This is a genomic window from Pauljensenia sp. 20925_1_27 (genome assembly GCF_041432835.1).
Taxonomy (GTDB): domain Bacteria; phylum Actinomycetota; class Actinomycetes; order Actinomycetales; family Actinomycetaceae; genus Pauljensenia.
This window is the reverse complement of record NZ_JAPWAH010000006.1, coordinates 57,672-113,310: the sequence shown is the minus strand read 5'-3', so window position 1 is coordinate 113,310 and position 55,639 is coordinate 57,672. Positions and strand designations below refer to the sequence as shown.

General features: G+C 64.3%; 42 protein-coding genes, 5 tRNA genes and 1 pseudogene. 18 read left to right on the top strand and 30 right to left on the bottom strand.

Features of this window, described 5'->3' with window-relative positions; genetic code table 11:
- Together O3684_RS05445 and O3684_RS05440 are read left to right on the top strand one after the other, a co-directional pair.
- A partial coding sequence (locus tag O3684_RS05445) for an adventurous gliding motility protein AgmX (RefSeq protein WP_500065508.1) occupies positions 1–664 on the top strand: 664 nt, incomplete at its 5' end.
- Between the two features lie 21 nt (positions 665–685).
- Positions 686–2,473, top strand: a complete 1,788-nt coding sequence (locus O3684_RS05440; RefSeq protein WP_500065507.1) for an alpha-glucosidase — start codon at positions 686–688, stop codon at positions 2,471–2,473.
- Between the two features lie 218 nt (positions 2,474–2,691).
- On the opposite strand, the gene O3684_RS05435 is transcribed toward O3684_RS05440, so the two are convergent.
- The 6 genes from O3684_RS05435 to O3684_RS05410 all read right to left on the bottom strand — a co-directional run bounded on the left by O3684_RS05435 (position 2,692) and on the right by O3684_RS05410 (position 5,258).
- Positions 2,692–4,320, bottom strand: coding sequence for a DUF5979 domain-containing protein (locus tag O3684_RS05435; RefSeq protein WP_500062714.1), 1,629 nt, complete (start codon positions 4,318–4,320; stop codon positions 2,692–2,694).
- Between the two features lie 482 nt (positions 4,321–4,802).
- Positions 4,803–4,877 (bottom strand) — tRNA-Val (locus O3684_RS05430).
- 1 nt (position 4,878) lies between these two features.
- Positions 4,879–4,949: transfer RNA gene (locus O3684_RS05425), tRNA-Cys, on the bottom strand.
- 34 nt (positions 4,950–4,983) lie between these two features.
- Positions 4,984–5,056, bottom strand: a tRNA-Gly gene (locus tag O3684_RS05420).
- A gap of 56 nt (positions 5,057–5,112) precedes the next feature.
- Positions 5,113–5,184 (bottom strand) — tRNA-Val (locus O3684_RS05415).
- A gap of 1 nt (position 5,185) precedes the next feature.
- Positions 5,186–5,258 (bottom strand) — tRNA-Gly (locus O3684_RS05410).
- A 153-nt stretch (positions 5,259–5,411) separates the two neighbouring features.
- Between O3684_RS05410 and glgX the strand changes: the two genes are divergently transcribed.
- From glgX to O3684_RS05395, 3 genes are all read left to right on the top strand, one after another.
- Entirely contained in the window at positions 5,412–7,523 is a 2,112-nt protein-coding gene (gene glgX / locus O3684_RS05405; RefSeq protein WP_500065505.1) for a glycogen debranching protein GlgX, read from the top strand.
- Positions 7,524–7,665: 142 nt separating this feature from the next.
- On the top strand, positions 7,666–8,190 hold the full coding sequence (locus O3684_RS05400; RefSeq protein WP_500065514.1) for a DUF3000 family protein: 525 nt from the start codon (positions 7,666–7,668) through the stop codon (positions 8,188–8,190).
- Positions 8,191–9,435, top strand: a complete 1,245-nt coding sequence (locus O3684_RS05395) for an HRDC domain-containing protein (RefSeq protein WP_500065504.1) — start codon at positions 8,191–8,193, stop codon at positions 9,433–9,435.
- Positions 9,436–9,446: 11 nt separating this feature from the next.
- Here O3684_RS05395 and dxs read toward each other — a convergent pair whose 3' ends face one another.
- Positions 9,447–11,348: a 1-deoxy-D-xylulose-5-phosphate synthase gene (gene dxs / locus O3684_RS05390; protein ID WP_500065503.1), complete on the bottom strand. Its 1,902-nt coding sequence runs from the start codon at positions 11,346–11,348 to the stop codon at positions 9,447–9,449.
- Between the two features lie 134 nt (positions 11,349–11,482).
- Here dxs and O3684_RS05385 point away from each other — a divergent pair, with 134 nt between their 5' ends.
- Both O3684_RS05385 and O3684_RS05380 read left to right on the top strand, forming a co-directional pair.
- Positions 11,483–13,483: an alpha/beta hydrolase family protein gene (locus tag O3684_RS05385; protein WP_500065502.1), complete on the top strand. Its 2,001-nt coding sequence runs from the start codon at positions 11,483–11,485 to the stop codon at positions 13,481–13,483.
- The gene (locus O3684_RS05380) at positions 13,480–15,321 is read left to right on the top strand and encodes a chloride channel protein (protein WP_500065501.1); all 1,842 of its coding nucleotides are present in this window, start codon (positions 13,480–13,482) and stop codon (positions 15,319–15,321) included. Before O3684_RS05385 ends, O3684_RS05380 begins: the two co-directional genes overlap by 4 nt.
- A 162-nt stretch (positions 15,322–15,483) precedes the next feature.
- Here O3684_RS05380 and O3684_RS05375 read toward each other — a convergent pair whose 3' ends face one another.
- On the bottom strand, positions 15,484–16,833 hold the full coding sequence (locus O3684_RS05375; RefSeq protein WP_500065500.1) for a class I SAM-dependent RNA methyltransferase: 1,350 nt from the start codon (positions 16,831–16,833) through the stop codon (positions 15,484–15,486).
- On the bottom strand, positions 16,830–18,908 hold the full coding sequence (locus O3684_RS05370) for an APC family permease (protein WP_500062707.1): 2,079 nt from the start codon (positions 18,906–18,908) through the stop codon (positions 16,830–16,832). The genes O3684_RS05375 and O3684_RS05370 overlap by 4 nt, the downstream gene beginning before the upstream one ends.
- A gap of 106 nt (positions 18,909–19,014) precedes the next feature.
- Here O3684_RS05370 and O3684_RS05365 point away from each other — a divergent pair, with 106 nt between their 5' ends.
- Positions 19,015–19,665, top strand: coding sequence for a potassium channel family protein (locus O3684_RS05365; RefSeq protein ID WP_442953448.1), 651 nt, complete (start codon positions 19,015–19,017; stop codon positions 19,663–19,665).
- Positions 19,666–19,667: 2 nt separating this feature from the next.
- Positions 19,668–20,366: a potassium channel family protein gene (locus tag O3684_RS05360; protein WP_500065499.1), complete on the top strand. Its 699-nt coding sequence runs from the start codon at positions 19,668–19,670 to the stop codon at positions 20,364–20,366.
- Here the strand turns inward: O3684_RS05360 and O3684_RS05355 are convergent.
- Genes O3684_RS05355 through O3684_RS05340 form a run of 4 tightly spaced genes read right to left on the bottom strand, consistent with a single transcriptional unit; the run spans position 20,315 to position 22,309 of the window.
- A complete protein-coding gene (locus tag O3684_RS05355) occupies positions 20,315–20,983 on the bottom strand; it encodes a DUF3159 domain-containing protein (RefSeq protein ID WP_500065498.1) in 669 nt (222 codons plus the stop codon). The genes O3684_RS05360 and O3684_RS05355 overlap by 52 nt on opposite strands.
- Positions 20,983–21,363 carry an OB-fold nucleic acid binding domain-containing protein gene (locus tag O3684_RS05350; protein ID WP_500065497.1) on the bottom strand — a complete coding sequence of 127 codons (381 nt, stop codon included), beginning with the start codon at positions 21,361–21,363 and terminating at the stop codon, positions 20,983–20,985. The genes O3684_RS05355 and O3684_RS05350 overlap by 1 nt, the downstream gene beginning before the upstream one ends.
- Position 21,364: 1 nt before the next feature.
- Complete coding sequence (locus O3684_RS05345; RefSeq protein WP_500062703.1) at positions 21,365–21,997, bottom strand: DUF3710 domain-containing protein; 633 nt, start codon at positions 21,995–21,997, stop codon at positions 21,365–21,367.
- A 9-nt stretch (positions 21,998–22,006) separates the two neighbouring features.
- On the bottom strand, positions 22,007–22,309 hold the full coding sequence (locus O3684_RS05340; RefSeq protein WP_003792577.1) for a DUF4193 domain-containing protein: 303 nt from the start codon (positions 22,307–22,309) through the stop codon (positions 22,007–22,009).
- A gap of 166 nt (positions 22,310–22,475) precedes the next feature.
- Here O3684_RS05340 and sepH point away from each other — a divergent pair, with 166 nt between their 5' ends.
- Positions 22,476–23,714, top strand: coding sequence for a septation protein SepH (sepH, locus tag O3684_RS05335; protein ID WP_500062702.1), 1,239 nt, complete (start codon positions 22,476–22,478; stop codon positions 23,712–23,714).
- Positions 23,715–23,780: 66 nt separating this feature from the next.
- Here the strand turns inward: sepH and O3684_RS05330 are convergent, their stop codons facing one another.
- Both O3684_RS05330 and O3684_RS05325 read right to left on the bottom strand, forming a co-directional pair.
- Positions 23,781–24,929 carry an alkaline phosphatase family protein gene (locus O3684_RS05330; protein ID WP_500065496.1) on the bottom strand — a complete coding sequence of 383 codons (1,149 nt, stop codon included), beginning with the start codon at positions 24,927–24,929 and terminating at the stop codon, positions 23,781–23,783.
- Complete coding sequence (locus O3684_RS05325; protein WP_500065494.1) at positions 24,922–25,458, bottom strand: DUF5998 family protein; 537 nt, start codon at positions 25,456–25,458, stop codon at positions 24,922–24,924. Before O3684_RS05325 ends, O3684_RS05330 begins: the two co-directional genes overlap by 8 nt.
- A gap of 67 nt (positions 25,459–25,525) precedes the next feature.
- On the opposite strand from O3684_RS05325, the gene O3684_RS05320 reads away from it, so the two are divergent.
- On the top strand, positions 25,526–28,003 hold the full coding sequence (locus tag O3684_RS05320; protein ID WP_500065492.1) for a DNA gyrase/topoisomerase IV subunit A: 2,478 nt from the start codon (positions 25,526–25,528) through the stop codon (positions 28,001–28,003).
- Positions 28,004–28,103: 100 nt separating this feature from the next.
- Here the strand turns inward: O3684_RS05320 and O3684_RS05315 are convergent, their stop codons facing one another.
- The 5 genes from O3684_RS05315 to O3684_RS05295 all read right to left on the bottom strand — a co-directional run bounded on the left by O3684_RS05315 (position 28,104) and on the right by O3684_RS05295 (position 35,019).
- Positions 28,104–29,054, bottom strand: coding sequence for a PfkB family carbohydrate kinase (locus O3684_RS05315; RefSeq protein ID WP_500065490.1), 951 nt, complete (start codon positions 29,052–29,054; stop codon positions 28,104–28,106).
- Positions 29,047–30,513 carry a sugar porter family MFS transporter gene (locus tag O3684_RS05310; protein ID WP_500065489.1) on the bottom strand — a complete coding sequence of 489 codons (1,467 nt, stop codon included), beginning with the start codon at positions 30,511–30,513 and terminating at the stop codon, positions 29,047–29,049. Before O3684_RS05310 ends, O3684_RS05315 begins: the two co-directional genes overlap by 8 nt.
- 219 nt (positions 30,514–30,732) lie before the next feature.
- Positions 30,733–31,755: a GNAT family N-acetyltransferase gene (locus O3684_RS05305; RefSeq protein ID WP_500065488.1), complete on the bottom strand. Its 1,023-nt coding sequence runs from the start codon at positions 31,753–31,755 to the stop codon at positions 30,733–30,735.
- A gap of 18 nt (positions 31,756–31,773) precedes the next feature.
- The gene (locus tag O3684_RS05300; protein ID WP_500065512.1) at positions 31,774–32,712 is read right to left on the bottom strand and encodes a GNAT family N-acetyltransferase; all 939 of its coding nucleotides are present in this window, start codon (positions 32,710–32,712) and stop codon (positions 31,774–31,776) included.
- 186 nt (positions 32,713–32,898) lie between these two features.
- On the bottom strand, positions 32,899–35,019 hold the full coding sequence (locus O3684_RS05295) for a DNA gyrase/topoisomerase IV subunit B (protein ID WP_500065487.1): 2,121 nt from the start codon (positions 35,017–35,019) through the stop codon (positions 32,899–32,901).
- Between the two features lie 236 nt (positions 35,020–35,255).
- Here O3684_RS05295 and O3684_RS05290 point away from each other — a divergent pair, with 236 nt between their 5' ends.
- Positions 35,256–35,471, top strand: a complete 216-nt coding sequence (locus O3684_RS05290; protein WP_500065485.1) for a DUF7455 domain-containing protein — start codon at positions 35,256–35,258, stop codon at positions 35,469–35,471.
- Positions 35,472–35,620: 149 nt separating this feature from the next.
- Here the strand turns inward: O3684_RS05290 and O3684_RS05285 are convergent, their stop codons facing one another.
- Positions 35,621–35,908 (bottom strand): ribbon-helix-helix domain-containing protein, encoded by a 288-nt coding sequence (locus O3684_RS05285; RefSeq protein WP_500065484.1) that lies wholly within the window; start codon positions 35,906–35,908, stop codon positions 35,621–35,623.
- Positions 35,909–36,371: 463 nt separating this feature from the next.
- Positions 36,372–37,670, bottom strand: a pseudogene (locus O3684_RS05280) (ISL3 family transposase); the annotation flags it as partial.
- 199 nt (positions 37,671–37,869) lie between these two features.
- On the opposite strand from O3684_RS05280, the gene O3684_RS05275 reads away from it, so the two are divergent.
- Complete coding sequence (locus tag O3684_RS05275) at positions 37,870–38,778, top strand: hypothetical protein (RefSeq protein WP_500065483.1); 909 nt, start codon at positions 37,870–37,872, stop codon at positions 38,776–38,778.
- Between the two features lie 181 nt (positions 38,779–38,959).
- Here O3684_RS05275 and smc read toward each other — a convergent pair whose 3' ends face one another.
- The 7 genes from smc to O3684_RS05240 form a co-directional block, all read right to left on the bottom strand.
- On the bottom strand, positions 38,960–42,547 hold the full coding sequence (gene smc, locus O3684_RS05270) for a chromosome segregation protein SMC (protein WP_500065482.1): 3,588 nt from the start codon (positions 42,545–42,547) through the stop codon (positions 38,960–38,962).
- Positions 42,548–42,567: 20 nt separating this feature from the next.
- Positions 42,568–43,038: a nucleoside-diphosphate kinase gene (ndk, locus tag O3684_RS05265; RefSeq protein WP_500062687.1), complete on the bottom strand. Its 471-nt coding sequence runs from the start codon at positions 43,036–43,038 to the stop codon at positions 42,568–42,570.
- Positions 43,035–43,793 carry a dihydroxyacetone kinase phosphoryl donor subunit DhaM gene (gene dhaM / locus O3684_RS05260; protein ID WP_500065481.1) on the bottom strand — a complete coding sequence of 253 codons (759 nt, stop codon included), beginning with the start codon at positions 43,791–43,793 and terminating at the stop codon, positions 43,035–43,037. The genes ndk and dhaM overlap by 4 nt, the downstream gene beginning before the upstream one ends.
- A complete protein-coding gene (dhaL, locus tag O3684_RS05255) occupies positions 43,790–44,431 on the bottom strand; it encodes a dihydroxyacetone kinase subunit DhaL (protein ID WP_500065479.1) in 642 nt (213 codons plus the stop codon). Before dhaL ends, dhaM begins: the two co-directional genes overlap by 4 nt.
- 28 nt (positions 44,432–44,459) lie before the next feature.
- Positions 44,460–45,452: a dihydroxyacetone kinase subunit DhaK gene (gene dhaK / locus O3684_RS05250; protein WP_500065478.1), complete on the bottom strand. Its 993-nt coding sequence runs from the start codon at positions 45,450–45,452 to the stop codon at positions 44,460–44,462.
- A gap of 119 nt (positions 45,453–45,571) precedes the next feature.
- Entirely contained in the window at positions 45,572–47,242 is a 1,671-nt protein-coding gene (locus tag O3684_RS05245; RefSeq protein WP_500065476.1) for a bifunctional folylpolyglutamate synthase/dihydrofolate synthase, read from the bottom strand.
- A gap of 28 nt (positions 47,243–47,270) precedes the next feature.
- Positions 47,271–47,447 carry a hypothetical protein gene (locus O3684_RS05240; protein WP_500065475.1) on the bottom strand — a complete coding sequence of 59 codons (177 nt, stop codon included), beginning with the start codon at positions 47,445–47,447 and terminating at the stop codon, positions 47,271–47,273.
- A 28-nt stretch (positions 47,448–47,475) separates the two neighbouring features.
- Between O3684_RS05240 and O3684_RS05235 the strand changes: the two genes are divergently transcribed.
- Together O3684_RS05235 and O3684_RS05230 are read left to right on the top strand one after the other, a co-directional pair.
- Positions 47,476–47,838, top strand: a complete 363-nt coding sequence (locus tag O3684_RS05235; protein WP_500065474.1) for a 50S ribosomal protein L7/L12 — start codon at positions 47,476–47,478, stop codon at positions 47,836–47,838.
- A gap of 283 nt (positions 47,839–48,121) precedes the next feature.
- A complete protein-coding gene (locus tag O3684_RS05230; protein ID WP_500065473.1) occupies positions 48,122–48,541 on the top strand; it encodes a hypothetical protein in 420 nt (139 codons plus the stop codon).
- A gap of 160 nt (positions 48,542–48,701) precedes the next feature.
- Here O3684_RS05230 and ileS read toward each other — a convergent pair whose 3' ends face one another.
- Positions 48,702–51,977 carry an isoleucine--tRNA ligase gene (gene ileS / locus O3684_RS05225; protein WP_500065472.1) on the bottom strand — a complete coding sequence of 1,092 codons (3,276 nt, stop codon included), beginning with the start codon at positions 51,975–51,977 and terminating at the stop codon, positions 48,702–48,704.
- 394 nt (positions 51,978–52,371) lie between these two features.
- Here ileS and O3684_RS05220 point away from each other — a divergent pair, with 394 nt between their 5' ends.
- The 3 genes from O3684_RS05220 to O3684_RS05210 all read left to right on the top strand — a co-directional run bounded on the left by O3684_RS05220 (position 52,372) and on the right by O3684_RS05210 (position 55,465).
- Positions 52,372–53,382 carry a permease gene (locus O3684_RS05220; protein ID WP_500065471.1) on the top strand — a complete coding sequence of 337 codons (1,011 nt, stop codon included), beginning with the start codon at positions 52,372–52,374 and terminating at the stop codon, positions 53,380–53,382.
- Complete coding sequence (locus tag O3684_RS05215; protein WP_500065469.1) at positions 53,379–54,230, top strand: TIGR03943 family putative permease subunit; 852 nt, start codon at positions 53,379–53,381, stop codon at positions 54,228–54,230. Before O3684_RS05220 ends, O3684_RS05215 begins: the two co-directional genes overlap by 4 nt.
- Before the next feature lie 311 nt (positions 54,231–54,541).
- Positions 54,542–55,465 carry a hypothetical protein gene (locus tag O3684_RS05210; RefSeq protein WP_500065468.1) on the top strand — a complete coding sequence of 308 codons (924 nt, stop codon included), beginning with the start codon at positions 54,542–54,544 and terminating at the stop codon, positions 55,463–55,465.
- Positions 55,466–55,639: the final 174 nt, after the last annotated feature.

The window sequence follows — 55,639 nt, the reverse complement described above, 5'->3', positions numbered from 1 at the left end:
GCCGACCGCAGGCGGATATGGGCAGGCTCAGCCCGGCTACGCACAGCAGCAGGGTTATTATCCTCCGGGTCAGTTCCCGGCAAGCCCCTATGGCGGACAGCCGAAAAAGAAAGGGCCAAATACCGGCCTCATTATCGGTGCGATCGCCGCTGTCATCGTTGTGATACTCATTGCCGTCATTGCAATCATCGCGCTGAACAGGGGGGATTCCTCTGACGACTCCTCGGCCTCGCCCAGCGCCTCGCCGACGACCTCGACCAGCACTACCCCGTCAGCTTCACCGTCCTCGACCTCTCACCCGTCGACATCCTCCTCTTCAAAGCCGACACCGAGCCAATCCTCGCCTTCCTCCAGCGCCTCCTCCAAGCCGACGCCGTCTCAGAGCGCTAGCTCGTCAAGCACCGTGTCCGTTGACGAGGAATACGGCGTGAAATCTGAGTGCAAGAATGCGATGACACAGTTCGTTCAGCAGGGCAAGCTGGAAAACTGGACCGTCGAACGCGACGGCGTGAATTCCAAGGGAGAGAAGCAATACATCTCCAAGGGCCAAATTAACGGCACACTGATCACCGGCGAGACGGGTATCTACAACTTCACATGCACGGCCGTCTACCACCAGGACTCCGGGCTGTACGAGGCCTGGTCGACCATCGAACACAAGTAAGCCTGGCAGCGAGCACAAGCGATGCTGTACCGTCCCGAACTGCTTCCTTCCGCACGTTACGAAGTACAGACGTGGTGGACAAATGCGGTTCTCTACCAGATCTATCCCCGTTCGTATCAGGACACGAACGGGGATGGAGTTGGTGACCTAGAGGGCGTCTATCAGCGGTTGGACTACCTGGCGGATCTCGGGATCGACATCGTGTGGATTTCCCCGATCTACCGTTCGCCGCAGGCCGACAACGGCTACGACATCTCGGACTACCGCGATATTGATCCGCTTTTCGGGGACCTCGCGGCCTTCGATCGTCTGGTCGCACGTGCCCATGAGCTCGGTATGCGCATTGTGATGGATCTCGTCGTCAACCACACGTCGATCGAGCACCCGTGGTTTCTTGAGTCTGCCTCGTCCGTTCATTCACCGCGCCGTGACTGGTATTACTGGCGTGACGCACGCCCTGGCACGGAGCCTGGAACGCCCGGTGCGGAGCCGAACAACTGGGAGTCGTTTTTCGGAGGATCAGCCTGGGAATTTGACCCGGATTCGGGACAGTATTATCTGCACCTTTTCGCCCGCGAGCAGGCGGATCTGAACTGGGAGAACCCACGGGTGCGCGAAGCCGTCTACGAGATGATGAACTGGTGGCTGGACCGTGGCGTTGATGGTTTCCGGGTCGACGCCATCGACGTCATTTCCAAGGCGCCGGAGCTCCCCGATGGTGGCCCGGCTCGCGCCCCATTCGGAGTCGGGCATGAGCTCTACGCAGATGGCCCTCGCCTGCACGAGTTCTTGCAGGAGATGAACGCGCGAACGTTCGCCCATCACCCGGGCACCTTCACGGTCGGCGAGGCCTCGAATGCATCTCCTGAGTCCGCGCTGCTGTTCTGCGCACCAGAGCGCGGTGAGTTCAACATGCTCATTCAGTTTGAACACATGAATCTGGGGCTCGAAGACGGGAAGTTCTCACCTCACCCCCTTCAGGAGGGCGAGCTCGCCGATGTCTTCACGCGTTGGCAGGAGACGCTCGGGGAACGCGGCTGGAACGCTCTGTATCTGGAGAACCATGATCAGCCTCGTTCGGTCGCCCGGTTCGGTGATCCTGAGGCGTATTGGCGAGACTCTGCAACGGCCCTCGCGACCGCGTATTTCCTGCAGCGCGGAACGCCTTTCATCTATCAGGGTCAGGAAATCGGGATGCTCGGAGGTTCTTTCTCAGCACCCTCCGATTTCCGTGACGTTGAATCCCTCAACTATTTGGCTAGTTTCAGCGGCGACCACGTGCCTGCCGGTGTGGCGGCTATGTCGCGCGATAACGGGCGCACCCCCATGCAGTGGGACGACTCCCCCGCCGCCGGTTTCACTTCAGCCGATCCCTGGATTGACATCCCGCCGTCAGCTTCTTCCATTAACGTCGCAGCGCAGGTTCCAGATCCCACATCGATACTGTCGTATTACAAGGCGCTGATCGATGCTCGCCATCGTATTCCGGCGCTGACCGACGGCACATTCGACCGCATTGACGTCGGTGATCCGGCGCTCTTCACGTACTGTCGCCGCACGTCACAAAGCGAGGTTCTCGTGATGGTGAACCTCTCGGGCACTGCACGTACGCCGCACTTCCCCTCCCCCGACGAGGCCTGGGCATCGTCACGCTGGGCACTGTATCTGGGCAATACGGGACAGTCCCGTTCAGGTAGCTCCCTCGACGTGCAGAACGAACAGAATGAGGAGGATCACGAGCTCCCTCCACGCGCATCAATGCGGCCGTGGGAGGCGCGCGTCTACGTGCGCACTACAGCCCCCTCATAATTGGAAAACATGGTAGGGGGCGCATCATTATCCACGCATATCCATGGGGTTGCGCCCGTAGCCCAGCGAATAGCCAGCCCGCGCTTGCCCTGCTATTTCACCACTCTCGCATCTACTCGGCACCCGACACATCACAACGGAAGATAAAGGTGGGCGGGACGAGCATTGCTCATCCCGCCCACCGATAGGCGCTCACGCGCGCCGAGTCCTCTTCGCGATCAGTGGCTGCGGCGCTTGGCGGCCACGAGGGACAGACCCGCGATGGCGACAATGCCAGCCAGGACGCCAAGGCCAGCCGCATCAGTACCGGTCTTCGCCAGCTGCGGGGCAGGCGACGGTGTAGCCGACGGCGTCGGAGCAGGGGTCGAGGGCGTGGCCGACGGGGTCGGCGTCGGAGCCAGAACGTTGGTGAGAGTCAGCGAGTAGACCTGGTCATCGCTCAGGGTGAAGGTAGCCTCACGATTGTCCGCCGAGAGGGTGACACCATCGGCGGTCTCGAAGACACGGCTCTCGCCATCGACCCAAGTGATATCAGCACCGGCGGGCAGGTCACCCTCGGAGACCGTGACGACAGTCCCCAGCGGCAGAGACGTCGGGTAGGTGTAGGTTTCGCCGGCCTTAAGGGTCGCCTCGAACGTCTTGTTCACCGAAGGATCGGCATCATTCTTCAGGGTAATTGAGAGAGTGTACTCGAGGTCCTTCGCGGACTCAGGAAGGTCACCCTCTACCTTCTTGGTCACCGAGAAGGTCTGGTGTGCGTACGCATCGGCGGACGCCCCGTAGCGCAGAACCTTCGTGATGGGTTCAGTGATCTTTACGCCCGCGACATTGAAGTTGACGGTATTCGAGAAGAGACCATTGATGTCACCAGCACGCTTCGCGCCCTGGACGTGACCGGGCAGGAGGATGATGGCGGACTGGTTCGCCGGGATCTCGGCGAGCGTCACAGTCACCTTGGTCGAGGTGCAGTCGACCTGCGCAGCGGCACCGAAAGCGCCGTGCGACGTATCGTTACCCTGGCTCAGACCGGCGGACGTCGTCGGATCGGTGACGAGGTAGGTGTGGTTCTTCGTGTACTCGTTCACGACATCGCAGTTGAAGTTCCAGTTGGAGCCCGCGGGGACCTCATCGACGATCGACGCGCCGGAGACAGCTGCATTGCCCGCAGGGAAGACGACACGCCACATAATGGCCTGGTTTTCGTCGCCATCCGAGTTCTCGGGAAGGGTCAGCCACCCATCCTTCTGGTAGCGCGCCACGCCGGGCGTACGGCGCAGCATGGTCAGCTCGCGCTCCACCTTCTTACCCAGCTTCACCGTGTAGGTCTCATCTCCGGGGCCCGTGTAGTTGGTGAGGCCGTTCGTAGAAACGTGGCCGTACCACTGCGCGGCAGACTCGACCTTCTCGTTGAAGACGACGGTCACCTTGCCGTCAGTGCCCCAGGTACCACAGCCGACGACAACACCGCTATTGGAGATAACCTCAAACTGGCGGGTAATGTTAGGGCGCAGGACGCTCTGACCCGTTGCGGAGTTCACGATCGACGCGTCGTAGGTGAAGTAGTCGCCCGCCTTCACGCGCCCCTCAGTCTGCCACGGGAGCTTGATGCCCAGGTCCCACCAGTCACCAACAGCGTGGGTCTCTCGACCGCTGTGGTCCACGAGCTGAGCGTTGTTCCAATCCAATGTGACCTTGTCGCTCACATCCGTGGTCGGCGTCGGGCAGCTCAAGGGAGCCGCGGACGCAGGGGCCTGGGCACCAACAAACTGCGCCAGACCAAAGAAACTCAGAACCAATGCGAAAGTCGCAAGAAGGACGCCGAAGTGACGGCGCTTCAGGGCAACCATAGAAAACTCCTGTCAACGGGATGAGCGACGGCGTCGCCGCATACCGGATCAGTCTATGCCAATCACCTGCAATACGGTCAAGAATGGAAATAACGCGTTCTGAAAACACCGGAAAAGGCCGGATCGACAAAAGCGATTCTCGCTAAGTTTTGGAGCTACTTTATAAACTGACAAAATTTGTTGTCCGGGCGTGTCGCCACCCCACAAACGGCAGTGACGAGCATCCGACAAACGAACCAACTGTTCAGTAAACAAACCGAACGGATAGCAGGAAACACTGAGCTCGAACCGATGCGCCACTAAGCCTCCCGACCATGCGGACAGTCGACGCTCATCCAGCGGGCCGACCGCGCCATCAGGAACCCCAACACGACAGAGGAGCAAGAATCGACAGCGCACGCCCACTACCCACACACGACAAAACTCCCACCGGAACGCGGGAGCCAGATAAACGAAAAACCGGATCGACAGATCCGGCTAACTGGTGGGCGATACTGGGATCGAACCAGTGACCTCTTCCGTGTGAAGGAAGCGCGCTACCCCTGCGCCAATCGCCCGAGGTGGGTACGGGATTCGAACCCGTGTATACGGCTTTGCAGGCCGCTGCCTCGCCTCTCGGCCAACCCACCACACCCAATGGGATCGAGTGGATTCCCGATTGAGAGCGGATGACGGGACTCGAACCCGCGACCCTCACCTTGGCAAGGTGATGCTCTACCAACTGAGCCACATCCGCGTGAACCGCATGTGCGGCCGGGCTAAAGCCCGCCAATCCTGTTACCAGGATGACCGTGGGCGATACTGGGATCGAACCAGTGACCTCTTCCGTGTCAGGGAAGCGCGCTCCCGCTGCGCCAATCGCCCGAGCGGATGACGGGACTCGAACCCGCGACCCTCACCTTGGCAAGGTGATGCTCTACCAACTGAGCCACATCCGCGTTTCTCAGAACGTCAACCGTTCTTCGCAACGGGTAAAACCTTAACAGACGATCCACCCAGAACGCAAAACCAAACAGCCGTTATCCAAGTCACATGATCATTTTTGCACGGTTTATCGCCCGTCTCGACATATTCGTGGGAGGCTTGACGGTATGGAAACGCGACCTGGCAAGGCCTACCCCCTGGGTGCCACCTTTGACGGAACCGGTACGAACTTCGCGATCTACTCCTCGGTCGCGACGTCTGTGACGCTGTGTCTCTTGGATGATGATCTCAATGAAATGCGCATCCCCATGACGGAGGTCGACGCCTACGTGTGGCACGTCTACGTGCCGCAGGTGCGGGCCGGACAGCGCTACGGATACCGCATTGACGGCCCGTGGGATCCTCACAACGGTCTGCGATGCGACGCCTCGAAGCTCCTCCTTGATCCCTACGCAAAGGCTATCGAGGGACAGCTGACCGATTCACTCGACCTCCTGTCCTATCAGGCCGACGATCCTCTCACTCTCAAGGGTGGTGACTCCGCCGACGCTACGATGCATTCCGTCGTGGTCAACCCCTTCTTCGACTGGGAAGGCGATCATAGCCCCGGCCATGATTACTCTGAGTCGATCATCTACGAGGCTCACATCAAGGGCATGACGATGCGCCACCCGGAAGTCCCGGAGGAACTGCGCGGAACGTACGCCGGCATGGCACATCCAGCGATCATCGAGCACCTAAAGAAGCTGGGCATCACCACGGTCGAGCTCATGCCGATCCAGCAGTTCACGAACGACACAACCCTGCAGGCGAAGGGGCTGTCGAACTACTGGGGCTACAACACGATCGGTTATTTTGCCCCGCATAATGGCTACGCGGCGACGAACGAACCGGGCGCACAGGTCTCCGAGTTCAAGGCAATGGTCAAGGCCCTGCACGCAGCCGACATTGAGGTCATCCTTGACGTCGTCTACAACCACACGGCAGAGGGTAACCACATGGGGCCAACCCTCTCCTTCCGCGGCATCGACAATCCCTCCTACTACCGCCTCGTCGACGGAGACCGCCAGCACTACTTCGATACGACGGGCACGGGCAACTCGCTCCTTATGAGTTCCCCCCAGGTCCTGCAACTCATCATGGATTCGCTGCGCTATTGGGTCACGGAGATGCACGTCGATGGTTTCCGCTTCGACCTAGCCTCCACCCTGGCCCGACAGTTCGCTGAGGTCGACCGCCTATCCGCCTTCTTCGATCTGATCCATCAGGATCCCGTGGTCTCACAGGTCAAGTTGATCGCTGAGCCCTGGGACGTGGGCTCAGACGGCTACCAGGTGGGCGGCTTTCCTCCCCTCTGGTCCGAGTGGAATGGCAGGTACCGCGATACGGTGCGCGACTTCTGGCGCGGAGAGTTCTCCTCGTTGCCCGACTTTGCCTCGCGCCTCGCGGGATCTTCGGACCTGTATGGCTCGACGGGCCGCAAGCCCATGGCATCCATCAACTTCGTGGTTGCGCACGATGGCTTCACACTGCGTGACCTCGTGTCCTACAACGAGAAGCACAACGAGGCGAACCTCGAAGGCGGCGCGGATGGAGCGAACGACAACCGTTCATGGAACTGCGGCGCAGAGGGCGACACAGACGACCCAGACATCATCGAGTTGCGCTACCGACAGCAGCGCAACTTCCTGACGACCCTCATGTTCTCCCAGGGCGTGCCCATGATCGCCCATGGTGATGAGCTCGGGCGCACCCAGCGCGGTAACAACAACGCGTACTGTCAGGACAATGAGATTTCGTGGATCAACTGGGATCTGGACGAGAACGATCACCAGTTACTGCAATTTACCCGTCATCTCATCCACCTGCGTCGCGATCATCCGGTCATGCGTCGGCGTCGCTTCCTCGAAGGCCCGGCCCAGCGCGGTGGCGAGTCAGAGCTCGGTGAAATTGAGTGGTTCACCCCCGCCGGCACTCACATGACGGAAGAGGAATGGAACCAGCCGTGGGCGCGATCGACGATGGTGTTCTACAACGGCGATGCCATCCGCGAACCCGACGCGAACGGACGCCGGATCCTCGACGACGATTTCCTGCTTCTTCTGAACGCTGCTCCGGAGCCCGTCGATTTCACGCTCCCCGACACAAAGTACGGTCAAATCTGGCACACCGTCGTCGATACGGCGGGCGACGATGATCGCGCTGAGTATCACTCGGGCGACGTCGTGCACGTCAAGCCACGCACGTCGTTTATCCTGCGCAACCCGCGCGGGCTCTAGACGACCAATGCAGGCCGCCAACTTCCAGGTACGCGTACCGACTACTTATCGACCTGGGGGTTGGCGGCGCGTCTGGCCCAAAAGGCGTGTGGACACCCGTACGATTTGATTTGTGAATGAAAACGCGGTGCCCGAGGAGTTTATGCGGGCTCTGCTGTCCCTGCGACAGGCGGACCACCTGCCGCACATCCTCCTCGAGGAGGTCCCCCCACCTCGTCGTTTGGCCCCCTTTACGGCGGCGCTCGCGATGCGAACCACGGACGAGGACGAGGCCGGACAGCCCCTGTCGACTGGTCGTATGGTCATCCTGCACGACCCGGTGGAGCAGATCGGCTGGAACGGTACCTTCCGCATCGTCTCCCAGCTGCGCACCCAGATAGATGCTGAGATGATCGGCGACCCGATGCTGTCGGAGGGGATTTGGGGCTGGATGCTCGACTGCTTGGAGAGCGCAGGGGCAGGATTCCACGACATGACGGGGACGGTGACGCGTGAAATCAGTGAGGCCTTCGGCGGTCTCGAGCTTCGCGGATCATCGCTATTCGTCGAGGTCCGCGCGTCATGGACGCCGTACAGTGAGTATCTTGGTGAGCATCTGTCCGGCTGGGCGGATGTGATGCGTCGGACGGCAGGGATCGTGCCTGCCCGTCATCTCGAAGGAGTCTGAGTGCTGGTCAACAATGGCGGCGGCTTGCCGCAGGGCGATACGGATAATCCGGAGCTTATCGCGCAGCCGCGTGGGGGTACCCCCTCGGTCATTGATACCCAGAAGGAACTTGAGGTGGCGGCCCGCGCGTTGAGCGCCGGTTCAACCCCGATCGCCGTGGATGTTGAGCGAGCGCAGGGGTTCCGCTATGGCGCAGACCCCTACCTTGTCCAGATTCGGCGTGAGGACGTCGGCACGTTCCTCATCGATACGCACGCACTACCGGACCTGTCTGTGCTTCAGAGAGTTGTGGAGGACGTGTGGCTCTTGCATGACTGCCTGCAGGATCTGCCGAATCTCCGCCAGGTTGGGCTCCGTCCCCCCGCTCTCTTTGACACTGAGATTGCCGCTCGCTTGATTGGCTTGGAGCGTTTCGGGCTGGCGGCTGTCGCCGAGCAGATTCTCGGCCTGGGCCTCGTGAAGGATCATCAGGCATCGGATTGGTCGGTGCGTCCCCTGCCCAAGGAGTGGTTGCGCTACGCGGCCCTTGACGTCGAGTTGCTGACCGAGCTCTACTACCGGCTCTCAAAGAGGCTCGATGACATGGGCCGTTGGGAGTGGGCACAGCAGGAGTTCACCCACGCCCTGGCGGTCACTCCTCCCGCCCCTAAGCCGGATCGTTGGCGTTCGGTACCCGGCGCGGGCAAGATTCGGTCGCGCCGCGGCCTCGCGGTCCTTAAGGCCCTGTGGGAGACACGCGAGTCGATCGCTCAGCGCATCGACCTGAGTCCGGGGCGCCTCGTGCGTAATGCAGCGCTCGTGCGCGCGGCGTCGAATCCTCCGCGTAACAGGCGGGCCCTCATGAGCATCAGCGAGTTCCGCTCCCCCGTCGCCCGCCAGTACGAGGACGAGTGGATGCGCGCGCTCGCCAGTGTGGCCGCCATGACGGAGGATGAACTTCCGCCGAAGCGCAAACCCGTTCAGCCGGGCTCTATCCCGGAGCCCCGTCATTGGAACCGAATCGACGAGGCCTCGGCCGCACGCCTGGGAACGGTGCGCAACGCAGTCGCGTCCGTAGCGTCGAGTCTCGGGCTGGCACCCGAGGTTGTGCTCGCTCCCCAGGTGCAGCGCTACCTCGCGTGGGCTCCCCTAGACCCGTCGCGCCCGTCCGGCGACGAGGTCGAAGAGCGCATGGTCAATCGCGGTGCACGCGACTGGCAGATCGACCTGACGCTCGATCCGATTTGCGACGCGCTCGGCGTCTGACCAAGGACCCGTTACCGGGCGGAGATATGCTCGAGTAGCTCGCGCACGGCGCTCTCGATGCCGTCGGCGTCGTAGCCGAAGCGGGCAATTATCGCTGCACGATCACCGTGCTCGGGGAATCCCTGCGGGACGCCGAGGCATCGTACGGGCACGCGCGCCTCCGCCAACGCATCGCGCAGCGACCAGCCGAAACCGCCCTGGACGATGCCATCTTCGACGCTCACGACACAGTCGTACTCCCCCGCCAGCGACACCAGATCGGGCGAGATCGGGATCATCCACTGCGGATCCGCGACGGTCACGCTCACACCGTCGGCGACCAGGCGGCGCGCGGCCTTGATCGCGTCGGGCGCACATGCCCCCGTACCGACGATGAGAACCCGATCGGATGAGGGATCCCCGGCCTCGTCGAAGAGAATATCCACTCCCCCGACGGTGCGTAGCGCGGGCATAGGCTCTGGCAGAGAACCCTTACGGTATCGGATGACGGTGGGCGCATCGTCAACGTCGAGCGCCTCACGCACGCGAGAACGCAGTGTGTCCTCATCACGGGGTGCGGCCAGACGCAGACCCGGAATCAGGGAACACATGGCAATATCCCACACGCCATTATGCGACGCGCCGTCCGCACCCGTGACGCCCGCGCGATCCAACACGAGCGTCACTCCCGCACGATGGAGAGCAACATCCATGAGGAGCTGGTCGAAACCACGGTTCAAGAACGTCGCATAGAGCGCGACAACGGGATGCGCACCCTCGTAGGCCATGCCAGCTGCGGAGGCGACGGCCTCTGCCTCGGCGATGCCGACGTCGATCACGCGACCCGGGTAGGCCTCGTGCATCGGACCCAAACCGACCGGGCGCATCATCGCCGCGGTAATGCCGACGATATCGTCGCGCCTCGCCGCCTGAGCGCAAATCTCATCGGCGAACACTCCGGTCCAGCCAAAACGCTCAGGAGCGACGGGCAGGCCGGTCTCCGGGTGGATCGGTCCAACCGCGTGGAAGCGATCTGCGATATCTTCCTCTGCGGGAGTGTATCCGCGCCCCTTCTCCGTGATCATATGAACGAGGACGGGCTCGCCCAGCGAACGCGCCCGGCGAAGCGCAGTCTCCACCGCAGAAATGTCATGACCGTTGACGGGCCCAATGTATTTGAGACCGAGGTCTTCGAACATCACCTGGGGAATGAGCGCATCCTTGATGCCGGACTTCAGGCCGTGCAACGCGTCGTAGGCCGCGCGGCCGGGCGTGCCGTGACTGAGGAGATGCTGTTTTCCCCAGGCAAGCGCCTTCTCGTAACCCGCCGAGGTACGCAAAGCATCGAGATGATCGGCGAGTCCACCGATCGTCGGCGCATACGAGCGCCCATTGTCGTTCACCACAATCACGATGCGACGATTCTTCGCCGTCGCGATGTTGTTGAGTGCCTCCCATGCGAGGCCGCCGGTCAACGCGCCATCGCCGATGACACCAACCGTCCACGTGCGGTTCCCCCGGCGGTGCTTTTCCCGCGAAATACCATCCACCCACGCGATCGACGCGGACGCGTGCGAAGACTCCACAACGTCATGCTCAGATTCGGCGCGCGACGGATAGCCCGACAACCCGCCCGGGCAGCGTAGCGATGAAAAATCCTGACGACCCGTCAGGAGCTTGTGCACGTACGCCTGGTGACCCGTATCAAACACGATCGTGTCCTGCGGGGATCGGAACACCCTGTGCAAACCGATCGTTAGCTCGACGACACCCAGGTTGGGGCCAAGGTGCCCACCCGTGCGCGACACGTTGTCGATGAGGAACGCGCGAATTTCCGCCGCCAAATCGTCCAGCTGCGCGCGTTCCAGGCGACGCAGCTCACGCGGTGCGCTGCAGCGCGACAGCAGGTCGCGCGACTCTCGTGTTCCAGACATACCAACCAGTGTAGTTGCCGAAGCGTCTCACCTACAGATCAAAGTGCATGTCAGCAGCCTTCGACCCGCGCAGGCGACAAGCGCGCGCACTAAGATAGATACCGTTGGCTCGCCGTACCGCTCAAGGAGGCACTATGTCCGTCACCGTCGCACCCCACGGCCTGTGGGAGTCCCCCATCTCGGGCGATTCCTTCACCGCCCGTTCGGTCACGCTTTCCCAGGTTCGTGTCGACGGACCCGATACCTACTGGGTTGAAGGACATCCACTCCAGGGCGGTCGCGGCACGTTGCTGCGCCGTCGTGCAACGGGCGAGACGGGTGAGGTTCTGCCCCTGATCGATGGTTCTCGCCTGCCCGACGTCGGCACACGCGTGCACGAGTACGGCGGTAAGGCGTATGCCGTTCACCATGGCGTCATTGTCTTCTCCGATCAGACCGATGGCCGCGTGTACGCCTTTGATACGGCCGATCCGCGGCGCGTCGTGCGCCCGCTCACGACCCTGTCGAAGGTCCGTTACGGCGACTTCTGGATCGCCGACGTGCGCGAACTCGTGTACGCAGTCGCCGAGGACCACTCAGCTCCGGGCGAACCCGTGAACAAGATCGTCGCCATTCCGCTCGATGGTTCCGCCGCCCGCGATGACAGCGCAATCATCACGGTGTTCGAGGGCACCGACTTCGCGCAGGCTCCCACGGTGTCCCCGGACGGCACGAAGATCGCCTGGATCACCTGGAACCACCCGAACATGCCGTGGACGTATTCCCAGCTGCGCGTCGCCTCCCTCACCTTCGAGGGCACCATCGACCAGGAGGTTATCCTGGTGGATCGCTCTGACGTGTGTGTCTACGAGCCGCGCTGGACCCTTGACGGTGACCTGATCCACGTCGACGATTCCTCCGGTTGGGCAAACCTCTACCGCACCCAGGGCTTCGTGTGGAAGGAAGGCGAGGACGCAAACGCGTGGACCTCCAGGCTGCGCACCCGTGCACTGCACCCCGGACACTGCGCGTTCTCGCACCCGCACTGGCAGCTCGGCCTACACTCCTACGACAACTACGACAACGACTACCTCGTGTGTTCGTGGACCGAGGAGCAGGTGTGGCACATCGGAACCGTTCGTATCGACAATGGCATGGCCGAGGAGTGGGCGACCGGCTGGTGGCCCATCGGCAACGTGGCAGCCGCTGACGGCCGTGTCGTTTTCCTTGCTGACTCCGCGACCCACACGCCGGCCATCATCGAAGTGTCGCGCGGCAAGACCAAGGTGCTTCGTCCGTCGTCGGAGGCCGAGGTCCCGACATCGCTCGTCTCCACGGCCGAGATGCTGACGTGGAAGACCTCGGATGGCGAGGAGGCCCACGGCTTCTACTACGCGCCCGTGAACCCCGATTTCACCGCGCCTGAGGGCGAGCTTCCGCCCCTCATTGTGAACGTGCACGGCGGCCCGACCGAGGCAGCACGACCCGGCCTGCAGGTACCGTTCCAGTACTGGACCAGCCGCGGCTTCGCTGTTCTAGACGTGAATTTCCGCGGTTCGACCTCCTTCGGGCGTCCCTACCGTCAGCGTCTCAACGGCCACTGGGGCGTCATGGACGTTCAGGACTGCATCGACGGCGCCCAGTACCTCGTTGATCTGGGGCGCGTCGATCCCAAGCGGATCGCGATCCGCGGCCGTTCCTCCGGTGGCTTCACCGTACTCAACGCGCTGGCATCCTCCGACGTGTTCACCGCTGGCGCGTCTTTCTCGGGCATCGCGGACCTGGCGAAGCTGGCCGAAACCAGCCACAAGTTTGAGTCGCACTACGACGACATTCTGCTCGGTACAGACGATAGGTCGGATCCGGTGTGGGCGCAGCGCTCGCCGATCAACCGAGTGTCTCACATCAAGGCACCCCTCATGCTCCTGCAGGGCACCGCAGACCCAGTGGTCCCCGCCTCGCAGGCCCAGGAAATGTACGACGCGCTGCGGGCGAACGGCAATGCTGTTGCCCTCAAGCTGTATCAGGGTGAGGGGCACCGCTTCCGCTCGGCCATCAACATCAAGGATGCATGGCAGTCGGAGCTGTCCTTCTACCGGACCATCTGGGGCATCGCCACTGACGCCCCCATTCACGTGGAGATCGCAAACCTGTGATACATACAGCACAGTCCCCGCAGTCAGAGGAACCGGCTGCGGGGACTCGCTTACGCGTCGGCCATACGGTCGCCGCGCATCGTTCCCTGCTCGGCGTCGCCGCTGCACTCGTTGGCGGCGTCGTCGGCGCGGCAGCCGTCCTGTTTAACCTAGCGATTCGCGCATGGACCTGGGTGTCGACAGGTTTCGACGAGTACACGACCCACATCGGCCAGTCGCACGGCGTCTGGGGGTGGGCACCGTGGCTCTTTCTTCTCCTCTCCCCCGCTATCGCTGGTCTCCTCTACGGACCGCTGATCCAGCGCTTCGCGCCTTCCGCGAAGGGCCACGGCATCCCCGAGGTGATGCTCGCTGTGCGTCGTAAGGGTGGGCGCATCCCGGGACGCGTTGCGATCGTGAAGATCCTTGCGTCGGCACTGACTATCGGCTCGGGTGGGTCCGCCGGCCGCGAGGGCCCAATCGTTCAGGTCGGAGCGTCGCTGGGTTCCACTATTGCCTCGTGGCTGCATATGCCCGTCTCCCGCGTGGTGTTGCTGGCCTCGTGCGGGTCGGCGGCCGGCATCGCGGCCACGTTCCATGCGCCTCTCGCGGGTGCCGTCTTCGCTCTTGAGGTTATTCTCGTCGAATTCACGGCCGAGACCTTTGGTTTCGTCGTCCTCTCAGCCGTCACCTCGTCGGTGGTCGCGCGTCTCCTCCAGGGCGACGAGATGGTCGTGCGCGTCGCCGACAACCTGACGTTCGCGTCGATGTCGGACATGTGGTGGGTTGCTGTTCTCGGTCTCATCGCTGGCCTGTGCGGCTTGGGTTTCTCGAAGCTCCTGTATGCCTCAGAGGACGCGATTGATTGGGTGTGGGCACGCACCCGCCTACCCGAGTGGGCGCGTCCGGGTGTCCTCGGTCTCGCCCTCGGCGTGGCTCTCGTGGCGTTCCCGTACATGTACGGTTCGGGATATCCGCTGGAGGAGGAGGCGATCGCCGGAAACTTCTCGATCGCATTTCTTCTTGCCCTCATGCTGGGGCGCGCCGTCTACACGTCGTTCACGATCGGTATGGGTGGTTCGGGCGGCGTCTTTGCCCCTACGCTCTTCATCGGCGCCATGGCTGGTGCGGCCTTCGGGAACATCGTCTCTCCGCTCTCGGATTCTCCCGTTGGTGTTTTTGCCGTGGTCGGCATGGGTGCCGCTTTCGCGGGCGCCGCACGTGCCCCCATGACGGCCGTGCTCATCATCGTGGAGATGACCGGTCAGTTCTCGCTCATCCTGCCGATGATGCTCGCGGTCGTGATCGCGACGGGCGCGTCGCGTTTCCTCACGCGCGCGACGATCTACACGGAGAAGCTGCGCCGCCGCGGTGACGTGCTTGACGACCCGGTCGAGGGCACTCTGCTGGGTACCCGCGCGGCGTCCGAGTGGATGCTGGAGGCCCCCGAAACGCTGGTTTCGACAACGAGTGCGGCATCCGCGATCGCCGCCCTGCGCCGCACGAGGGAGACGGTCCTGCCCGTTGTGTCGGAGAAAGGGCGTTTCGTCGGCCTCGTGTCCTCGCTGCGCCTGGCTGAGATGACGCAGCAGGATGGTTCTCTGGATGCTCCCCTGGCAGATTTGCCTCTCATCGACGAGGCCGTGGCTGCCTCCGCTCCCCCGTCCGAGGTTCTCGGGACGCTGCGGCGTACCGGCTTGCAGGCTCTGCCGGTCGTGGACGTTGATCGACGTGTCGTCGGCTGGGTGTCCGAGCGCGACCTGGTGGATCGCATGTACCGCGATCAGCGCCGCGCTATCGAGGCTCGCACACAGACGTCGTGGGGCTCGCGCATGCTTGAGCGCAGGAAGAACAACTAGCGGCGAGAACCCGATACCTGCCGACCACACAGTGCGACACAGCTCAGCCGGACTGCGTACAAAATCCGCATGCAATTCCCACAACGGCGGTGTCAGTTCATATCAGACTGATGCGGTTGGTAAGGGAATTGCATGCGGAATTGTAGAGAAAAGTAGCTGTCGTCAGCGGCTCAGGACCGACACCATCTCCACGTGGTGGGTGTGCGGGAAGAGGTCCCACGCCTGCAGTGATTCGAGCTCGTATCCGGCCTCGGTGAGGGTGCGCAGGTCGCGTGCGCCCGCTGCCGGGTCGCAGGACACCAGGACGACGCGAGGAGCACCCGTGGCAGCGATCGCCTCGCACACCTCGGCACCGGCGCCGGCACGCGGCGGGTCCGCCACGACCACGTCGGGCACAGCGCCGAGCTGGCCGGACAGATCGACGACACCCTCGCGATCCACGTTTCCGGCGAACGCATCCACCCAATCGAAGGCTGCAAGGTTTTCGCCCGCGTCACGCACGGCGGCCTCGTCACCCTCGAGCGTCACGACGCGCCCGGTCTCGCCGACGGCGCGCGTAAGCGGCACGGAGAATAGGCCGGCACCCGAGTATAGCTCCATGACCGCACGGCCAGCCCCGGCCTCGTCCGATCCGAACGCAGCAGCAAGCACAGCGTTGGCGAGCACCTCGGCGCCGCGCACGTGGGTCTGCCAAAAACCGGAGGGACGCACGTCATACGACTCGACGCCGCAGCCGACGGGCACGTTCCAACGCAAGACGTCGGCGTCAATACGCTCGCCGTCCGCGGCGTAGGTGTCATCGCCGATCAGGACGACGGGATCACCACCGGACGGGGCGACAGCGCGCACCCGATCCCCCGGCTTCCACAGTCGACGCCACGGAGAATCCGCGTCGAACAGGCCGAGCTCACGGATCCCTGGAACAGCCAGCGGCATATCATCGAGTGCGATCACCCGGCGGCCGCGGAACTCGTGCATGCCTGCGCGACCATCCGCATCGATGACGACGTCGATGCGCGAGCGGCGACCGGTCAACGGATCGTGCGGCTCCTCGTCGCCAGGCGCAGGTGCGACGTACACTCCCCCGAGGGCATCCACGGCCTCGGCCAGGGCCTCGCCACCCACCCGACGCAGCTGCCCGGCGATCACGCGAGACTTCCACTCACGCTGCGCGGCCGGGGTCAGATGACCGAGCTCCCCACCACCGACACCGCCCGGTCCGGCCTGTGGCCACACGGACTCCACGCGATCAGGCGAGGGCTCCAGAATCTCCACAGCGTCCGCCCACGCGAGCTTGTTCTGAACGGCGGTGACCCTTGCACGGACCACCTCACCGGGTGCCGCGTGGCGCACGAAGACGACGCGCCCGCTCTCGTCGCGGGCGACGCACGCCCCACCGTGTGCGGGTTCCCCGACGCTCAGCTGGAGGATCTCACCAATCCCCTCGCGCGCACGCGCAGAAGCGTGACGACGACGCGGGGAGGGACGGCGACGGGACGAACGGGGGCTCATGCACTCTCCTCAGGGGTGGCGTCCCCGCTGGCCGTGCCGGGCTGTTCAGTACGGGCATTCGACTCACTCGGCGCCGATGCCCCGACGCGCAAGAACGGGTCGTTGACACGCTGGCGGCCCTCGACGATATCGTCCTCGCCGAGCTGCCACGGCACGATCGTAATAACGACACCCGGAACGGTCAGCAGCGCGGCACGCAGGCGCAGCGCCGACTGGTTGTGGACGAAGTTTTCCCACCAGTGGGTCACGAGGAACTGGGGCATGTAGACGACGAGCATCTCCGTGGGCATCGCGCGTCGGCGGCCGCGCACGTACTGCAGGATCACCGATGAGATGTCACGGTAGGGCGCAGACAGCAAGGTCAGCGGCACGGGAACGCCGGAAGCCTTCCACTGGCGCAGAATCTTGTTTTCCTCCTCGTCGTCCGCGACGACGGAGACGAGTTCGATCGACGTCGGAGACGACGCGCGCGCAGCCGCGATGGCACGCATTGCCGGGCGCGACAACGACGATACGAGCACGAGGGCACGCACACGGGTGGGCAGTGCACGCCGGGCGTTCCAGTCGTCCACGCGCAGCTGCGTGCGAACCGTTTCGTAGTGGTGGTGAATCGAAATCTGGACACCAAACGCGACCGCGATCATGAGCAGAGTAATCCACGCGCCGTGCGTGAACTTCGTGGCCAACACGATGAGCAGCACGATGCCGGTCATCATAAAGCCGACAATGTTAACAGCGCGCGAGCGCAGGACGGCCATGCGCGCCTGGCCGGACTGGCGAGAACGCAGCTGCCTGTTCCAGTGCTTGATCATGCCCAGTTGCGAGAGCGTAAAGGAAATGAAGACACCGACGACGTAGAGCTGGATGAGGCGCGTCGTCTGCGCCTGGAAACCAACGATGAGTGCAACTGCCGCAACGGTGAGAACCACGATGCCGTTCGAATAGGACAGGCGGTCGCCACGGCGCACCATCTGGTGAGGCAGGAACGAGTCGCGAGACAGGACCGAGGCCAGCGTCGGGAATCCGTTGAACGCCGTGTTACCGGCGAGAACCAGGATGAAGCCGGTGACGACGGTGATCAGAATGAACAGGATCGACCCTTGTCCGAACACGGCCGAGGCAATCTGAGAGATCGCCGGTTCGATCGGCGTTTTCTCCGGGACGGGCGCGCCCTGATAGGTCAGCTGGCTCGCCGCGTCGTCGACGATTTTCACGCCGGTCGCACGGGCCAGCACGAGGATCGAGAGCATCATCGAAGCCGCGATGAGGCCGAGCATCGCCAGCGTGGTGGCCGCGTTGCGCGACTTGGGGCGGCGGAACATCGGCACGCCGTTAGAGATCGCCTCGACGCCGGTGAGGGCCGCGCAACCCGACGAGAAGGCGCGCATGAGGAGGAAAGCGCCCGCGAGTCCGGCGAGGCCGTCCGCGTGAGCGGGGGCAGCAACGAGGTCGTAGGCGGCCGTCGGAGCCGCGCCCAGATGCCCGGTTGCCATCTTCGCGAAACCGACGACGACCATGAGGCCGATCGCGCCCATGTACAGGTAGGTGGGCACGGCAAACGCGCCACCGGCCTCGCGTGTACCGCGCAGGTTCAGAGTCGCCAGAATAATGACGAGCGCCACCGCGATGGGAACCTCGTGGCCGAGGAGAGCGGGGACTGCCGTCGTGATGTAGTTGGCGCCCGACGAAATCGAGACCGCAACGGTGAGGATGTAGTCGACCAACAAGGCCGAGGCGACGAGTAGCCCCCACGACCGACCCAAGTTCGTGGTCACAACCTCGTAGTCGCCGCCACCTGAGGGGTAGGCGTGAACCGTCTGGCGGTAGGACGCGACCACGACAGCCAACACAAGAGCAACAACAACGCCCACCCAGACCGACTGAAGGGCGGCCATGGATCCGGCGAGCGCAAGCGTCAGGAGGACTTCATCGGGCGCGTAGGCGACCGACGAGAGCGCATCCGACGCGAAGATCGGCAGAGCAATACGTTTGGGGAGAAGCTGGTGGCCCATCGCGTCCGATCGCATCGGGCGTCCGATGAGCACGCGCTTTGCGTAGGCCAACAAGTTCGTCACGAAATACAAGCCTAGTCCACCTCGCTGAGCAATGGGAACGCCGAAACGTCACGCATGGCTATTCCGCGGGGACCGGAGTACTTTGGTAGTCGTGCACTTTGTGATCATGGGTTGCGGGCGCGTCGGTGCCCGCCTTGCATCGACGTTGGACGCTGCGGGTCATTCCGTGGCGGTTATTGACCAGGATTCCAAGGCTTTCTCTCGCCTGTCACCGGACTTTTCCGGCCGTCGCGTGACGGGCGTGGGCATGGACCGTGACTGCCTGCGTCAAGCGAACATCAAGGAGGCGTACGCGTTTGCGGCAGTCTCATCGGGTGATAACTCGAACATTATTGCCGCGCGCGTCGCGCGTGAGGTTTTCCACGTTGAACACGTGGTTGCGCGCATCTATGACCCGACTCGCGCCTACCTGTACGAGCGCCTCGGCATTCCGACTGTTGCGTCTGTCCAGCGCACCGCGGACTCGGTCCTGCGTCGCCTGCTGCCGCCGGATGCCTCACTGATCTGGTCGCATCCGACCGGTGAGGTCGCTCTCGTCAACGCAACGCCCTCGGCGCCCTGGTATGGCCTGAGCTTCCAGCTCGTCGAGGAGCTGACGGGGTGCCGGATTGCATTCACCTCCCGCCTGGGATCGATTCGCACGGCATCGCCTGACCTGGTCGTTCAGGAGCACGACCAACTGTACTTTGCGATCAATGGGACAGATACGGCCGCGCTGCGCGATCAGCTGGCCAGCCCGCCCAAGACGGAGGAGTGAGCATGAAGATCGTCATTGCTGGAGCCGGTTCGGTGGGGCGCAGCGTTGCCCTGGAGCTCCTCGCTCACGGTCACGACATTACCCTGATTGACAATATGCCCGAAAAGCTGCGTATTTCCTCGGTCGCGGACGCTGACTGGGTGCTCGCAGACGCGTGCTCGCCCGATGCCCTGCACGACGCGGGCGTGAATGAGGCCGACGTCATGGTTGCTGCCACGGGCGACGACAAGGCGAACCTGGTCATCTCCCTGCTGGCAAAGACCGAGTTTGCGGTCCCCCGCGTCGTCGCCCGCCTGAACAACCCGAAGAACGAGTGGCTCTTCGATCAGGCATGGGGTGTAGACGTCTCGGTGTCGACGCCGCGTATCATGACGTCTCTCGTCGAAGAGGCCGTCTCGGTGGGTATCCCGGTGCGCCTGTTCTCTTTCAATACCGCTGCCGTGTCTATGCACGCTCTCATCCTGCCGGACGATTCTCCGGTCGTCGGCAAGCGCGTCCACTCCCTCGAGCTGCCTGCGCGCTCGGTGCTAGCTGCGCTCCTGCGCGATGGCCGTCCGATCACTCCGAGCGCCGATGACGTGTTCGAAGCTGCGGACGAGCTACTCCTGCTCGTACCCGACGCAAACGCTGAGGAGCTGACGAAACTGCGTCAGTTGGTCGCTTTTCCTGAATCCGAAGCATCCTCGGAAGACGAGGAGTAGCCGCGCAGACCCCACCAGGTGGCCCAGGCACCGAGGGCGAAAAGCGGTAGGCCTAGGGCCAGCTTAGCGATGCCGAGCGCCGCGACCTGACCACCGAGCCAGAGGGGTGCCTGGACTGCGACGCGCAGCGCGAAAATACCGGCCCACATCCATGTGAGTAGGTTGCAGCTACGCACCAGGCCCGCATACGCGGGGTTGGATCGCCATCCTTGAGCCAGGCCCGTCAGCGGACCGTAGAACTGAGCGACGAGGCCTCGCCGACACAGGACGGACAGGGCGAAGGCGAGGGCCATGGCCACGTTCGTGGCAATGCCCCATGCGAAGTAGTTCTCTCCGTGCCCCGTGGCTGCGGCAAAAATGACGCCGATCGCGACGCCGAAAAGCCCTGAGAGTGCCTGCTGGACTCCCTGTCGCTGAACCAGTCGGATCGCGCAGGCAAGTAGTGCCACACACGATGCTGCAACCAGCGTCGGTACGAGGGCACGCGTTGCGACGAAGACGATCACGAACACGAGGCCCGGAGCTGTAGCTTCGATGACTCCGCGCGTACCTCCGAGCGCCTCCGACCAGGAGAAGTCCTCGGAGTTCGCCTGATCCATCCAACGTGGGGTCGGCATCAGCCTTCCCCTGCGATAACGCGATACAGGGGATTGATGATGACGAGGCGATCCCCCGTACGCCCGACAGTGCCCTCAACTTCTAGGCGCTGGCCGACGCTGAGTCCGGGAATAGACGTGCGGCCGGGCCACCGCAGCTCCAGAGTGTCGGTACCGTCGTAGAGAGTGGCGACGAGGACCCTCTGGGATCCCTCCTCGGGCGGGTAGGTCATGCCCAGGAGCGTGCCGAAAACGAGCGCGTGAGAGCGGTCCGTCACGTCGCGGATAGGCGTGATGCCGCGGGCGGCGCGCGCCGAATCCTCGTCGAGAGCTGCATCCAGGGAACGCGCATCCTTATCGAGGCCGAGCGCGGCGCCGACCCGAGCGATCCACGAGGCCATCTCAGGCCTCCTGAGCACCCGCGGGCAGGTGCACCGGGAGAAGCTCCAGACGCGTGCGCGGGTGGTCATCACGTCGCACGATGATGCGATCGATGACCTTCTCGATCTCGACACCGGCTTCCTCGTTCGCGGCAGCCGGGCCGAGGATGTCGATGCGCGCAAACCAGCGGTCGCCTTCGCGACCGATGATGCGCATGCGGGAGGTCGCGGTGCGACCATCAGGCATCTGCATCGGCATATCGACGAGCAGCTCGTTGCCGTAGCGTGTCGGATAGTCGGCGACCTTGGCACCCTGCTCTTCGAAACCCTTCCGGATTTCTTCGCGCAGTTCCTCCCACACACCCCCGGATCGGGGTGCCGCGGCGACGCTCATCTGGATGCCGGAGTTGCCGAGCACGACGAGGATCTGCAGGACGGTCGTGCCGTCGTCCGCGACCTGCGTCCGCAGCTGCATGCCCTGAACGGCCGGGAACAGGATCGATCCCATGTCGACGTAGCCTTCGGAGGCGTCGACCTCACCGTAGTTGCGAGGGCCGGGCTCACTCCAGATCTCCGCGTCTTCATCGCTGAGGCGAGGCAGGGCCTCGACCTCTTCGATCTCGTCTTCGACGGTCTTCTTCTTACGTCCGAACATCGTCCTACCTCACATCGCGCACTCGGTGCACACGGGGGCGCCGTTGGCGTCCACGTGGTCGAGCTGCGACGCGTGGTGCACGAGGAAGCACTGCGAGCAGGTGAATTCGTCTTCCTGACGGGGAACAACGTGAACGGTTAGTTCTTCCTTTGACAGGTCAGCGCCGGGAAGCTCGAAATTCTCGGCGGCCTCGTTCTCGTCTTCCTCGATCTCCGCGGAGCCGGCGTCGTTGCGACGGGACTTCAGCTCTTCGATCGAGTCCTCTGCGACCTCGTCTTCGTTCTTGCGCGGCGCATCGTAATCGGTTGCCATGGTTCTCCCCTTTCGCCACTCGAGCCGGTTCGCGCGAGCGGTCTGTGCGCAGGGAGGATAACACTTGTGAGGCTAATGTGCAACCGTTTGTGTGACACGCGCACGACTACGCGACATTCTCGGCATTATTTGAGACGATTCGACCTAGACGTATGAGGAGGAAGTGATGATTGAGCTCGAATTGCTCGGGACCAGCGCTGATGGCGAGTCCCTGGTGCTCACCGATGCCCAGGGTGAACGCTACTCGGTGTTGATCTCGGACGAGCTCCGCGGCGCGACGCGCCGTGACCGTCCGCGGGTGGAGCTTGCGCCCGCTCGTCCGATTCTCGCTCCTCGTGACATCCAGGCGCTGCTGCGTGCGGGCGCCACCCCCGCGGAGATCGCCTCCGAGCACGGGATGGAGGTCAGCGCGGTGGAGCGCTTCGAGGCTCCCGTTCAGGCGGAAAAGGACTACGCGCTCACGCGTGCGCGCGCTGTTCGCATCGGCGAGGGCGGTCCGACGATGGGCGATCTGGTCGTTGATCGTCTGGCGGCGCGTGGCGTTGATCCCACTTCCCTGGAGTGGGCTGCGACGCGCGAGGCGGGAGAGCCCTGGCAGATTATCGTCACGTTCGTGCAGGGCGCAGCCGAGCATGCTGCGCACTGGCATCTGTCGAATTCCGGTTCTCTCGAGGCTATCGACCAGGAAGCTCAGTGGCTGACGGAGCAGGTGTCCACGTCCCCGACGGCATCGATCTTTACGCCCCTGCCGCGCACGGCACCTGCTCCCGCCCCCGATCCGGATGAGGAAGACCTCCGTAACCGTGAGGCGATCCTCGATCAGCTCAACGCTGCGCGCGGTAAGCGTCAGCAGATTGATCTGGACCTGGATGACGAGGTGGACGAGGAAGCCGAGTACCTCGCCGCAATTGCGAGTGAGGAGGAGCCCGAGGCAACCGAGCCCGATACCTCCACCGGCCCCATTTCTGCGCGCATCTATTCGCTTGCATCCGCACGCACGAAGGCCGAGGTGCCGGCTCCGACGGCCGAGGACGGACTGTTCCCCGCGACCGGCCAGATCCCGTCAGCTCGCCCCACGGCGACGGGATCCATTCCCGTCGCTTCACGCTCGTCCAAGAGCGAGGCCCCGGCCTCGTCGGGCGCCCTCCCGTGGCTGTCTGAAGCTCCCACCTCCTCGGATGAGGAGAATGCGGGCGAGCCGCAGGCCGAGGAGCAGCAGACCCCAGCAATTCCCATGAAAGCTGTTGCACCCACTGATTCAGCGCCGGGCAAGGCCGAGGAAGGCGCAACGGGGGCTGTCCCCTCCCAGGGGATTACCGGCTCGCGAATGGCCCGCGCTTCCTCGAAGAAAAACCGCAGGTCGGTGCCCAGCTGGGATGAGATCCTCTTCGGTTCGAAATCCTAAGGACTCGCTCACGGCAGGCGGTCGCTCTTGGCACAGAGCGGCCGCTTGCCGCATGTCAGCGGATTCTTAGGACCAAACCACGACCGGGATGCGCATTTCCGTGGAGGTGAGCGACCCGTGAACACCTGGCATCGCGATCGCAGACGCGCTCTGCGTGCGCGAGTCGACGACTCCGCAACGGCCTCGTGCGAGCACGAGGAAGTCTCCGATGATCGATGCACCGTCGCCCTCACCGATGAGGGCGCTGATCTCCTCGCGGGAGATGATCCAGGCGCTCTCCCCCAGAACGTCGCGCCAGCGCATCTCGACCTCGTCGGCGCGCCCCTCATCGGTGTGAACGTGTACAGCCCGGGTTTCCCCAGCGACGACGCGTACGCCATCGCGTAGCGCGGGGGTGGAGCCGACATCGACGATCTGCGACGCATCGACGTTGATCATCCCATGATCGGCCGTCATGACGGTCCGCACGCCGGCGGGAAGCGACCTGAGCAGGCGCGCAAGGCCAGCGTCGAACTCTTCCAGGGCGCCGATCCAGCTGTCGGAGCCGACTCCCGATCCGTGGCCCGCGTGATCGATTTCCGACCAGTACAGGTAGACAACGGGCGTGCCGGCGCGCAGCTCACGCAACGCGGCGCTCACGCGGTCGTCGAGCGTCTCTGCAGGCACATGACGCGCACCACGCAATGCCGCCCCCGTCAGGCCGGAGCCAGCGAAACGCGCCGGTGAGATGACCGCCGAAGCAACACCCGCGGCGGCCAGGCGCTCGAAGTACGTGGGGACTGGCTGCCACTCGGTGGGCGCCGGTCCGCCCTCCATCGCCAGTAGGTTCATGACGCCGCCGCCGTAGGCAACGGAAAAGCCCACCATGTTCGTGGTGCCCGGACGCTCTCCCGTCCCAAACGCAGTGATCGCCGCGGCCGTCGTCGAAGGGACAACCGTGTGAATTGAACGGATATCGTCTCGCATGCGGCGCAGCGTCGGGGTGTGCCCGGCATACTCCTGGATGAGCTCGTATCCGAGGCCGTCCACGAGGATAAGAAGCAGCTGGTCAGCCCCCGCCTCCATGCCGAGGGACGCGGCGGCCTGAGCTGATGCACCAGGCAGGGCGGGGTCGATCGAGGCGAGGCCACCCGCGACAACGTCCGTAATGAGCGGATCACCAACACGGGGAAGGTCGGCTCCGGGCAGATGTAGCGTCCCCAGGCCCTCACTCACTGCGGGTCCCCATCAGCTGTGCCAGTCGATCAACGAACACCATGGCCTCGTCAAGTGCATCCTGCCCGTCGGCGGCCGCCGAGATGCGGAAGGTCAGGTCGTCGGGGAAAGACGAGCCCGTCAAACCGTGGTCCGCCATGCAATTCGGGTCGTCACAGCGGGCGGGCTCAAGCTCGAGGTGGCGCGCACCCTTCAGGTCCAGCGCGATCGTCATTTCGGACAGACCGGTCGCGTTCTCGGGGTCGGTGTAGACCTCCATCGTGGAGTACCCGGCGATGTCTCTCACGCGGTGCACAGCGGTCGCGATCGTCGCCGAACCCGCGTCCATCTCATCGACGTGCAGCTGGACGATAGCGCGATCCGTCAACGACGCAATCGTGAGGTGACGGAAGACCGTCCCGCGGTCGAAGCCCGTGTCCACCTGGCACAGCGTCGCCAATGGCTCCGCGGCGCCCAGTGCTCGGCGCAGCGCACGCTGCACCGCCTTGGGATAGAAGCCCCCACGTTCGATACGGGTCCATGTGTCCATCCTCCAATTGTGCCCCGAAGCGGCGCGCCAGTCGAAATGAGCGCCGACCCGCGCAATAATTGCGCGTATGGCTAAGAAGGACCAGGTCGTCAACATTCCCGAGAAGGACGAGAACATCACAGAGATCGACGTGTCCGATGAGATGCGCGGGTCCTTCCTGGAGTATGCCGTCTCCGTGATCTACGCTCGCGCGCTCCCCGACGCGCGCGACGGCCTCAAGCCCGTGCAGCGCCGCATCCTGTTCCAGATGGATCAGATGGGGTTGCGCCCCGACAAGGGGCACGTGAAGTCTCAGCGCGTCGTCGGCGAGGTCATGGGTAAGCTCCACCCGCACGGCGATTCCGCGATTTACGAGGCCCTGGTGCGCCTCGCGCAGCCCTTCAACTTGCGTGTCCCCCTGGTCGATGGGCACGGTAACTTCGGCTCTCTGGACGACGGCCCGGCCGCAGCGCGTTACACCGAGGCGCGCATGGCGCCCGCCGCGCTGGACCTGGTGACGGGCCTGGACGAGGACACGGTCGACTTCGTCCCCAACTACGACAACCAGTTCATGCAGCCGGACATCCTACCGGCTGCCTTCCCGCAGCTGCTGGTCAACGGCGCCTCGGGTATCGCCGTGGGCATGGCGACGAATATCGCCCCGCACAACCTGTCGGAGACGATCGCTGGCGCCATTCACCTGCTCGATAACCCGTCGGCGTCTGTCGCTGACCTCATGCGCTACATCCCGGGTCCCGACCTGCCCGAGGGCGGCGTCATCGTCGGCCTCGAGGGCATCAAGGAAGCCTACGAGACGGGTCGAGGCGCGTTTAAGACCCGCGCGAAGGTCCAGATCGAGCGCGTGACCGCCCGCAAGATGGGCATCATCGTCACGCAGCTGCCCTACATGGTGGGCCCCGAAAAGGTCATTGAAAAGATCAAGGAAAACGCGAACGCGGGACGCCTCAAGGGCATTTCCTCGGTCCAGAACCTCACCGACCGCATCCACGGCCTGCGCCTCGTGATCGAGGTGAAGAACGGTTTCAACCCCGAGGCCGTGCTCCAGCAGCTCTACCAGCGCACGCCGCTGGAGGATTCCTTCTCGATCAACGCCGTGGCGCTCGTGGGCGGCCAGCCGCGCACGCTGGGCCTCAAGGAGATGCTGCAGGTCTTCCTGGACCACCGCCTGGACGTGACGACGCGCCGTAGCCGCTTCCGCCTGAAGAAGTGCGAAGATCGCCTGCACCTAGTCGAGGGGCTGCTCATCGCGATCCTGGACATTGACGACGTCATCGCGATTATTCGGTCCTCCGACGACGCGGAGATCGCGCGCGAGCGCCTCATGACGGCGTTCGACCTGTCCGAGGCCCAGGCCAACTACATCCTCGAGCTGCGCCTGCGCCGCCTCACGAAGTTCTCGCGTATCGAGCTGGAGACCGAGCGCGATGAGCTCATGGCAGCAATCGCCTCGCTGCGCGAGATCCTGGAGGATCCGGAGCTGCTGCGCGCACTCGTCAAGAAGGAGCTGCGCGAAGTTTCGGATCGCCTGGGCACGCCCCGTCGCACGCTGCTGCTGGCCTCGACGGGCACGCCCGTGGGCGCGGCGGCCGCGGCCGCCGACGACGCTGCGTTGGCGGCCCTGCCGTCGGTGTCACGTTCCGGTAAGGGCCTCGACCTGCAGATTCCCGACGACCCATGTGTGGTGGTCCTGTCCTCCTCGGGCGCGCTCGCCCGCGTGGAGGGCGGGGAACCGCTGGAGCCCGGGCCGCGCGCAGCATCGGACGGATGGCGCGTGCAGCTACCGTCGACGGCGCGCTCGCAGGTGGCCGTGGTAACGGAAGACGGTATCGCTCACCGCATCGATGTCGTCGACTTGCCCGCGCTCCCCCGCTTCGAAACGGGACTGTCGCTCGCCGGGGCGATGCCCGCGTCTCTGCTGCTACATACGGATGTTCCCGCGGTGGGTCTGCTTGATCCCGAGGGCACGGACGTCGTCGCCATGGGCACGGCCCGTGGAACGGTCAAGCGCCTGCGCCCGGACGTACTTCAGCGCGACGAGTGGGAGGTCATCGCCCTGGAGGACGGCGACCGTCTGGTGGGCTTTGATCGGTGCTCGGACGAGGCGGACCTGGTCTTTATTTCGTCGGACGCGCAGCTGCTGCGCACCCCCGCCGCGAAGGTGCGCCCGCAGGGTCGCACGGCCGGTGGCATGGCTGGCATGAAGCTGAACGCCGGGGCCGAGGCCCTGGGCTTCTGGGTGGTCGAGGCTCCCATTGATGCTGTGGTGGTGACTGTGGCTGCGGCGCTGGGCGCGCTGCCGGGCACGGGCCAGACGACGGTGAAGGTGACGCCTTTCGAGTGCTACCCAACCAAGGGCCGAGGCGGTCAGGGTGTGCGCTGCCAGCGCTTCCTGCGCGGCGAGGATCGACTCGATATCGCGTGGGTCGGCACGAAGCCGGCACGCGCCGCGTCCGCGGACGGCTCGCCCGTGGAGCTGCCCGCGGAGGATGAGCGCCGCGATGGCTCGGGTGTTCCGATCACCTTCGCGATCGCGTCGATCGGCTGACGCTCGCCTGTCGTCATAGTGGTGGGGTGGCTGGGATTTGTCCCGGCCACCCCACCGCTTTCTCTGTCGTCACACTCATCAGTTGAGGATCGCTCCCCCGTCAGCCTCGCAGCGTCTTGTCTGCTGCCAGGATCTCGTTGACTTCCTCGCGCGTGGGCGAGTAGGCGCCCTGGTAGAGGATCGTGATGCCCGAGGTGATGATGCCGCGGTGGATGGCGGGCAGGATCTGATCCCACGAGGCCTCGCGCAGGCGCTGCTTCGCCTCGGCCGAGCCCAGCAGACCCGCATCCACCAGGCCGGAGATCAGGCCGGCCATGAGCGAGTCGCCCGCACCCACCGTGTCCACGAGCTCCACGTCGAGGGGGTCGACGACGAGCATGTCGCGCTCGGCGGCGGCCAAAATGTAGACGCCCCAGGGACCGCGCGTGCACAGGATCAGGGAGGGGCCCGACTGCAGCCACTCGTGCAGAACGTCCTCGATGGGACGATCCGGGTACAACCACTTCAGGTCTTCGTCGGATGCCTTGACGACGTCAGCGAGGGCCACGATCGACTCGACGTGCGGGCGAGCCTCGTCGGGGGTTCCCAGCAGCGCGGGACGGATGTTCGGGTCGTAGGACACGGTGCCGCGGATGGCCTGGCGCTTGACGGCGGCCAGGACCTTGTCGGCGCCCGGCTCGACGACGACCACGTAGGAGCCGGTGTGCACGTGTCCGACAGTGTCGGGATCCTCGACGGCAGGAACGTCCCACGTCAGGTCGAACTCGTAGGTGGCGTGCCCCTTCTCGTCGACGGCCGCGTGGGCGACCGTCGTGAACTCGGCGCCGTCGCTGCCGGGCGTCAGGGTGACACCGGCGTCCTCGGCATGGGCGCGCACCTTGTCGCCGCGAGCGTCACGGGCGAACCAGGTCGCCAGCTCGGACTCGTGACCCAGCCGGGTGAGGCCGGCTGCGACGTTGAGCATCGATCCCCCGACAACTTCGACGGGTTCACTGTTTGGGCGGGTGATCTCATCGATGAGAGCTTCCCCGATGTTCACGATTCTAGTCATTCGTCAACCCCAGTTTCTCTTCCATTTCTTCGAGCGGAATGCCCTTGGTTTCGGGCATCACCTTCAGGACCCAGAATAGCTGACCGACCATCGCGAGGAAGAAGATACCGAACGCGAAGCCGCCGCCGAGCTTATCCGTGAGGACCGGGAAGGCGTACGTGGTGATGAAGGCGAACACCCAGTGCGTGAGCGAGCCCAGCGACTGGCCACGCGCGCGCACGCGGTTCGGGAAGATCTCGGAGATGAAGACCCAGATGACCGATCCCTGGCCAAACGCGTGGGAGGCGATGAAGCCGAGCAGGCCGAGGAGGATGAGCCAGACGGGTGCGGCGCTGCCTTCCTGGAAGACGCCGCCCTCGTATGCGAACATCATGCCGGCGAGGAAGCCGAGGGAGATCAGGTATCCGATCGAGCCGACGATCATGAGCTGGCGGCGGCCGAGCTTGTCGATGACGGTCAGGGCGGCCATGGTGGCGATCAGGTTCATGAGGCCGACGATGACAGAGCCGATGTAGGGGAAGGCGTCACCCAGGACGGCGGCGCCGCCGGCGAGCTTCATGACCTTGGGGGCGTAGTAGAGGATCGCGTTGATGCCGGAGAGCTGGTTGAACATCGCGATGCAGAAGGCCATGAGGATGACCTTGCGGTAGCGTCGCGTGAAGAAGGCAACCTTGCCACCTGCGGCGTCCTCGGCGATCTGCGCCTTCATCTCGGCGATCTGCTCGCTGCTTTCTTCCTGCGTGGAGGTGAGGCGCTCGGAAATCTTCACGGCGCGTTCCTCGTGCCCGTGGGCGAGCAACCAACGCGGCGTCTCGGGGACGGTGGCCAGGAAGATCAGGAAGAAGACGGCGGGCACGGCCATGACGCCGAGCATCCAGCGCCACGCGGTGTCTTCGTGCGCAATTTCGCGGATGACCGCGTTGGAGGCGTAGGCCAGGAGGATACCGAAGACGATGTTGAACTGGACCAGGCCGACCAGGCGTCCGCGCACGCGGGCGGGGGCGATTTCGGCGGTGTAAATGGGAGCGACCACGGAGGACAGGCCGACGCCGACGCCGCCCAGGAAGCGGAACACCATGAAGAAGGTGATCGGGAAGGCGGACGAGGCCGAGACCGTGCCGTCAGCAGCTGTCACCAGGGTAGGCACAGGCGCCAGGGCAGTGGCCAGCGCACCCACGCCGAAGAGAATGCCGATCCAGAAGAGGATGGGTTTACGGCCAAAGCGGTCGGCGAGTTTACCGGCGACGATGGCACCGCAGATCGTGCCGATGGTTGCGATGGCAACGATCATGCCCTCCCCCATGGAGGAGAGCGCGTAGAGCTTGGTGAGCTTTTCTTCCGCGCCGGAAATGACCGCTGTGTCAAAGCCGAAGAGCAGGCCGCCGAGGGAGGCAACGATGGCGCTTCGAATGACCAGAGGCGGAATGGACTTGGTTGGTGCTGACGACTTCGTAGTCATGCTGGCTCCGCACTGTGGAGATGGGGCGCGCGTGGCGACGAGGACGCTCGCGGTCCTCCGCAGTGAGCCTAAGAATTTAATTGGTCAGACGATTAGGACCTAGGGAGCGGTTACGTGAAAACTGAAAAGAAAAAGGAAGAACAGCGCCCACCGACAAAGAAAAAGTAACGATGATAACACAAGGGAATGCGCGGAAACATCCACTATGCGAAACGACAGTCAGATCTCGATTGCGTACAGCCTCGTCTGGCCCACCGTACGGAAGCCCAGGTAGTCGTAGATGGCGAGCGCGCCCGTGTGATTCGCGGAGCCCACGCCCGTGCCCGCGCGATCCATGCCGTCGCGCTTCTGCGCCCACATCGACGCCAGGATCAGTGCGTCCGCGACGCGACTGTCGCGCCACTGGGACAGGACGCCCAGCTGGTCGATGTACCCCTCGCGCCAGCCCAGAGCCGCCCAATCCTGCTCGTAACACGATGCCAGCAGGAAGCCGGCGACGCGGGGGCGATCCCCCGTGCGGTCGACGGCGACGAACGACCATTCGGGAGCGAAGGCCGTGCGCCCCTGCATCCACTGCTCCTGAGTGAGCGGGGGCCGACCCCACTCGGACTCGTTGAGGCGGTTCGCCGCACGCAGGGCAGGTTCCTCCCACTGGGGGCCCCAGGCCTCGATGCTCATGTACGAGCCCAGGCCAGGCAGCTGCGGCAGTCCCTCGAGCGAAGCGCGCAGTTCGTAGTAGGTGCGCGTCCAACGGAAGCCATGGACTTTCAGCTGCACCTCGAGGTCATCCTGGCCGGTCTCGACGTGACAGGTGATCTGGGCGGGAGCATCACCCTCAACCTCGGCCAGCATCTGGCGGGCAGTACCCTCCTGCCAGTCGACGATCGCATTGCCGAGGCCGATGCGCCGAAAGTCGGGGTCCACTCCCCCGACGCACACGCACTCCACTCGCCCAGGGAAACGCAGGACCACCTGAGCAAAGGCGACGATGCGACCCGCCGCGATGCCCTTGCGGGCAATCCCGACGAGGCCTCGCCACTGCGAAGCACCCGAGAGCATTTCCTCGACCTCGTCCGGGCTGGTGCGATACGGCGGGTTATCGCGGGCCTCCATACGGGCGAAAAGGGCGGACAGGCCACCGTGGTGGGCAGGCGTCAGCTCCTCCCATTCGATCCCATGATGTTCGCCCGGGAAGGGGACGAACTCGGGGGCATTCGCTCGCTGCGCGAGAGGAATGCTCATGCTCGCCTCCTTCCGTCTCTACTGGTCGATCGTGTAATAAACCTCGGCGGCTTCATCAACGAAGCCAAGGTGTTCATAGATATTATGCGCGCCGTCGGGACTCGACATATCGACATCCAGGCCGATCCGGCTCACTCCCGAGGCCGACGCTGCCGCGACCGTGTGCCCCACGAGAGCCGTCGCCACGGAACGGCCACGGTGAGCTTCGGCGACGCCCAGCAGGTAGATGTATGCCTCGGGCCGACCTGTGGCCACCCAGCGCTGCGCGGGGCGCCCCGTCATCGCATAGCCGACCACGTCACCCTCGGAATCGACAGCGACGAAAGACCACCGCGGATCAAAGTGATTCATCGCGTCATCCCACCACAGGGCACGCAGCGGGGAACGGAACGACTGCTGGAAAGCCTCCATATGGATGGCACGAACCTGCTCCTGCGGAACCTGGGTCCACGGCAGGACGCGGTAGCCGTGGCGCGGATGCGGGGCAACCTCGCCGCCAGCAAGGTCACGGTACATGACCTGGTACGTGCGCTTGGCAAAGAAACCGGCCGCAATGTAGAGGCGGCGACGGTCGGTCATGTGCGCGTCGACGAGGTTCGAGATGGACACCGGGACCTCAGACTCGGCACCGAATGCCTCGACGAGCATCTGGCGAGCGCGCCCATCCTGCCAGTACAGCAGGGCTCTGCCCACGCCTCGGCCACGCCAGTGCGGGTGAATGTAAGCGCTCACGATGGCGGTTGCAGCCTCATGGATACCGCGCAGCACGCGCACGGATGCCACCGCGCAAATGTTTCGCTTCGCGTCGAGGCCGACGATGGTGTCGACCCAGTCGCGTCCGTTCTCGCCCTCCATCATGTCCGCGATATCGTCGACTGACGTGCGCCGGATGGCGTTATCGTCGTCTTCGATCAGGGAGATGAGTGCATACACGGCGGGCGCGTCACGGCCGATCATGGGCCGCCATCGCAACCCGAGGTGATTGCCCGGGTACGGGACGGACCCGGGCGGCGTGAGTCGCTGCGCAAGTCCTGTCATGGCCAACATCCTACCGGCTGATAGGGCCTTTAGTCACACTGGAACCAGACATATGGCCAAGAGTCCTGAACGTTTGTGCAACGAATCAGCGTTTTCCGCTCAAAATCACGCGTCAATGCGCGTACGATCCAGTCCCGCCGACTCCTCGACGATGAACTCCTTGCGCGGGCCCACCGTCGAGCCCATGAGCAGCTCGAACACGTCCTCGGCCTGGCGCAGGGCTTCCTCATCCGCCAGCGTGATACGGCGCAGCGAGCGGTGGGCCCGATCCATCGTGGTCTCAGCCAGCTGGTCGGCATCCATCTCGCCCAGGCCCTTGTATCGCTGGATGGGTTCCTTCCACGTGCGGCCAGAACGACGCAGGGCGGCGAGCTTACGGTGCAGCTCGTCCTCGGAGTAGGTGTAGATGTACTCGCGCTTCTTGCGTCCCTTGCCCGCGACCTCGATGCGATGCAGGGGCGGGACGGCAGCGTAGATGCGGCCGGCCTCGACCATGGGCCGCATGTAGCGGAAGAACAAGGTCAGCAGCAGGGTGCGGATGTGCGCGCCATCCACGTCGGCATCGGTCATGAGGATGACCTTGCCGTACCTCGCCTGAGACAGGTCGAAAGTGCGACCCGAGCCCGCGCCGATCACCTGGATGATGTTGGCGCACTCGGCGTTGGCCAGCATGTCCGCGGTCGAGGCCTTCTGCACGTTGAGGATCTTGCCTCGAATCGGGAAGAGGGCCTGGTAGTGGGAGTTGCGCGCGGCCTTGGCCGTGCCCAGGGCGGAGTCGCCCTCGACGATGAAGAGCTCGGTCTCCTCGACGTCCTCGAGTCGGCAGTCCGCGAGCTTGGCGGGCAGCGAGGATGTTTCGAGCGCGTTCTTCTTGCGCGAGATTTCCTTGTGGATACGGGCGGAAACGCGGGCCTTCATCTCGCCGACGACCTTCTCCATGAGGAGGGAGGTCTGCTGCTTGTCATCGCGCTTGGAGGAGGCGAACTTGGCTTTGAGCCAGTCGGAGACGACGCGGTTGACGACCGTACGGATCTGGGGCGTGCCCAGTGTTTCCTTGGTCTGCCCCTCGAACTGAGGCTCGGGGAAGCGCACGGTGATGACGGCGGTCATGCCGGCCTGCACGTCGTCCTTCTCCGGGCGGCCATCCTTCGCTCCGACCTTGAGCTTGCGCGCGTTCTTATCGATTGCGGCGCGCAGCGTCTTGAGGACAGCCTGCTCGAAGCCGGTGACGTGGGTGCCGCCCTTGGGGGTGGCGATGATGTTGACGAAAGACTGGACGGTCGTGTCGTAGCCGATGCCCCAGCGCAGCGCGATGTCGACCTCGCAGGTGCGCTCGACCTCGGTGGCGCGCAGGTGCCCGGTCTCGGAGTCCAGCGCCTGCACCGTCTCGTTGTAGGTGCCCTCACCCGTGATGTGCCACGTGTCGGTGACGGGACCGTCGGAGGCCAGCCAGTTCGCGAAGTCGACGACGCCGCCATCGAAGCGGAAGCTCTCGTGGAGCTCCTCTTCGCCGCGCTCGTCGTAGCAGTTGATGGTCAGGCCGGGCACGAGGAAGGCGGTCTGGCGGGCGCGCGCCAGCAGATTCTCCCACGAGAAGCCCTCGGTCGACGGGAAGATCTGGAAGTCCGCCCAGAAGCGCACGCGCGTGCCGGTCTGCGACTTCTTCACCTTGCCGACGGTCTTGAGGGTGGAGCCATCCACGAAGGGCATGAAAGGCGAGTTGGGCGTGCGCTGCTTCGAGTCGTCGAACTGCCCGGGTTCGCCGCGGCGGAAGCACATCTCGTGGGTCTTGCCGCCGCGGTCAACCTGCACGTCGAGGCGGGCCGACAGTGCGTTCACGACGGAGGCGCCGACGCCGTGAAGGCCGCCCGAGGCCGCGTAGGAGCCGCCGCCGAACTTACCGCCGGCGTGGAGCTTGGTGTAGACAACCTCGACGCCCGTCAGGCCCTGGCCGGGCACGATGTCGACGGGGATGCCTCGGCCGTTGTCGGCGACGGACGCGGAGTGGTCGGGGTGCAGGCGCACGTCGATCGTGTCGCAGTGGCCTTCCAGGGCCTCGTCTACCGCGTTGTCGATGATCTCCCAGAGGCAGTGCATGAGGCCCCGGTGGTCGGTGGAGCCGATGTACATGCCGGGGCGCTTGCGCACGGCCTCGAGCCCCTCGAGGACCGAGAGGTGCCGTGCGTTGTAGTCGGATGCGTCGGTAGGAGTCACGAGGTGCATCATAGGTGGAGCCATGCTCGTTTGGGGCCACCGGTGCGCGTGGCGCGGGTTCTGGGATGCTTTCCACGATTGACGAGGCCGGGGCCAGGTCGCGCTGGTGGGTGGCGTTTCGGGGCGTGTTGGCGGTTGCTTCGGGAGGGTGTGCGCTCCCCCGTTTCATCGTGTCGGCATGCGGGCTCTCGATTGCGCCCCGGGTGAACAGGGGTGCGCGGGGCGGGACGATGGTGTGTGATGGAAGCATGAACGCACAGACTCTTGAACGCCCCGTACTGGACGAGCCGCAGCTGACCGCGGCGAATCGTTGCGACGCCTGCGGCGCTCGCGCCTGGGTTCGTGCGACGATGCCGTCGGGTGGCCAGCTCTACTTCTGCGGCCACCACGCAAACGAGCACCTGCCCTCGCTGGTGGGCACCGGCGCACAGATCCTGGACGAGCGTCATTTCATGAACGACTGATAGCGAGCCTCCCGCAGCGGCGGGACGCACGGCTTGCAGGCGCGGGCGGGGACCGACGGGGTCCCCGCCCGCGTTTCGTAGAGGCCAAGCAAAACCACTAGAACAAGAGACACCTGTAGCCAAGCGGTGGCGGACACCCTCCCATGACCTTATGCCTTCAGCGCCAGCAGCCCGTCAGAAATGAAACGACGAACAAGCTCACTGCGGGTTTGTCCGAGTTCCCCTGCTGCCTCGTCGAGCTCGCGGACTAAGGATTCGGGCAGGCGCGTACCGACCGGCATCGTGTCCTCACCGAAAAGCTGCGGACGCCCCGGCAGAACCTTCCACGCTCCGTCACATTCGCCCGCTTCGAAGCGCTGAGCATCGGCTTCAAGATCGGCGTCGGTGACCGTCATTCCTCCCGCGAGACGGTAGGTTCCTTCTGGTTTCTTGCTCATTGCCCTCTCCTCTCAGTTCCAAATATTTCTGTCATCATTTTCTTTGAAGGCGGAGTCATCGCGTGATAGATGAGGATGCTTCCGTCTTCCTGACACGCAGCAAGGAGTTCGAGCAGCCTCCCGTTCCTGTCGTATCCCAGAGCTGCGTACACAGGCGAGTACGGCGAGTCCACACGTTCGGCGCATTCGACCGCATACACCCAGGCGTGAACCGCATCTTCATCGGCGATCTCAGGATGTCGCGCACTCACGCGCGGATGGACCACAACCGGTAGTTCCACCAGTGGCTCACCTCCCCTGCGACCATGCCAGGAATTTCGTTAACAAAATTCTAACACTGTCCTCACAGGTCTGCTGGCAGATGCAATCGATGGTCGATCAAAGCCAGGAACGGCGACCGACGCCCCGAAAGGGCTTCTCCCCTAGTCCGGCACTCACAGGAATTAAGCTCTTCAAAATTGCGGTGCAGTTGAGTTTTGAATCCATCGGGTTCGAGGAATGCCCGGGCGATGTAGCGGATGAGGTTTCGGATTCCGAGGCCGGAGCCGCGTAGGTGTTCGAGGCGGCCGTTGATAGCTTCGGTGGGGCCAATGCTGGCGTGGGGATGATCGAAGTAGGCCAGGATGTCCCCGGCTCGGCGTTTGAGCATTCTTCCCAGTGTGACAATCTCCGTGAGGGAGCTAGGGACACCCGCGTCACTAAGACAGGCTATTTTGGCTTGCATCAGGGCCTTACCGCTGACTTTGTTGGGATCACGGTAGGCGTCGATGATGTTCTGGCAGACGCTCCAGGTGACTTCAAGTGCGACGTGGCAATCGCTGGCGAACAGGTCGGCTAGATGGTGTTGCTGACGTGGCGTGAGCGGGCATGAGCGCGTGTGTAACATTCTGCGGGCCTTGTACAGGGCATCCGTGGCACGCCCGCACCTATGGTGAAGTTCTTGCCCGGTGCGTCTGCAGCACTCATCGAGAGCATCCCCGGCGAGGTGTACAACATGGAAGGGCTCCATGACCGCCCTTGCACCGGAGAGCTCTTCAGTGACTGCGTATTTGAACCCGGTGAATCCATCCATCGCGGCGATCTCAATGCGCTCGCGCCACGTGTCAGGCTGGGAGGCCAGCCAGGTTTTGAAGACCCGGTTGGATCAGCCCGGGACCATGTCCAGGAGCCGGGAGGGACCGCGACGGTCTCGCACGGGAGTTACGTCCAAGATGACGGTGACATACCCGTCCCCACACGGGGTGGGGCACCACACGTGTTCATCCACACCAATGACACGCACGCCTACAAACCGAGCTGCATCATTGATCGGCAGGCGCATCCCTTCGGCCAGGGCAGCAGTGTTAGCGGTATTCCCGGACACTCCGAGGGCCTGGGCGACGCGCGCCACCGTCAGATGGTGGACCACCACGCCCGTCAACGCCCAGCGCACCGCCGCACGCGAGAGCTTGGCACGCGGATCGGCCGCTTGACTCATATCTTGACGCCTCACATGAGCACACTCTGGGCACCATCAGCGGCGCACGCTCACATGCAAGATCGTGGGACGCCACCCGCAGGGCTCATGCGCCAAGCGCCTCACCACCGTGTCACGAGAAATACCCTGGCACCCGCAGCGTCGACCCCACCGATCCTCACCGACAATTCACCACGCCAACACTGCACAGTCTGACTCAACACGCCAGCCGGCCACTTCCAGGCCCAGGTTATCCAAGCTCGTGAACGCGCTCAAATCAGGGCGATCAAAAGTAGTATCGGACATGTCGAGGTCTTTCAGATGAACGGTGTAGGAACCCCCATCATCGGAAGACCTCGACCCCTACCCGGCCACGACACGCCCAACCCAGCCCACAACACCTACACTCTTCAATTATGAAGAGCCGCATTACAATCAGCATACAACCCCTAGAATTCAGGGTTATTTTAGATTGACACATGACAGCTCAAACCTTAGAATAACATTGAGCAAACTGACGGAATTACCTACAGGAAAAGCTAAAATCACACAAGCGCAATTTACTCAGCAAGCACGGAGGATTCGGATGGAACAGGCAAGCATCACTGATTACACCCTAGCAGCATGTGCAATAATTTCTATAGCCTTTTCTCTCATCACACTTTCAAACACAATTCGAAGAAATTCCGATAACGATTATAATGAGGTCCGACAATTAATATCTGACAATAAAGCCGGAGCGCAACTAAGACAACATCCCATAAATTCACCACTGAACGAGACACTAATTCGAAACTGGATCAATTCAAAGATTGCCAGACATTACTCACCTTACGGCAACATCCTCGCAAATATTACAATCTTCCTATCAACAATATTCTTATTGACCATCGTCCTCTTCACAATATTGTTTCTACTCGATGGCCAATATATCAACTCTATTATCGGGCTTACAATCTTCATCGCATCACTACTCACAACCGCAATAATTCTCAATTCACCATCATTTACAGACAAAGTTACAATTGAGCGACGGATATACATAGACTACCTTTCAAACATTGGAATCAAGCAGCAGAATCTTATCCAACGCTCTATTCCAATGTTCAGCAGAAAACACCCCGCATCACTACACGTCGACTCACTCAATTTGCAAAGCAGAATCAAGCTTCTTGAAGAGATGCGAACATTCGCAAAACAACAGTCCCTGAATGACGAATGGATCAATAAACAAATTGCAGAGATTCAAAAAGAACTCGATAGCAAATTAGATCTTCTCAGAACAAAGCACCCTGAGGCATTCTGCGCTCTAATGTTCATCACTAATATCAAGTCTATCAACGATCAACCGCAACAAGTTACCCACCCACCTAGGACAAAACAGAGTAAAACAAGTAACAAGAGGCGCAGCTAAACACAGTATGACGCGCATCAACGTCTGCAAGCCGCTGCACGATTATGTACACAGCTTCTCCTTACCTCACCAGAAGCTGTTCAATCACCCCTTTGTTACAATTCTTGACTCGAGTATCTCTTCCTACTTTGCGGTGTTGCATCGATATCCCGAGAATATGAACGATGCTCGACGGCGTTCCCTAGTCCGCCAAACGCTGGGAGACCACCGTTGTGACGCCGTCGCGCATCGTGACGCCGTATAGGGCATCCGCGATCTCCATCGTGCGCTTCTGGTGCGTAATCACGATCAGCTGCGAGGTCTCCTGCAGCTCCTTGAAAATCGCCAGCAGGCGCGTCAGGTTCATGTCATCCAGGGCGGCCTCGACCTCGTCCATGACGTAGAACGGCGACGGGCGCGCCTTAAAGATCGCCACCAGGAACGCAATCGCGGCCAGGGAACGCTCACCGCCCGACAGCAGCGACAGGCGCTTCACCTTCTTGCCCGCGGGCCGAGCCTCGATCTCGATGCCGGTCGTCAGCATGTCATCCGGATCGGTGAGCACCAGGTCGCCCACCCCGCCCGGGAACAGCACGCCGAACACGTGCTCGAACTGCTCGCGCGTCTCGGCGAACGCCGACGCGAAGGCCTCCTCCACCAGGCGATCCACGTCCTGCACGATGCGCAGCAGATCCGCCTTCGACGCTTTGAGGTCCTGGACCTGGTCCACCAGGAACTTGTGTCGCGAGGCCAGCGCCTCGTGCTCCTCGAGCGCCAGCGGGTTCACGCGCCCCAGCTTCTCCAGGTCCTTCTGCGCCTTGGCGAGTGCCCGCTCCTGCTCGGCGCGCACGTACGCGCTCGGCTCAGCGGCCGCAGCCTTCTCCACCTGGTCGGGGTCGAGCGGCAGCATCGGCACCAGGGTCTCCGGCCCGTACTCGGCGAGCAGCTGCTCGGGTACGAGGGACAGCTCCTCAAGGGCGCGACGCTGCAGATCCTCGACGCGCAGGCGCGTCTGCTCGGCGGCTATCTGCCCCTGGTGCGCCGAGGCTGTGGCCTCCGACAGTTCCGCGCTCAGCCGGTCCATGGCGTGTCGGGCGTCCGAGACCTCCTGCGAGACCTGGGTGCGGCGCTCGCTCAGGCGGTCGCGCTCGGCGGCGGCACGGGTCAGGGCTCGCTCGGCGGCCTCGAGGGCGACGCGGGTGGCAGCCTCCACGTCCGAGGCCGTGGCCAGCTCCGTCTTGCGCGCGGCCTCGCGCCGGGCGTAGCGGGCGCGCTCCTCCCGCTCGGCGGCGGCTGCCTGGCGCAGGGAGCGGGCGCGGGAGGCGGCGCGCCGCGATTGCTCTTCGAGGGCACGCAGTGATAGGCGCGCCTCGTTTTCGGCCTCGCGGGCCTCGCGCGCGGCGCGGGAGGCGGCGTCTGCACGGGCCTGGGCGTCTTCAAGGGATTCGGGCGGGCCGACGGTGTCCGCGCCGTCGAGTCGGGCGCGCGCGGCAACGTCCTGCTCGCGGGCCCACGTGACCTGTTCGTCGGCGCGACGTGCCACGTCGTGTGCGCGCTCGGCCTCGGCGCGGGCGGCCTGCGCGGCGGATTGGGCGCGGGCCAGCTCCTGGGCTTCCTTGGCGCGCTGCGCGTCTTCTTCGCGCAGGGCCTTCAGGGCATCGTTTGCCTCACGAATGCAGCGGTCCAGGTGGGCGTTTGCCTCACTGAGCTGCTCGGAGACCTCGGCCATGCGGGCCTGAGCGGCCTCGGCCTGCGCGCAGGCCTCCTCGTAGTCTGCACGCACGGAGAGCACGGAGGAGGCCTGGCGGCCACCCTCCACCGACCAAGAGCGCAGCACGTCGCCACCTGACGTGACGACGGCTCGCACGCCGGGTACGCGCAACACCTCAGCCGCGGCATCAAGGAAGCACGAGACGACCCCGTCCAGCAGGGAGGCCAGCGGAGCTGCGGCCCCCTCGCAGGTGACGACGTCGGACAGCCACGTCGCGCCCTCGGGCAGATCGGCGCGCGCAGCACCGATCCCGTCATCGGAATCGCCAGAAAGATCAGCAGAAGAACCCGACGCAACGACGAGCCGCAGCGAGCGACCGGCCGCGCGGGCCGCGTCAAGCTCGCCCAGGCCTCGGGCCAGGGAGTCGACGACCACGGCGTCGGCGAAGGGGGCGAGCGCGGCGGCGACGGCGTCCTCGAAACCGGGGGTGACGTGCAGGAGGGGCGCAATCTGGCCGAGCACGCCGGGGCGTCCCAGCAGCTCGGCGGTGCCGTCCTCGGGGGCGAGCAGCTGCTCGAGCGCGTCGCGGCGGGCCTCCCAACGCGCACGGTCGGCTCGGGCCTCGCGCTCGACGCCGAGCAGCTCGTCCACGCGGGCGCGCGCGGCGTCGCGGCGGGCGGAGGCCTCGGCGTGTGCGCGGGCCGCTCCCCCGCCGGTTTCGTCCTCGGACGAGGAGGCCTCGGAAATAGAAGCGCCCACACCAACGGACCCCACCGACGACGCGGGCACAGCCTTCTCCGCGGCCTCGGCACGCTCCTGAGCGGCCCGGTAAGCGCCCCGCGCGCGGTCGGCCTCGGCGATCGCAGCCTCCAGGCGAGAGGCCGCCGTGGAGGCGTCGCCCGTCAGTCGCGCGACCTTCTCACGATGATCGGCGATGACGCGGTTGACGCGGGCGAGCTCGCGGGAGGCGGAATCGTCAGCATCCTCCGCCGCCTCGCGTGCACGCGTCGCGGACGTCAGGGCAGAGCGCGCGGCCTCGACCTGGCCGGCCAGGGCCGCATCCTCGGCGCCAGCGACGCGGGCGCGCTCGTCGAGCACGTCGGGATCCTCGCCGCCCGGGGGCAGCTCGGGGGTCGCGCGCAACGCAACCTTCTGAGTCGCGGCCATGAGAGTACCGCGCAGGCGCTCGGTGATCGTGGTCAGCGCCTGCCAGTCGGAGGATGCCTGATCGAGCGCGGGAGAGGACGCACGCTCTGCGTCCTCCAGGCGCGCAAGCTCAGCACGCGAGGCAACGATCTGTTCCTCAAGCGACGCGCGGCGCGCCGCGGCCGACTCGTCCGAGGCCTCGAGCACGGACAGCTTCGACAGCGCAGAGGCCAGGTCATCAGCGAGCAGGCGGGCCTTCGCGTCGCGCACGCGCGCCTGAATGAGGGACGCACGCCGCGCGATGCGCGCCTGGCGTGCGAGAGGACCCAGCTGGCGGTGGATCTCGTTCGTCAGGTCCAGGACGCGCACGAGGTTCGCGTCCATGTCGGCCAGCTTTTTCAGCGCGCGCTCCTTGCGGCACCGATGCTTGAGGACGCCCGCGGCCTCCTCGATGAAGCCGCGACGCTCCTCGGGCGTCGAGGACAGAATCGCGTCGAGCTGCCCCTGGCCGACGATGACGTGCATCTGACGGCCCATGCCCGTGTCAGACAGGAGCTCTTGGACATCCAGCAGCCTCGCGGGAGTGCCGTTAATGGAGTATTCGGAGCCGCCCCCGCGAAACAGGGTGCGGCTGATCGTCACCTCGGAATACTCAATATCGAGCAGCCCGTCGGTGTTGTCAATCGTCAGGTCCACCTGGGCGCGCCCCAACGCCGCGCGCCCAGATGTCCCCGCGAAAATCACGTCCGCCATTTGCCCTCCGCGCAGCGCGCGGGCACCCTGCTCGCCCATGACCCAGGCGAGCGCGTCGACGACGTTCGATTTACCCGACCCGTTGGGGCCCACGACGCACGTAATGCCCGGTTGGAGGGCGAGCGTGGTCGCACTGGCGAAGGACTTAAAGCCCCGCAGCGTCAGGTTTTTGAGGTACACCCTTGCAGGTTAGCCGTGACTCAGTAAATCTCCGGGAACCACAGGGAGATTTCGCGCGTTGCGTTCTCCACAGAGTCCGAACCGTGAACCAGGTTCTCCATGTGGGGGCTGTTCCACGCGCGACCGAGGTCACCACGGATCGTGCCCGCCGGTGCCGTCGTCGGGTCGGTCGAGCCCATGAGGACGCGCATGCCCTCGACGACGCGCTGGCCTTCGACGATCATGGCGACGACCGGGCCCGAGTTCATGAACTCCAGGAGGCCCTCGAAGAAGGGCTTGTCCTTGTGGTCGGCGTAGTGCTCGGCAAGCAGTTCGCGGGAGGCGACCATGAGCTTGAGGCCCTTGATCGTGTAGCCCTTGGCCTCGATGCGGCGCAGGATCTCACCGGTCAGACCGCGGGCGTAGCCGTCGGGCTTGACGACGATGAGGGTGTGCTCGAGGGTGGGGTCGAGAAGGTGCTGGGGCTCCAGCAGAACACTCTTAGCGCTCACGTTGTCTCCTTTGATTCTGGCGTTTGCGGTGTTGCGCTTTCAAGCATATCGGTCAGTGCTGCCACCGCGGCTGTGGCATCGGCCCCATTGGCTTCGATGTGGACGCTCTGACCTTGGGTGATGCCGAGCGCCATGAGCTCGAGGACCGAACCGCCGTCCGCCCCGTTCACGGTAACTTCGGCGTCGAATGTGCCCGCCAGGCGCACGAAGGCGGCGGCCGGGCGTGCGTGCAGGCCGACGGGATCCGCGACGACCGCATCCCCTTGCGCCCACGTCGACGAGGCCGGGGCCCCTCCCGCTCCCCCGCTGTGCTTCGCGGGAGCGGGGCTGGGTGCCTCCTGGGCGGGTACGTCGTCCACGCGGGGGGCCAGGGCAGCTGCGACATCGGCGACCTGGTCAAGGTCTTCGCCGAGCTGCGCGCGCACGGAGGACGCGACGGCCCCTTCGACGAGGCAGGTATCGACGAAGCGGATGCGTTCGGGCTCGTCGCTCATGTCGATGACGGATTCGACGGTCATCGTGGCCGAGCCGAGGTCGGTGAGAACGATGACGCCGCTGCCGTCCCCGTCCACGGCCTGAAGGGCTGCCTCGAGGGCCGCTTCCACGCGGTCGTAGGAGGTGCCGATGCGGCCGTCGTCCGTGCCTCCGGCAGCCTCGAAGTGCACGTCGGGGGCCATCTGGGCGGCGAGCTCGCACACGCCGACGGCCAGGGAGGCAGAGTGAGAGACGATCACATAAGAGACGCGCACGCTCATGCTGCGTCAGCCTCGCCCGCTGCGCGCGCGGCGGCTCGCAGAATCAGCGACGTGGAGACGGCACCCGGGTCAAGGTGGCCGATGGAGCGTTCTCCCAGGTAGGAGGCGCGTCCCTTCGTGGCCCGCATCGGCTCGGTGGAGGCTGCGCCGGCCTCGGCGGCGGTGGCGGCTGCCTCGAAGACGGCGGCCGCGTCGCTACCGGATTCAGCGGCTGCGCGGGCTGCCTCGAGCGCGGGTGTCCACGCGTCCACCATGGTCTTTTCGCCCGTGGTGGCCTTGCCGCGCGCTTGGATGCCTTCGAGCGCGCCCGCGATCACCGCGGCAGCGCCCGCGCCGTCGAGGTCACCGTCACCGGCGGCCTTCGATGCGCGCAGGAACGCGGTCCCGTACAGGGGTCCGGCGGCGCCGCCGACCGTGGACATGAGGGTCTTGGCGACGGTCTTGAGGACCTCGGCGACGCTGGCGGGCTGGGCCTGACCCAGGGCCTCGAGCGCGGCCTTGAACCCGCGGTCCATGTTTTCGCCGTGGTCGCCGTCTCCGATCGCTCGGTCCAGGTCCACCAGGTAGTCGCGCTGCTCGGCGATATCTGCCGCTGCCAGCTCGATCCACCGCTGTGCCCACGCTGCATCTAGGCTCATCGTGATTCTCCTTATCCTGCCTCGTTGCTTACTTCCAGGCGACCGTGTTCACGGGTGCGTCGAAGAGCTCGAGGAGCTCGTCGTCGGCGCGCATGAGGGTCACGGAGACACCGGGCATCTCCAGGCTGGTGACGTAGTTGCCGACCATCTGGCGGGCGATCTCGATGCCGTCTTTCTTCAGGAGGGCGGCCAGTGCCCGGAAGCAGATGTAGAGCTCAGAGATCGGGGTGCCACCCATGCCGTTAACGAGGGCGACGACGCGCTCACCCTCGCTCAGCCCGAGGTCGCCGCGCACGCGCTCGTAGAGCTCGGCGATGAGAGCATCAGCGGTCTCCATAGAGCCGCGGCGGTATCCGGGCTCGCCGTGGATGCCGATGCCCAGCTCAATCTCATCCTCGCCCAGGTCGAAGGAAGGCTTGCCAGCGTGGGGCACAGTGCAGGGCCCCAGGGCCAGGCCCATGGAGCGGGTCTGGTCGTTGACCTTGGCCGCAATCCGAGTAACTTCCTCCAGGGAGTCGCCACGCTCGGCGGCGGCGCCCGCGATCTTCTCGACGAAAATCGTGCCGGCGACACCACGGCGCCCCGCGGTGTAGAGGGAGTCCTCGACGGCCACATCATCGTTGACGACGACGGTAGCGACCGTGATGTCCTCCATGTCGGCCAGCTCGGCGGCGGTCTCGAAGTTGAGGACGTCGCCCGTGTAGTTCTTGACGATGTGCAGGACGCCCGCGCCGTGGTCGGCGGCTTTGGTGGCCTCCAGGATCGGGTCTGGAGTGGGCGATGTGAAGACCGCGCCGGGCACGGCCGCATCCAGCATGCCTTCGCCGACGAAGCCCGCGTGCAGGGGCTCGTGTCCGGATCCGCCACCGGAGACGAGGCCGACCTTGCCCTCAGCCTTGGGGGCGCGCCGGGTCACGAAATCCGGCGAATAGTGGACATCGACGAGGTCAGGGTGGGCGAGGGCGAAACCTTCGAGGGTTTCGCGGACGACGGCGTGGACGTCATTGACGAGCTTCTTCATGATGCCTCCTTGCACATTGCTCATCTGTACTTGTACGCATGATCAATCGTGCCACCATCGAGCACGATTTCCCAACCGTGGCGGCCGCCACGATGCGGCCGCCCTGGTTGGATGACATCCTAGCGCGGAGAGTGGCCAGCGAGGGCCAGCATTTCGCCAGCCAGCATGACCGAGCCAAATACGAGAACTCCGCAGCGATCTGCGGGCTCAGCCCCAGCCTCGGCAATCTCCGCTGCACGATCGACCGCGTCCGCGAGCGACTCGCGCACATCTACCCGGTCGGGACCGAAGACCTCTTCCGCGATCTCGGCCAGGCGCGCGACATCGGCCGCGCGCTCGCCCGGCATCTGGGTAGCAACCAGGTGATCGAGGAAGGGCTCGACCTCGGACAGGACGCCCTCGACGTCCTTGTCCCCCATCGCCGCATACACACCCACGATGCGCGCGAACCCAAAGGAGGATTCCACGGCCTCGCGCAGGGTGGCCGCACCCGCGGGATTGTGCGCGGCGTCCACGATGATCGTGGGCGAATGACGCACGACCTGCATGCGACCCGGGCTAGAGGCATTCATGAGGCCCTGCTCGACGATGCGACCGTCCAGGCCGCGGCCACCCATGAAGGCCTCGACGGCCACAAGTGCCGCCGCTGCGTTGTGCGCCTGATACTGGCCGAACAGCGGGACGAACACGTCCTCGTAGAGCGCGGAAGGCGTGCGGATGGTGACCATCTGGCCGCCGACCCCCATCTGACGATCCATGACCTCGAAGTCGCGGCCCTCGACGCGCGCGATCGCGTCGACGGAGCGCGCTTGCTCGAGGAGGATGTCGAGGACTTCCTCCTCTTGCTTCATGATGACGACGACCTGGCCGGGCTTGATGATGCCTGCCTTTTCGCGCGCGATCTCCTCAATGGTAGAGCCGAGCCACTTCGTGTGATCCAGGGCGATCGGCGTGATGACGGAGACGCCCGCGTCAATGACGTTCGTGGCGTCCCAGCGCCCGCCCATGCCGACCTCGACGACGGCCGCATCGACCGGGTAGTCCGCGAAGGCCACGTACGCCATGATCGTAAAGACCTCGAAGAAGGACAGACGCGGGCCACCCTCTTCCTGGCTGCGCTCGTCCACCATGCCGACGTAGGGGGCGATGTCCTCCCATGCGCGTACGAAGCCCTCGCGCGTGATCGGGTGGCCTTCCAGCGAGATGCGCTCGCGCACGTCGAGCAGGTGCGGGCTCGTGAAGCGGCCCGTCTTCATGCCGAAAGCGGTCAGGAGCGAGTCGATCATACGCGACGTCGACGTCTTGCCGTTCGTACCCGTGATGTGGATCGACGGGTAGGAGTTCTGCGGGTCGCCCAGGATGTCCAGGGCGAGCTTCACGCGGTCGAGAGTGGGGTCGATGTCGTGCTCGGGGGCACGCGCGACGATGGACTGGTAGATCTCCTGCACGCGAGCGTCGAGGGCGACCTCATCCTCGGCCTTCGCCAGCGCGGCCTCGTGGGAGGCGCGCTCGTCGCGTGCCTCGGCGGCGTCGTCGGCGAAGTCCTCGTCCACCTCGCCCTCAATCTCAGCGAGGACCGAGGGGTCGGGGCCCAGCAGCAGCGAGTGCTCAACGAGGGCGCGCAGCGCGGCCTCGCGCTCGCTCTCCTCGGCCTGCGGGTCGGTGCTCTCCCCCGCCTCGGTGTCTTCGACCTCGTCGGCCGCTTCCAGGTACGGGATCAGATCGGCCGGGATGCCGCCGCGCTGGTCTTCGTGGGTGGGGTCTTGCCCGAAGAACGATTCGCCTGCCATGTTTCCTCCGCTGCTCACAGTGTCCTCGCTATTTTACCGGGCTGGGTCGCGCGGGCGGCTTGTTCTGCCGGTCACGGCGCGTTGTCGCGCACAGTCCGCGCGTCGTCATCGACGAGGCCGGGGCGGGTTTCTCCGGGAACCTTCGTATTCGCCGCAGGCCGATCGTCGGCACCAGGTTGGCGAAGACGGATAGGATTGCTTCCATCAAGGTAATCTCCTCAAGGAGGCAACACGTGGGTAAGTGGTTTGGTCAGGCTAGCGAAATCGAAGAGTTGCGCGCCGAAAACCGCCAGCTGAAGGAACAGGTCGCGAACCTCGAGGCGCGACTGCGTGCCGCTTACGCGGACGCCAGGGTCACGGCGCTCGCCGGATCCGCCTCCCCCACCTGCGAGGCAGCAGCCCCCACCCCGGTTCCTGCTACCCCTTCCCCGGCCTCAGCCTCGCTCCCGGAGCTGAACGCGGTGGAGATCCAGATGATCGCCGAGGGCAGGATGATCTACGCCGTCAAGACTTACAAGGACCGCACCGGCCTCGACCTGAAGACGTCGAAGGCGGCGATCGACGCCGCCCGCCGAGAAATGCGTACTAAGAGCTGACCGTTTCCCCGTTGACGCTCACGCTTGCGGATAGGTTGTGCGCTTGCGGATAGGTTATGCAGATACGGATAGGTTATTAACCTATCCACATGCGGATAACCTATCCGCATGCTTATAACCTATCCGCGTAAGCACTCACTGCGCGTTGTGCAGGTCTAACTTCGCGTCGTCATCGACGAGGCCGGGGCTGCTCGCACTCACCACGAATCCTCACGCTCGGCCAGACAACCGCTCTGATAGGATGCTGATCACACAATCACCGTCATCGACGACAGGACGCGCCATGCTTCTGATCGGCTTCACTGAAGAACCCGGCTGGATTCGTTCCACCTTCAATCTCACCTACCGCGTCCCCTGGGAGGGGCTACTCAAGGGGGTGCGCGGTGTCTTCCCGTATATGCACAGCATCTCCTCGGACGCCGATAGTCCCGAGGTATTGGTCGATGACGCGATCATCCAGATTTCTTCCCGCGACGAGATCCTCGCAATCCCCGAGGCCGGTTCCATTACCATTCGCGGCTTCTCACCCGTCATCAAGGCGCCCGCCATGCTGGTGTTCCACAACCAGGTGTCCTTCGTCAACGTCGCGGTGGGCCGCGTCGGCGAAGAATACCAGAACACCGACTACGAGAAGTTCAACAAGTCGTTGTGCCAGTTCATGGACTCCATCGAGATCATGATGCACGTCCCGCCGGCCGAGTAACGAGGTAGCCAACGCATTCAATCGCTGTCACGCAGGAGGAGCAATAGTCTTCCCACACCTCGTCGATAGCGACGAGACCGGGAGGTTTTCCTCCCGGCCCCAACCTATACAGGCGGGCGGGCCGCGCTCTCGCGCAGCCCGCCCGCCTGTCTCAGAGCACTCAGTGCTTGGCGACGCTCACGGCGAGCTTGTCGTCGGCCTCGACCGTCAGCGACAGAGCGAGGGTCTCGGCGGCGATCATGTCGCGCCAGGTCTCCACGTCGGCCACGTGATCGGAGGGCACCGTCAGCGACAGGTCGATGCGGTCCGCGATGTGCAGGCCGGCGTTCTTACGCTCGTCCTGAACGGCGCGCACAACGTCGCGGGCGTAGCCCTCGGCCTCGAGCTCGGGGGTCAGCTCCGTATCGAGCACGACGAAGGTACCCGACGCCAGAACGTCCGCGACCTGGCCCTCGGCGGCGTCCACGGAGGTGGACACGGAGAACATGTCGCCCGTGAGCACCAGCGGCGCCCCATCCAGCTCGACGGAGGCGAAACGGCACTCACCATCCACGACCTCCCACTCACCGGACTTCTGAGCCTTGAACAGCTGGCTCGTCAGCTTACGAACGGCCGGATCAAAGGCGCGCGGGTTCAGCGCCAGCTCGGTGCGGACGCTCAGGCCCGAGTCCTGCGGCGCAGAGAAGACCACGGACTTCACGTTCACCTCGGAGGCGATCAGGTCCGCGAAGGGCTCCAGGGCCGCAAAGTGCTCGGAGACGACCTGCAGGGACGCCAGCGGCTGGCGCACGCGCAGCTGATGCGTCTTGCGCAGCGCGTGAGCGGCCGACACGATGGAACGAACCTCGTCCATGGCTGCGACCAGCTCGGGGGCGTCCACGGCCTCGTCGATGACCGGGAAGTCCGTCAGGTGCACGGACTCGCCGCCCGTCAGGCCACGCCAGATCTCCTCGCTCAGCAACGGCAGCAGGGGCGCCGCCAGCTCCATGAGCGTCACGAGAGCCGTGTACAGCGTGTCGAACGCGGCGCTGTCCTCGTCCCAGAAACGCTGACGCTGAGTACGCACGTACCAGTTCGTCAGAACATCCAGGTAGTCGCGGACCGCCTCGCACGCGCCGGCCACGTCATAGGCGTCCAGCGCGCCGCGCACGTCCTCGGCGAGGGTGCGGGTGTGGGCCAGCAGGTAACGGTCCATCTGCGCCAGCGCGGCCACGGCCTCGGGCGAGGACAGATCGATACGCTTGGCCTCGTAGCCCTCGCCCTTGTTGCAGGCGCCCGCGTACAGCGTGAAGAAGTAGTACGTGTTCCAGATCGGCAGCAGCACCTGACGGACAGTGTCGCGAATCGACTCCTCCTTAACGATCAGGTTGCCGCCGCGCACGACCGGGCTCGACATGAGGAACCAACGCATCGCGTCGGATCCGTACTTGTTGAACACCTCTGCCACGTCCGGGTAGTTACGCAGCGACTTACTCATCTTCAGGCCGTCGTCACCCAGGACGATGCCGTGGGAGACGCAGGAGCGGAACGCGGGGCGATCGAAGAGCGCGGTCGCCAGAACGTGCAGCGTGTAGAACCAGCCGCGCGTCTGACCGATGTACTCGACGATGAAGTCGCCCGGGTAGTGGTTCTCGAACCACTCCTGGTTCTCGAACGGGTAGTGCACCTGCGCGAAGGGCATCGAACCGGACTCGAACCAGCAGTCGAACACGTCGGAGATACGACGCATCGTCGACTTGCCCGTCGGGTCGTCCGGGTTCGGGCGCGTGAGCTGATCAATGAAAGGACGGTGGAAGTCCGTGACCTTCACGCCGAAGTCGGCCTCAAGCTCCGCGATGGAGCCGTAGACGTCCGTGCGCGGGTACTGCGGGTCATCCGACACCCACACGGGGATCGGCGCACCCCAGAAGCGGTTACGCGAGATCGACCAGTCGCGGGCACCCTCCAGCCACTTGCCGAAGATGCCGTCCTTGGTGTGAGCGGGGGTCCAGGTGATCTCCTGGTTGAGCTCCACCATGCGGTCGCGGATCTCGGTCACGCGGACGAACCACGAGGACACGGCCTTGTACATGAGGGGCTTGCGGCAGCGCCAGCAGTGCGGGTAGGAGTGCACGTAGGACTTCTCGCGCACCAGTACGGCGCGGATCTCGGGGGCGCGGCGCGCGATCGGGCCACCCTGCTCGCGCAGGTCGGCGACCACGTAGCGGTTCGCGTCGAAGATCTGCATGCCCTCGTAGTCGCTCACCTCGGAGGTGAAGATGCCGCCCTCGTCGACGGGCAGGACCACGCCGATGCCGTACTCCATGCACGTCCACATGTCGTCCTCACCGAAGGCGGGAGCCTGGTGGACGAGGCCGGTGCCGTCCGTGGTCGTCACGTAGTCGGCGGCGATGATGGACCAGCCGTTGGGGCCGGGGGTGCCACCCTCAGCGCGACGCTCGGGGGTGTCGAAGTAGTCGTAGATCGGGTGGTAGTGGATGCCCACCAGCTCCGAGCCCTTGTAGGTGGCCACGACGGTGGGTTCCTCGCCCAGCTCCTTGGCGTAGGCAGGGATCAGGTCGGTAGCGATGAGGACACGCTCGCCCGCGAGGACACCCTCGTGGTCGGCAGCCACCTCAACGAGGGAGTACTCGATCTCCGGGCCCACGGCGACGGCCGAGTTCGAGGGCAGGGTCCAGGGCGTGGTCGTCCAGATGAGGACCAGCTCGGGGCGCGCCGAGTCCTCGCGCAGCTTACTCTCGAGACGCAGGCCCACCGTCACCGTGTTGTCGGTGCGGTCCTGGTACACGTCGTCGTCCATCTTGAGCTCGTGGTTGCTCAGCGGCGTGCGGTCGTTCCAGCAGTAGGGCAGGACGCGGTGGCCCTGGTAGGCCAGGCCCTTGTCGTAGAGCTGCTTGAACGCCCAGATCACGGACTCGGTGTAGGACATGTCGAGCGTCTTGTAGTCGTGCTCGAAGTCCACCCAGCGCGCCTGGCGGGTAACGTATTCTTCCCATTCCTTCGTGTAGCGCAGGACGGAGGAGCGGCAGGCGGCGTTGAACGCCTCAATGCCGACGCCACCCTCGCGGGTGATCTCGGTGACGTCCTCGATGCCGAGCTGACGCTGGGCCTCGAGCTCGGCGGGCAGGCCGTGCGTATCCCAGCCGAAGCGACGCTCGACGCGGTGGCCCTTCATGGTCTGGTAGCGGCCCACGACGTCCTTGACGTAGCCGGTCAGGAGGTGACCGTAGTGGGGCAGGCCGTTGGCGAAAGGCGGGCCGTCGTAGAACACGAACTCGTTGGAGCCATGCTCGCCGGCGTCGCGCATCTCAATGGACTTGCGGAAGGTGTCGTCACTGGCCCAGAACGCCAGGGTGCCCTCTTCCATCGTGGGGAAGGAAGGGCTGGGGTCCACCTCGTCTTGCCGGTGGCGGGGGTAGAAGCCGTGCTTCGTCATGAGTGTCCTCGTCTCGCGCCTATACAGGGACGAGGACCGGCGTCGCCAGCACCCGCGGTACCACCCCGCTTGCCGCTCCCTCGCCGGGCGCGGCCGCTTCGTTGGGGCTGTGTCGGGCCCTCCCGTCCGGTTCTACTGGAGGGGACGAGGCCATGGCTGGCTGTCGCGTTCCTCTTTCTTCCGGATGCTCCCCGGTGATACCCCGCGGCAGCGGGCCGGATCGTAGCGAAAAACCAGTGTAGCGAAGAAACTCGCGAGCGCCCACTGGGCGGAGCGTCTGCCTGCCCACAGCGCACCTGAGAGCGCTCAGCGACGCACGCGCAGACGATGGTCTGGTGGGCCGTCGTCGGCGCGTGACCGCGGCGGCTTGGGTCTCCTGTCCTAGAGTTGTGGGGTGAGTTCGACGGATACGAGAGGCCCGGCGCGCCCGTGGGGTGCGCTCATTGGCGCGCTGTTTCTCATTGCGTTGATCGCCGTGTGGGCAACACAGGGGACTCTATCTGGGACAGGTCTACCCGTCGGCCGCGCCGCAACGATCGCCGTCGGCATGACGCTGCAGGCGATTCCTTTCCTGCTCCTGGGCGTGTTCGTCGCCGAGCTCATCGAAGCATTCATCTCCCCCGCGCTCATCGCGCGTGTATTCCCGAGGAATCCGATTGCCTCCGTTGCCGCTGCGCTTCTAGCGGCTTTCCTGCTCCCCGTATGTGATTGCTCGGCGGTGCCGATCTTCCGCTCCCTGTTGCGCAAGGGTGTTCCACTCTCGGCAGCCACGACCCTCATGCTGGCTTCTCCCGCCATCAACCCGCTGGTGATTGCGTCGACCTACTACGCGTTTGGCTCATGGCCGTTGGTCGCCACGCGTATCGGACTGAGCGTTATTGTTGCTCTCTCGGTTGGCCTGTCGATGCTGGTCGCTTCCCCGCGGGCGCTGCGGGCGGATGGCGCCTTCCATGACGGCGATGCGTGCGGCTGTGAGGGTGGCTGCGCGGTGCCGGATCGATCCTTCTTCGGCGTGCTGGGTGCGACAGGGCAGTCTTTCGGCAGGATTCTGCCGTATCTGCTCGGTGGCGTTGCGGCGTCGACGCTGGCTCAAGTGCTATGGCCGGTGTCTTCTCTGCTCGCGGGGCTTCCCGCGCCCGCAGCACTGGCCCTGATGATGGGTGCCGGTTTTGCGTTGTCTCTGTGTTCATCCTCTGACGCAGTGATTGCCCGTTCTCTCGCTTCGTTGGCGCCCACGGGCGCGCTGATGGGTTTCATGGTGTACGGGCCGATGATGGATGTGAAGAATGTGGCGCTCCTGGCCTCTCAGTTCCGGGGTGCGTTTGTGGTCCGTTTGTTCGTGACGGTGAGCGTGGCTGCTGCCACCGTGATTGGCTGCGCCTGGTGGGCGGGGGTGCTGTCGTGAGGGTTATGGATCGCCTGGCCCCGGTCGCCGAGTCCTTGTCGTTGGCTTGCCTCGGCGCTGGCTTGCTGTGGCTGTCGCTGTCGGGTCGCTATGCATCGTTCGTCCCGCCTTCCGCGCGTCTCGGGATCATCGCCTCGGGAGTGTGTCTGCTCGCGTGCTCGCTCGCTCTGTCTGCTCGACTCGGGTCCGCCGACCACGAGCACACCGACAGTGCTCACACTCGTCGCGCTCTCTCGCGCGCCCTTGTGGCGCTCCTTGCGAGTGCTCTGATCGTTCTTCCTTTCCGAGTCTCTCCCTCGGAGTTGGCATCGACCGCGTGGAACGCTCGTGTGGCTGACGCAGGCACGAGCCCCGGCCTCGACGCTGGGGACGATGGGGACGACTCTGCGTCGACGTCCACCTCCCAGGGGGAGGCCTCCCCCACCGTTACTCCGCAGAGTGCGGGCACCGCATCGGCCTCGTCGTCGGGGAAGCTGGAGCTGACGACTGATAACTTCTACGATCAGGTTGAGGAGTTGATTGCTCACGGGCGCGCGCACGACGGCGATCACATCGATCTCGTCGGTTTTGTGATGAGCCCTGAGGCGGCTCGCGCACAGGCGTCGATTCCTCGCGTGACGGAGGATGACAGTTTCGCGGTGGCCCGCATGGCTATCTGGTGCTGTGCTGCTGACGCATACCCGATTGGTTTCGTTGTTCGGTGGTACGGCCCCGCGCCCGAGGCTGATAGCTGGGTTCACGTGAGCGGTACGCTGCGCCTGCGCGGCACGAAGGCGCTCGTCATCGATGCTGATTCGGTTGAGGTGACCGATGCGCCGAATCCGGAGTTCGTGATTCAGTCGCGTTGAGGTCGTGAGACGACGATCCGAGCATCGACTCACATGTCCAAACAGTCCCCCGCGCCGACTAATATGCGTATACTCTCATACATCGGATCAACAGTTACATGCCAAGGGTCGCCATGTTTCGAAACGTCATCACCGCCGCACTCAGCTTGTCCTGCGTACTCGCTATGAGCGCCTGCGTTCCCAAAACCACTGTGCCAGAGGCAGCACCATCCCCGGCGACCACGACGACATCTACGCCCACGACACCGAGCGCACAACCCGACTCCCCGTCGCCGAGCGCCGTAGCTCGCGACCCCCTCGAGGACAAACCGATGCACGGACTCATCATCGGGGACTCCCTCGTCGACCCCTATCACCCTCGCAGAACTGACTCACGCTTCCGAGCAATCGACCCCACCACGGGGCAGGTGGTCGCCATGCGCATATTTCGATCGAAGCCTGTCGACGAAAACGACGATTTGATCTCTGGCCACGACTGCGCCTTTAACGACTGCTATTCCCGTGATTTTTCGTACCGCACGCGCATATGGGCCAAGAATTTGACATCTGCCGAGCACGTCGGATACTACGATACCGATGCCAACATCACGGACGTATCTGCCATGGTGCCGCTCCTCGACACAGACGCTCATTATTACGATAGCTCCCCAACCTTCTCAGCCGACAATTACTTCTACTTCATGCGGGAATACCTTGAAGATGACGGCACACGCTCAATGTATTATCGCGTCGCAATCGGCAGCACAACGCCGGAACTCGTGCTCACTATCGAACCGTCAGACCCCCGCGATCGTCATCTCAATTTGCTGGCTGGAACGGATCTCACGACGGACATAGGTACGGGATGGGCGCAAGGAAACGACGTGAACCACCTGTGCGCAGGCATCAACTCGAGCATCTCAAAAGATAACAAGTGCTTCGACATAGACAACGACCTAGGGATCTTCAGCTACACCGCGACGGACGCCGATACTCGCGCCAAGTTGCTCCCGGGCTCCTACTACGAGCCAAAGAGCCTCTACAAACCCTACGACGACCCGAGAAAATATCGACTGTTCGACGGCTACAGGATTATCGTCAGTCCCGACGCTCAGCAGCTCGCGTTTGTCATGTGGGACAAAACGCACACAGACTATTACCTTCACATCCTCAACGTTGATGGGACCGGCGATCACACAATCCCCGTCGTGGATGACGGCATCGACGGCTATGGTCCAGTCGCCTGGCTCGACTGATCCCACCATTCGTGCGAGACGAGCGCCGACTCCACGATCCGCGTCTCTCTGAGAGCGCGTGATTGTTAAGGCGACCGGAGCGACGCGCTCAGAGGTGGAGCCGTTCATCATCGATGCTGATTCGGTTGAGGTGACCGATGCGCTAAATCCTGAGTTCGTGGTTCAGCAACGCTA

Excerpts from the sequence above, each read along its gene's own strand:
- O3684_RS05440 (WP_500065507.1), top strand. The coding sequence starts at position 686 with ATGCTGTACCGTCCCGAACTGCTTCCTTCCGCACGTTACGAAGTACAG.
- O3684_RS05435 (WP_500062714.1), bottom strand. The coding sequence starts at position 4,320 with ATGGTTGCCCTGAAGCGCCGTCACTTCGGCGTCCTTCTTGCGACTTTC.
- glgX (WP_500065505.1), top strand. The coding sequence starts at position 5,412 with ATGGAAACGCGACCTGGCAAGGCCTACCCCCTGGGTGCCACCTTTGAC.
- O3684_RS05400 (WP_500065514.1), top strand. The coding sequence starts at position 7,666 with ATGCGGGCTCTGCTGTCCCTGCGACAGGCGGACCACCTGCCGCACATC.
- dxs (WP_500065503.1), bottom strand. The coding sequence starts at position 11,348 with ATGTCTGGAACACGAGAGTCGCGCGACCTGCTGTCGCGCTGCAGCGCA.
- O3684_RS05385 (WP_500065502.1), top strand. The coding sequence starts at position 11,483 with ATGTCCGTCACCGTCGCACCCCACGGCCTGTGGGAGTCCCCCATCTCG.
- O3684_RS05375 (WP_500065500.1), bottom strand. The coding sequence starts at position 16,833 with ATGAGCCCCCGTTCGTCCCGTCGCCGTCCCTCCCCGCGTCGTCGTCAC.
- O3684_RS05365 (WP_442953448.1), top strand. The coding sequence starts at position 19,015 with ATGGGTTGCGGGCGCGTCGGTGCCCGCCTTGCATCGACGTTGGACGCT.
- O3684_RS05360 (WP_500065499.1), top strand. The coding sequence starts at position 19,668 with ATGAAGATCGTCATTGCTGGAGCCGGTTCGGTGGGGCGCAGCGTTGCC.
- O3684_RS05355 (WP_500065498.1), bottom strand. The coding sequence starts at position 20,983 with ATGCCGACCCCACGTTGGATGGATCAGGCGAACTCCGAGGACTTCTCC.
- O3684_RS05350 (WP_500065497.1), bottom strand. The coding sequence starts at position 21,363 with ATGGCCTCGTGGATCGCTCGGGTCGGCGCCGCGCTCGGCCTCGATAAG.
- O3684_RS05345 (WP_500062703.1), bottom strand. The coding sequence starts at position 21,997 with ATGTTCGGACGTAAGAAGAAGACCGTCGAAGACGAGATCGAAGAGGTC.
- O3684_RS05340 (WP_003792577.1), bottom strand. The coding sequence starts at position 22,309 with ATGGCAACCGATTACGATGCGCCGCGCAAGAACGAAGACGAGGTCGCA.
- sepH (WP_500062702.1), top strand. The coding sequence starts at position 22,476 with ATGATTGAGCTCGAATTGCTCGGGACCAGCGCTGATGGCGAGTCCCTG.
- O3684_RS05325 (WP_500065494.1), bottom strand. The coding sequence starts at position 25,458 with ATGGACACATGGACCCGTATCGAACGTGGGGGCTTCTATCCCAAGGCG.
- O3684_RS05320 (WP_500065492.1), top strand. The coding sequence starts at position 25,526 with ATGGCTAAGAAGGACCAGGTCGTCAACATTCCCGAGAAGGACGAGAAC.
- O3684_RS05315 (WP_500065490.1), bottom strand. The coding sequence starts at position 29,054 with ATGACTAGAATCGTGAACATCGGGGAAGCTCTCATCGATGAGATCACC.
- O3684_RS05310 (WP_500065489.1), bottom strand. The coding sequence starts at position 30,513 with ATGACTACGAAGTCGTCAGCACCAACCAAGTCCATTCCGCCTCTGGTC.
- O3684_RS05305 (WP_500065488.1), bottom strand. The coding sequence starts at position 31,755 with ATGAGCATTCCTCTCGCGCAGCGAGCGAATGCCCCCGAGTTCGTCCCC.
- O3684_RS05300 (WP_500065512.1), bottom strand. The coding sequence starts at position 32,712 with ATGATCGGCCGTGACGCGCCCGCCGTGTATGCACTCATCTCCCTGATC.
- O3684_RS05295 (WP_500065487.1), bottom strand. The coding sequence starts at position 35,019 with ATGATGCACCTCGTGACTCCTACCGACGCATCCGACTACAACGCACGG.
- O3684_RS05290 (WP_500065485.1), top strand. The coding sequence starts at position 35,256 with ATGAACGCACAGACTCTTGAACGCCCCGTACTGGACGAGCCGCAGCTG.
- O3684_RS05285 (WP_500065484.1), bottom strand. The coding sequence starts at position 35,908 with ATGAGCAAGAAACCAGAAGGAACCTACCGTCTCGCGGGAGGAATGACG.
- dhaM (WP_500065481.1), bottom strand. The coding sequence starts at position 43,793 with ATGAGCGTGCGCGTCTCTTATGTGATCGTCTCTCACTCTGCCTCCCTG.
- dhaL (WP_500065479.1), bottom strand. The coding sequence starts at position 44,431 with ATGAGCCTAGATGCAGCGTGGGCACAGCGGTGGATCGAGCTGGCAGCG.
- dhaK (WP_500065478.1), bottom strand. The coding sequence starts at position 45,452 with ATGAAGAAGCTCGTCAATGACGTCCACGCCGTCGTCCGCGAAACCCTC.
- O3684_RS05245 (WP_500065476.1), bottom strand. The coding sequence starts at position 47,242 with ATGGCAGGCGAATCGTTCTTCGGGCAAGACCCCACCCACGAAGACCAG.
- O3684_RS05240 (WP_500065475.1), bottom strand. The coding sequence starts at position 47,447 with ATGGAAGCAATCCTATCCGTCTTCGCCAACCTGGTGCCGACGATCGGC.
- O3684_RS05230 (WP_500065473.1), top strand. The coding sequence starts at position 48,122 with ATGCTTCTGATCGGCTTCACTGAAGAACCCGGCTGGATTCGTTCCACC.
- ileS (WP_500065472.1), bottom strand. The coding sequence starts at position 51,977 with ATGACGAAGCACGGCTTCTACCCCCGCCACCGGCAAGACGAGGTGGAC.
- O3684_RS05210 (WP_500065468.1), top strand. The coding sequence starts at position 54,542 with ATGCACGGACTCATCATCGGGGACTCCCTCGTCGACCCCTATCACCCT.